This window comes from Dyadobacter sp. CY327 (assembly GCF_021390415.1).
GTDB classification, from domain to species: domain Bacteria; phylum Bacteroidota; class Bacteroidia; order Cytophagales; family Spirosomataceae; genus Dyadobacter; species Dyadobacter chenhuakuii.
In genome coordinates this window covers 57672-115342 of the sequence record NZ_JAJUXJ010000001.1, presented here as the reverse complement: position 1 = coordinate 115342, position 57671 = coordinate 57672, and the positions used below count along the sequence as shown (strand labels likewise).

Below are 57671 nucleotides of genomic sequence, written 5' to 3'. Positions count from 1 at the left end.
TCAATCGCATTTTTCATGACGATATGAGCGCCCAGGCCATCCGGATGGGGAGCTGTAATGTGGTAAGCGTCCGAAGACATGCCCGCACCGATCATTTCAGCGTAAATTTTAGCGCCGCGTGCTTTTGCGTGTTCCAGTTCTTCCAGGATCAGCGCCGCGCCGCCTTCTCCCAATACAAAACCGTCACGATCCTTATCATAAGGACGGGAAGCCGTTTCGGGAGAATCGTTTCTTTCGGATAATGCTTTTAATGCATTAAAACCACCCACACCGGCAATGGTAACCGCCGCTTCCGAACCGCCGGAAATACAGACGTTCATCATCCCAAGCTTGATGTAATTAAATGCATCAATCAAGGCATTGGTGGCCGAAGCACAGGCTGAAACGGTGATGAAATTGGGACCGCGGAAACCATAGCGGATCGAGAGAACTCCCGAAGCACTGTCCACGATCATTTTGGGGATAAAAAATGGGTTGAACCTGGGGGTTTTGCCGTTTTCTGCGAAATTCATCACCTCTTCTTCAAAGGTTTTCAATCCGCCGATTCCGGTTCCCCAAATTACACCGGCTTTGTCGAGATCAAGCGTATCTGCGTCAAAGCCGGCGTCCTTCATTGCTTCATCTGCTGCAATGACGGCGTATTGGGTAAATGGGTCCATTTTACGGGCTTCCTGACGAGGAATGTAACTAGTAACGTCCAGACGTTTAACTTCACAGGCAAACCTGGTGCGAAACTTTTCAGCATCGAAACGGGTAATCGGAGCTGCTCCGCTTACACCTGCAACCAAATTTTTCCAAAAGGTAGAAACATCATTTCCAACGGGCGTTAATGCGCCCATTCCGGTAATTACAACTCTCTTCAAACTCATAAAATGGGGACAGAAATAAAATGATACTGGCTAAAAAACCGAATTACTTCACGTTTTCTTCCAGGTATGCAACAGCCTGACCAACTGTACCAATGTTCTCTGCCTGATCGTCAGGGATAGATAGATTGAATTCTTTTTCAAATTCCATAATCAATTCAACGGTATCTAGAGAGTCCGCTCCCAAGTCGTTCTGGAAGTTTGCTTCCGAAGTTACTTCCGACTCTTCTACGCCAAGTTTTTCGACGATAATTTGCTTAACTCTTTCTGCAATTGCTGACATTTTATATTCACTTTTTGGTTAAAATCGCAACAAAGAAAGAAATTTCGATTCACTTTGACAAAATTTTTTTAGTCCTTTCAAATTATTGCTTTTAATGTTGTTGAAATAAAAAAACCAGAAAATCAAATGCTTACCACGGATGCGTCCCAGTAAATCTTTCAATTGTATAAGGAACAAAGCGGATAGCCGTACATTCGCAAATTGAATATTGACCACCAGAAAAAGTATAGTATGATTCCCATATCCAATATAAAAAACGCCGATTCTCCCCTGTTTTTCCTCATGGCCGGCCCGTGCGCCATTGAAGGCAGGGACATGGCATTACGTATTGCCGAGCACATTACCAGCCTCACCGACCGCCTCAAAATCCCTTATATATTCAAAGGTTCTTACCGCAAAGCCAACCGTACGAAGATCGATTCCTTCACCGGGATCGGGGATGAAAAGGCATTAAAGATTTTGGAAGAGGTTCGAAATACTTTTGGTGTGCCTGTGGTAACCGACATTCACGAATCGCACGAAGCAGCATTTGCAGCCGAATATGTGGACGTGCTGCAAATTCCAGCCTTCCTATGCCGCCAAACCGAGTTGCTGGCAGCCGCAGCGAAAACGGGAAAGGCGGTTAATGTTAAAAAAGGACAGTTCCTTTCGGGAGCTTCCATGAAATTTGCCGTGGAGAAAATCAATGAGGTCAACCCTGAATGTCCGGTGATCCTGACCGATCGCGGCAACAGTTTTGGTTATGGGGACCTGATTGTTGATTATCGTAACCTCCCGGAAATGAGCTCGTTCGGCGTTCCGGTTGTGATGGACTGCACGCATTCACTTCAACAGCCCAATCAGGCTTCGGGCGTAACGGGCGGCAAGCCGAAGCTTATCGAGACCATTGCGAAAGCTGCGATTGCCGTGGGTGCGGACGGACTTTTTATTGAAACGCATTTCAACCCGTCGGAAGCCAAGTCGGATGGCGCTAATATGCTGCCGCTGGATCAGCTGGAAGGACTTTTAGAAAGATTGGTGCGGGTTCGTGAAGCGATAATGTAATGGTGGCACGCATTCTGAGAACGCAGCTGTTTTGCGTCATTTTCTGTTTTCAAATTGTTTCTCCGGAAGTCATTGCGCAGGGCAGTTTTGAGGAGAAAAATAAAACTGCAAAGGATTCGACTCTTTGGGTTATTAAGGCTGGCGATGTGATTCCACCGGTTACGCTTGCTTTGGCAGGATTAGTGGCGCAGGGAAGGATCAGCAGGCATTTTCAGCAGGAGGTGCATTCAAAATATCCGAACTTTCATTCAAAAGCCGACGAATTTCTTCCTTATGCGCCGGGCGTAATCAGTTTGGGACTTGCCTCGGCGGGTATTAAAGGAAAGCATAAGCTAGGTGATCAGGTTATTCTTGCATTGCTTTCAAACATTATAGCACAAGGCGTAACACAAAGTTTGAAACGGGTCATTAAATATCCCCGACCAGACCAGTCCGATTATTATTCTTTCCCGTCCGGCCACACGACAACCGCATTTGCCAATGCCACCATTCTGCACGAAGAATACGGCCAGCGCAGCGTTTTGTACAGCATAGGCGGTTATGGAACGGCCACAGCAGTTGGCGGACTGCGGATTCTGAACAACAAACATTGGCTCGCTGATGTGCTCATGGGCGCTGGCGTGGGCATAGGCGCTACCAAAGCCCTTTACATTAGTTATCCCTGGCTGCAACAGACCGTTCGCCGGATGAAACATTAAATTTGAAATTCTAAAGACCAACTGACATAGGGTTGTCATTAGCGGTGATTTCATTTGCATAAAACATTCAAACATTGTCATCATGCAAACGAAAACAATCCCGCCTATCCACGTGCTTTATTTCGAAACCGAAACTTCTCTGAATGAACTCATGGCTTACGTGCGCCTGGTTGCGCATCGCCTGTATAGGGAGGCAATTCGAAAGGAAATGGAAGTTACCGGCCCTATTTACTGGATTTACAACGGCGCGGACGGCAATCCCGAAACCCGGTTTAATCTGACCATTGCATTGCCTGTCAGTGTTTACGACGCGCCATTGACGGACTCTGAATTCTCTTTAAAATATCTTGAACCCTTCAATTGTTTGGCAGGGCATCTTTATGGAAGCTGGGAAGGGCTGGGAAAAATATATAACGAGTTGATTTCCGATGTTTTGGCAAAAAATCTGATCATGTCGGGCGAAAACCGGGAAATGTATCTGAATATGGATTTTCAAAATCCTGAAAACAACATTACCGAAGTGCAGATCGGCATTACAAAATAAGTTTCTTTTAAATCCTGTCCCATGTCATATTGCAGCTTCATCAACAACAATATTACCGAAACAGCAGATTATCTGCTTCACAAGCATTATCACGACCATCAATACGGCTTTGAAATCAATGATGACGATGAGCTTTTTGGGCGTTTGATTTTGGAAATTAATCAGGCTGGTCTGAGTTGGACATTAATGTTGCGAAAGCAGGCTGGTTTCAGAAAAGCTTATGACAATTTCTCCATTGAGAAAATTGCTCAGTATAATGAAACAGACCGGGAAAGGCTTTTGCTGGATCCGGGGATTGTGCGTAACAAGCTGAAAGTGAATGCAGCGATTGTGAATGCGCAGAAGATCCTGGAATTGAAGAAGGATTTCGGATCGTTCAAAGGCTGGATCGAAGCGCATCATCCGCTGACGAAGGAAGAATGGATCAAGCTTTTTAAGAAGACATTCAAATTTACCGGTGGGGAGATCGTAAATGAGTTCCTTATGAGCACAGGTTACCTGCCCGGCGCGCACGACCCGGATTGCCCTATTTATCAGAAGGTGAAATTGATTGAAGCAACGGCAAAAGCCTAATCAGCGCACACCATTATCTTCCAGATATTTAATTAATCCAGCAGGCTGATCGGTTTGCAGGCCCTGAACGCCCTTTTCCAAAGCCACTTTCCAGGAAGCCGGTCCCTCAGTCGCACTTTGAACATCCAGCCAAACCTGCACCCCTGCGTCATGCAATGCATCCAAAAGTTGCGGATGTGGAAGGTTATCGACGATTTTTAAAGGTAATTTTTCCAAAAAAGCCGTCAATTTTTCTTTGCTATCAACGTCCTTCGGCAAGCTCGACATCAGCGGCACTTCGGGCGCCACTTTCTGCCATTCTTTATGATCGCTATCTTTGTTTAAATACACGATCACCTGCTTTTCCATTCCCGCTTCCTTAATTTGCTTCCACGTTTCGGCTGCATCTGCGGCTTTGAAATCCAGATAAATGTTGATTTTACCCTTGCAGACTGCCAGCATTTCGCGGAATTCGGGGATTTTATTTGTTTTTTTATTTCTGTTAAAAACCTGCAAATGCTTGACCTCTTCCAGCGTCATTGCATGCACTTTCCCAGCCCCGTTCGTCGTCCTGTCCACTGTTGCGTCGTGCAGCACGATTAAATGTCCGTCTTTCGTAGTCCTCAAATCCACTTCCACGTAATCCGCTCCGCTTGCGATGGCTTCCCGGGCTGCGGCGAGCGTATTTTCGGGAACATTGATGTGGTTTCCTCGGTGTGCAATTACGACGAGCTTATGCTTTGCCTCGGGCAAAACCTGCTGCGCAATGGCGCCCAGAGACATGAATATAGAAAGGAAAAAGAGGTTTGTGGCTTTGCTGGGCATGGTGGCTTATCAAAAAACAAGTCTACAAGTAAGAATAAAAAGTTCTTAACTCATAGACTTGTACATGATCAAAATGGTAATTATTGAATTTCGAAGCTCGACAGGTTCACAAAATCCTGCACGCGGTTATTGATTTCTTCCTGCGTCAGGTTCACAAGCCGCTCTGTCCCAAATTTTTCCACGCAGAATGATGCCATTGCAGATCCGTAAATGACCGCGCGTTTCATGTTTTCAAATGAAATGTCATCTGTGCTTGCCAGATAACCGATAAATCCACCTGCAAACACATCTCCTGCGCCAGTTGGGTCAAAAACTTCTTCCAATGGCAATGCCGGAGCGAAGAAAATGCGGTCGCCCTGGAACAACAATGCGCCGTGCTCGCCTTTTTTGATGATCAATGTTTTCGGGCCCATTTCCATGATCTTCTTCGCAGCTTTCCGCAACGAATATTCGCCCGAAAGCTGGCGCGCTTCCTCATCATTGATCGTGATCAGATCCACCATTTTAAGAACCGCTTTCAGATCGTCCATCGCAATGTTCATCCAAAGGTTCATTGTGTCAAGCATAATCAGCTTTGGGCGGCTTTTCATGCGCTCGATAATCACTTTCTGCGTCGCAGGAACTGTGTTTCCCAACATCAAGAATGTCGTTCCCTGGTAAGATTCCGGAATGATCGGATCGAAATGTTCCATCACATTCAGTTCCGTAACAAGTGTGTCGCGGGTATTCATATCCTCATGATATTTCCCCGACCAGAAGAAGGTTTTTCCTTCTTTTACAATTTCAAGTCCTTCTGTATTAACGCCGTGGTCTTGCAAAAGGGAGATCAGTTCATCCGGGAAGTCGCCGCCGACAACGGCTACGAGATTATTTTCTTTGGTGAAATATGATGCTGCTAGTGTGATGTAAGTGGCCGCACCGCCAATAATTTTATCTGTTTTTCCAAAAGGTGTTTCAAGCGCATCGAATGCAACAGATCCTACGGTTAATAAACTCATAAATAAGTATTGTATTGATTTTAAGATAGTTTCAAACTGGGCCTTCTATGTAAAAGCGCTGCGAAGATAATCAAAACGCCCGAATAACGCCCCGGCCCCACGCTATTCTGCCAAACTGTTTAACTCAATCATAGGTTATTTGCTATTTTTGTAAAATTTACCACTTTCACCACTAACACATTACTATGGAAGCGATCAGCGAAGCCAGAAGGCACATTGACAACGCAAAAGATTTTTTGAGTAATAATGCGAAGAAGCATGAGGGACTTTATCAAGACAAGAAATATGTCAAGATAGCGGGACACACTGCCTATACTGGCATTTTGTTGGCATTGAACGAGTTTTTAGGCGAAAAAAATAAAAAAACTCCGAAAAGTGTCGAATGGTATCAAATGGAGTTAAGCAAAATTGATAAAAGCCTGTTGTCTAAGTTTACAACAGCGTATCAGGTTCTGCATATTGATATGGGTTACCAGGGAAGCAGAAGTGCAGAGTTAGCATCTGTGGGTTTACAAAACGCAGAAAAAATTATCAGCTGGGTCGAAACCCGGCTTGAAAAGACACAACATTAATACAATCAGTTTTTAAGTAAGTAAAAACATAGATGACCGCGCAAACTTTTCAGCCGCTTAGAATATTCAATACATTGACCCGTAAAAAGGATGTATTTGTTCCTATTGCCCCTCCCTATGTCGGCATGTATGTCTGTGGTCCAACGGTTTATAATAATATACACTTAGGAAATATCCGCACGTTTTTGTCTTTCGACATCCTGTATCGCTACCTCACGCATATTGGCTACAAAGTGCGCTATGTGCGCAACATTACGGACGTCGGCCACCTGGTGGGCGATGGTGATGCAGGTGAAGATAAAATTGGCAAAATGGCCAAGCTCCAAAAGCTTGAACCGATGGAGATCGTGCAACGCTATACCAATGATTTTCACGATGTTTCGGCCATTTTCAACCTAATCCCACCCAGCATTGAGCCTACTGCAACGGGACATTTGATCGAGCAGATTGAGGCGGTAAAAACTTTGATCGAAAAAGGCGCGGCTTACGAGTCGAATGGCTCTGTTTATTTTGATATCAATAAATATCAGGCAGACGGCAATGAATATGGCAAGCTTTCGGGGCGCATTATTGAGGATCTGCTGAACGAAACGCGCGAGCTGGACGGGCAGTCTGAAAAACGCAATCCGCTTGATTTTGCACTTTGGAAAAGGGCCAGCCCTGAGCATATTATGCAATGGGATTCTCCGTGGGGAATGGGCTTTCCCGGATGGCATTTGGAATGTACTTGCATGAGTGCCAAATACTTAGGAAAACAATTCGACATTCACGGCGGCGGCATGGATTTGAAATTCCCGCACCACGAATGCGAGATCGCGCAAGGGAAATCGCTTACCAATGAAGAGCCGGTGCGTTACTGGATGCATACCAACATGCTGACGGTGAACGGACAAAAAATGTCCAAATCGCTCAATAACTCGTTTTTGCCTGCCGAGCTTTTTTCCGGAAACCACGATTTGCTAGAACAAGCTTACAGCCCCATGACCGTGCGGTTTTTCATGCTGCAAAGCCAATATCGCAGCACGCTCGATTTTTCCAATGAAGCATTAAAGGCAGCGCATAAGGGTTACAAAAAGCTCGCTAACGGACTCAGAAACGCAAAATTGCTTTCCTATGTGCCGGAAGAAGGCGTGAGCCCGGACGAGATCAAGAAAATTGAGATCGAGAAAGCCATTGACGGATTTTATGGTGCGATGAATGATGACCTGAACACGGCCGTTGCATTTGCGAACCTGTTTAATATGTTGAAATACATTAATATGCTCAATATGGGCCAGCTGAAATCAGCGGCGCTGGGCGAGGAAACATTCAATGCTTTGAAAAACAACTTCGTCACTTTTTTCGAAGATGTTTTGGGATTGAAAGAAGAGCTGAACGAAGGTTATGCCATTCTGGACGGCATGTTGAAGCTTTATAAGGAATATAAATTATCGATGAACTACGAAAAAGTAGACGAAATCCGTTCTTATTTCAAAAACCAGGGACTGGTGATCCGCGATTCCAAAACACGGATCGATTGGGCTTACGAAGAGTAAATATGAAAAAGTTAACATTGTTATTGTTTGTCTTCGTGCTGGCCTACGGCTGCAAAACCAAAGACAGTTCCGAACAAGCCGCCGAGCAAGCGCCCGCCCTTGTGAAAAGCCCAGCATTCAGTGAAGATTCAGCTTATAAGTTTGTGCAGAAGCAAGTTGACTTTGGCCCCAGGGTTCCTAATACGAAGCAACACGATGCTTGCGCAGCTTATTTGGCGGCAACACTTAGAGGTTACGGTGTGGATGTTATCGAACAAAAATTCAAAGCGAAGACTTACGATAATCAAACGCTTAACTCGACTAACATTATCGGCAGCTTTAACCCGAAAGCGCAGAAACGTATTCTGCTGGCCGCGCACTGGGATTCACGGCCTTTTTCTGACCAGGATTCTTTGGTTAAAAACAAACCCGTACTGGCCGCAAATGATGGCGCAAGCGGCGTTGGAATTTTGCTGGAAGTTGCCCGCGTGCTCTCTACGCAGAATCCATCTCCTGAAATCGGCGTTGACATTATATTTTTTGATGCAGAAGATTGGGGGAATTCGGAAGCTGCAACTGATGAATACAGCGGCTTTTGCTTAGGTTCCCAATATTGGGCAGCCAACAAACACATTCCTAATTACACCGCTTATTTCGGGATTTTGCTCGATATGGCTGGTGCGAAAGGTGCCACATTCTTCAAGGAAGGCTATTCTGTACAAATGGCTGAGCGCTTTGTGAATACGGTTTGGAATACCGCAAGCAGAATTGGATACAGCAATTTCTTTATCAACGAAAGAGGCGGTGCAATTACAGACGACCACGTGGCGGTTAACAAAATCGCAAAAATCCCGATGATCGACATCATTCATACCAAGCCAAATAACATGTCGAAAACATTCTTTGACCAATGGCACACGAATGATGACACGATGGAACACATTGATCCTAAGACATTAAAGGCGGTTGGGCAGACATTGATGCAGGTGATTTATCAGGAAGCAGCCGATCAGCCTCTGTAGAATCACATTTTTTTGACGGTCACCCAAATGTTGGAGTTCCGGCCTTTGTCGTCGGTGCACGAAATTTTAACCCGCCCCAGCGGAAGGCTCACAAAAATGCCTTCATGCGGGGCGGATTTTTGTTTGAGCTTATCATTAATATACCAAAAAACCTCCTGCACGTCATTGGACGTCTGACAAGCGAGCTGGATCTGCTGCGGCTCGTCGGGGCGTAAATAATATTCGCTTCCGTCATTCGGACTCACGATTAATGGCGGTCCTTCGTGGAAAACACGTTCACAATCAGGGTTATGGGGTGGAATTTTTTGGTAAGGGATCTTTTGAAGCTCATTATAGGCGATCAGTTCGGGAGCCAAATTGGCGTAAGTGCGTTTTTCAAAACCATTTTCAGGAAGGCAATATGTACAGTAAGAAATCTTGCCTGGCTTATCCGTAAAAACCCACCGCAGATGCTGACATCTTTTATAAGCCGACACACCCGTAATGTATTGATCTAAAATCTGATGCGTACAAAACTCGGATGGAATGTCACCGCTCTCTGCGCACACTTTCCGCAATGAGACATTAGCAGGCGTTTCATACCAGCCTTTGGGCGAGTTGTAATCCAATGCATTGAAAATGGAAAACAGCAAAGGCGTAGCCGTGTTTGCGCCGCTCAGCTCGGGAACGCCTTCCCCCGAGAAGTTACCGACCCAAACGCCAACCGTATATCGGCGATTATACCCAATGCTCCAAGCATCCCGTTTTCCATACGAAGTGCCTGTTTTCCAGGCGATTTTGGGTAAATGATAGGTGTTGTCAAAGTTTGTAGGCAAGTCGGGGCGGGTGATCTGGGTCAAAATGTTGGTTAGTAAGTAGGATGCTTCCGGGGAAATGATCGGCGTGCCTTTTTTGTCCAAAGGCGTTTCAGAAGTGTAGCGCAATTTTTTCAACTCCCCTTCATTGGAAAATGCTGCAAATAAGCGCGTTAGCTCTTCCAATGTAACGCCGCATCCGCCCAGGATCATAGAAAGACCCAGATCTTTGGCTTGTATGTCAATGGTTTTAAATCCTGCTTTCCGCAATTTGGAGATCAAAACGGGCGTGCTGACTTCCTTCAAAATCTTAACCGCCGGAATATTCAAAGAATTGGCCAAAGCAAATTCCGCCGTAACCGGACCATTGAAATGCTGATCAAAATTCTCCGGCTCATAACCGCTGAAATTGCTCGGAACATCATTTACAATTTTTTTCGGAGTGATCAATCCCCAATCAAATGCAGTCCCGTAGAGCAATGGTTTCAGCGTGCTTCCCGGCGAACGCACCGCCCTGACGCCGTCCACCTGCCCGCCATCGAACACATCATTGAAATCCGCCGAGCCCACATAAGCCTCCACTTCCATCGTCTCATTATTCACCACCAGCACCGACGCATTGTGAATGTTCATCATTTTTCGTCGGTTAATGTAATTTTTAACCTGCTCCTCGATCTGGCTCTGCAACTGAATTTTAAGCTGACTATGGATCACCGGCTCATCCGGATTCTCTTTTTTTAACCTTAATGCCAAATGCGGCGCCAGCTTCGGCGCTTGCAGGCGCTTCACCACCAAAGGCTCATTCAACGCATCCTGAATAATGTTTTTATCAAAAAGCCGCTCTTCCTCAAACCGGCGCAGCCACACATTGCGGGCAGCCACCAATGCATCATTACGTGTCCCCGGCCGCAGGCTCGATGGCCGGTTAGGAACAATGGTCAACGCCGTAATTTCCGACAAACTGAGTAACTGAGGCGGTTTTCCGAAATACAGCAGCGAAGCCGCCTTAATGCCTTCAATGTTGCCGCCATAAGGGACCAGATTAAGATACATTTGCAAGATCTCGGCTTTGGAATAATGCAATTCCAGCTGAAATGCGCGGTGGATTTCGAGGATTTTATTCAGATAAGTCCGCCTCCGCGGCTCCATCAGCCGCACAACCTGCATGGTAATGGTTGAAGCGCCGGAAGTTCTGCGGCCCGTAAAAATGTTACGGACGCCAGCGCGAACAATGGCGAAAGGATTAACGCCCGGATGATAGTAAAAATATTGGTCTTCCTTATATATCAATGTCTTACGCAGCAGCGGTGTAATTTCTGAAACACCGGAATACAAGCGCCACTTGTCTTCTTTACTCAAAAAAGCGTGAATCACATTGCCCTTGTGATCTGTAACCTGCGTGGCGTAATGGATTTTGGGTTGAAATGGAAATGCGAAATCAAAGATCATAAACAGGCTAACGGCAGACAGCAAAGCCAGTCCTGCTATTTTGAATTTACGCTTCATTTCCGGAATGTGTGTGAGGGTTCATTTGGCGCTGATTTGTCGCTATCAGGTAATTTTCTCTAATTACTGACTTTATTGCAAAAAAAGCCAATCAAAATACCACCATGTCGAAATACGTAGCCGCCATTGACCAGGGAACCACGAGTACGCGTTGCATCCTTTTCAATCATCAGGGAAATATCGTTTCAGTAGGACAAAAGGAACACGAGCAAATTTACCCGCATCCGGGCTGGGTGGAGCATAATCCGACCGAAATCTGGAAAAATACATTGGAAGTGATCGCAATAGCGCGAATCAATGTATCGGCAACGGCGGCGGACATTGCGGCTATTGGCATTACAAATCAAAGGGAAACGACGGTTGTCTGGAACAAGCGCACGGGCAAGCCTTATTATAATGCATTGGTGTGGCAAGACACGCGCACAACCGAGCTCGTCGCCAAATACGAACGCGAAGGCGGCCTCAACCAGTTCCGCGAAATCACCGGACTTCCGGTTTCCACCTATTTCAGCGGCTTAAAATTGAAATGGCTTTTGGATAATGTGGAAGGGATCCGCGAAGATGCTGAAAAAGGCGAAGCGATTTTTGGCAACATGGATACATTCCTGATCTGGCATTTGACAGGCGGAACACATGGCGACGGCGGCATTCACGTAACGGACGTAACCAATGCAAGCCGCACGCAACTCATGAACCTCAAAACATTGCAATGGGACAAGGAAATGCTCGCGGCTTACGACATTCCGGAAAATATGCTGCCAGAAATCAAAAGCAGCAGTGAAATTTACGGCTATGTCAACAACGAAATCCTGCCGGGCGTGCCCGTTGCAGGCGATTTGGGTGATCAGCACGCGGCACTGGTTGGCCAAACTTGCTTCAAACCCGGCATGGCCAAAAATACGTACGGCACCGGCTGCTTCCTGGTGATGAACACAGGTAACGAGCTTAAAACTTCGGAAAATGGCTTGCTAACAACCATTGCCTATAAATTTGGCGACAATCCGGTCCAATACGCATTGGAAGGCAGCGTCGCCGTCACCGGCGCATTGGTGCAATGGGTCAGGGACAATTTGGGTTTGATCAAAAAAAGCAGCGACATTGAAAAACTGGCAAAAACCGTCGAAGACAATGGCGGCGCTTATTTTGTCCCTGCATTTTCTGGCTTATATGCGCCTTACTGGCGCAATGATGCGCGCGGTGTGATTGCCGGATTGACAGGTTACGTGAACAAAGGTCACATTGCCAGAGCAGTATTAGAGGCAACGGCTTACCAAACTGTTGACGTCGTACGTGCCATGGAACAGGACTCAGGCATCAAACTGGCCTCACTACGCGTGGATGGCGGAATGGTTTTGAACGAACTGCTCATGCAATTCCAATCCGACATTCTCAACACGCAAGTTGTGTCACCCGCTGTGGCTGAAACCACAGCATTGGGCGCCGCCTACGCCGCAGGCCTGGCCGTAGGTTACTGGAAAAACACCGACGAACTCACCGCCAACTGGGCCATTGCTCACACGTGGAACCCGGACATGGCTAACGAAACCAGGGATAAATTTTACAAAGGCTGGCAAAAAGCGGTTACCAAGTCGTATGGCTGGATGGATTAGCATTGATTTATTAGTATGCCGGGATTAGCAATTTTAACTTTTTTATAATCTATATAAACTAACCTCTTTCTTGCGCTATCTTAGGTTTAGGCGTAACTTCACGGCTCGAAAATCAAATTTCAGTGCCTTATGCATACCCTCCGTCTGAAGAAGCCGCTTGCTTTTTTTGATCTTGAAACAACCGGAGTCAATATCTGCCGCGACCGAATTGTCGAGCTGTCCGTTGTGAAAGCGCTTCCGAATGGAGAAACCGAAATCCGCACCCGGAAAATCAACCCGGAAATGCCTATCCCGCTGGAAAGCAGCCTGATACACGGCATTTACGATGAAGATGTGAAGGATGCGCCTACATTCAAAGGCATTGCAAAAAACCTGGCGACATTCCTGGAAGGCTGCGATCTGGCTGGTTTTAATTCCAATCGTTTTGATATTCCCATGCTCGTAGAAGAATTCCTGCGGGTGGGAGTGGAATTTGATGTAAAAAATCGCAAAACAGTTGACGCCCAGCGCATTTACCACATGATGGAACCGCGCAATCTGGGTGCAGCTTATAAATTTTACTGCGGAAAAGAACTTGTGAACGCACACAGCGCGGAAGCAGACACGATTGCCACTTTTGAAGTTTTGCAGGGACAAATTGCTCGTTATGAAGGCGTTAAGGTAGTTGATTCACATGGCGTGGAAACCGAGCCGATCAAAAACGATGTGGCTGCGCTTCACGAGCTTACGGCTTCCAAACTGATCGATTTTGCAGGCCGGATGACCTATAACGACAAAGGAGAAGAGGTTTTCAATTTTGGAAAACACAATGGAAAACGCATTGCAGATGTTTTGAAAGCAGAACCTTCTTTTTACGATTGGATCATGAAGGGCGATTTTCCTTTGGATACCAAAAGAAAACTAACCGAAATTAAACTGCGCGCACTGACCCAGCGCTGACATAATCGTTGCGAACGCACTTGAGTAAGTAGTATTTATGTCTATTTTTGCCGGAAATCTATTTTTGACTATTTTAACCGAATATCCAACAAGGTAAACCTGCTATGATCCCAAACCCCAATATTCCAGAGGTCAATATACCGGCGGTTATTCAGAATATTCCCCTTCAACATTATCTAATTCTCAGCACTTTACTTTTTGTAATCGGCATTATCGGCGTACTTACACGTCGCAATGCGATCATCATTTTCATGTCAGTGGAATTGATGCTGAATGCTGCCAACTTGCTCCTTATCGCGTTTTCTTCTTATAGATCTGACCCTTCCGGGCAGGTTTTTGTGTTTTTCATCATGGCCGTCGCCGCTGCGGAAGTGGCTGTGGGACTGGCGATTATCGTAATGATTTACCGGAACACAAGAAATACGGACATTGGATTCCTTAACAAATTGAAGTGGTAAGCATTTGCCAGTAAAGATTAAATATTTAACATGTCTGCATCATTACTCATTCTGATTCCTTTGTTACCGCTGATTGGTTTCCTGATCAACGGAATCGGATTTAAGACCATACCCAAAGGCGCTGTCGGCATTATCGGAACATTGGCTGTTGTGGCGAGTTTCGTGCTGTCGGTGATGACTTTTCAAGCTTTTATAGCGGCTGGCAGTCAGCCGGTTATCGTGCCGCTCTTCGATTGGATCACAGTTGGCAACCTCAACATTCCATTCTCTTTCCAGGTCGATCAGCTCTCGCTTTTAATGCTGATGATCATTACCGGAGTCGGTTCGCTGATCCACATTTATTCCATCGGCTACATGCATCACGACGAAGGTTTTGGTAAGTTTTTCGCTTATCTGAACCTGTTTTTGTTCTTCATGCTGCTGCTTGTTCTGGGGTCCAATTATGTGATCATGTTCATTGGCTGGGAAGGCGTTGGATTGTGCTCTTACCTGCTGATCGGATTTTGGAATAAAAACACAAATTATAACAATGCTGCCCGCAAGGCATTCATTATGAACCGGGTAGGAGATTTAGGTTTCCTACTGGGGATTTTTACAATCATTTCCACATTCGGTTCGGTTGAATATCTTGAGGTTTTCAGCCAGGCAACGGATTTTGAAATCGGTGATCCCGTGATCATCATGATTACATTGTTCCTGTTTATCGGGGCTATGGGGAAATCGGCTCAAATTCCGTTGTACACGTGGTTACCGGATGCGATGGCGGGTCCTACGCCTGTTTCGGCGCTGATCCACGCGGCTACGATGGTTACGGCCGGGATTTACATGGTGATCCGTTCCAATGTCCTCTATTCACTGGCGCCTTCCACATTGGAAATCGTCGGCATTATCGGTGCGGCGACGGCGTTGTTTGCGGCTTCCATTGGTCTTTTACAAAATGACATTAAGAAAGTCCTGGCCTACTCCACTGTAAGTCAGCTGGGTTATATGTTTATGGGCTTGGGTGCGATGGCTTATTCGGCTTCCATGTTCCACGTTATTACGCACGCATTCTTTAAAGCATTGCTATTCCTTGGAGCAGGAAGCGTGATTCACGCCATGTCCGATGAGCAGGATATCCGTTCGATGGGTGGTTTGCGAAAAAAGCTTCCGATCACGTTCCTCACATTCCTGATTGCAACTATTGCCATCTCCGGGATTCCGCCGTTTGCAGGATTTTTCTCCAAAGATGAAATCCTTGCCCACGTTTTCGAACACAACAAATTACTTTGGGTAATCGGGGTTTTGGGCTCGCTGATGACTTCCTTTTATATGTTCCGCCTGCTTTTCTTAACATTCTTCGGAACATTCCGCGGCACGCACGAGCAGGAGCATCATTTGCACGAATCGCCTGCTTCTATGACGATTCCGCTCGTTATTTTGGCGGTTCTGTCTGCGTTAGGCGGATTTATTGGCGTACCGGAAGCATTGCATGGCACACATCATCTGGCTGAATTTATGAGTCCGTTGTATGACGCGTCTCGTCAGGTGAATCCTGAGGCTTTCTTGCCAACGGAGCTTTCGCACTCAGAGGAATATCTGTTAATGGGCGTTTCGGTGGCTGTGGCGTTGGTTTCGGCGGTTGTGGCTTATGTTATGTATGTGCAAAAGTCTTCGGTTCCAGCACCGGATTCTCAGCCAAAATCAGCGTTGCAAGGTTTGGTGTACAACAAATATTATGTGGATGAGCTCTACGATAATGTATTTGTGAAGCCTATCAAAGCCTTATCCAATATCCTTTACAGTTTTGGAGAGTTCTTTATTGATCTGGTGGTCAATGCTTTCGTAAGACTTACACAATTCTTTGCAGGGCTTTTGAAGAAAACACAGACTGGTTCCACGGGCGATTATGTGTTTGCCATGGTTCTGGGCATTGTGGTTATCCTGTTTTGGAAGCTTTTACTTTGATCTATAAAATCCGTTCACCATTTGTTGCTGACCGTTGACTTGAAAATATGCTTACTCTTCTGTTAATACTTTTACCCATTGCCGCAGGTGTTCTTACGCTTCTCTCAGGCGAACGCCTCGCGAAGCAAGTTGCGTTGGTGAGCGGTCTGGCTGTGCTTGGCGTTGCCATTGCGACGTGGCTGCAATTTGATCCGGCAGCGGGAACCCAATTCAGCTTTAAATACGCCTGGCTCGCTTCCAGAGGCATTTCCTTCGCTGCAGGCATCGACGGCATCAGCCTTGTTCTGGTTCTGCTGACGACATTTCTGACACCGCTTATCATCCTTTCGGCTTTCAACCACGATTACAGGAAGCCTGCTTCGTTTTATTCGCTGATCTTGTTCATGGAAGCCGCCTTAATCGGCGTTTTCACGGCCACGGATGCATTTTTGTTCTATCTGTTTTTCGAAGCGGCGCTGATTCCGGTTTACTTCCTGGCAGCGATATGGGGCGGAGAAAATCGTCTGAAAGTAACATTCAAGTTCTTCATTTACACCATTTTCGGAAGCTTGTTAATGCTGGTCGGACTCGTTTATCTGTATTACCAAACACCCGGCACGCATACTTCTGAGATCACCGCATTTTACGCATTACAACTTGCCAAACCGGTTCAGGGCTTCATCTTCTGGGCGTTCTTTATTGCCTTTGCAATTAAAATGCCTTTGTTCCCTTTCCACACCTGGCAGCCAGACACTTATACAGAATCGCCCACGCCGGCAACCATGCTCCTTTCCGGTATTATGCTGAAAATGGGGGTTTATGGTCTGATCCGTTTCCTGCTTCCGATCGTTCCGGGCGGAATGGAAACCTGGGGCACGATGGCGATGGTTTTGTCTGTAATTGGCATTATTTACGGTTCTATCATTGCTATTCAGCAGAGCGATATGAAGCGTTTGATCGCCTATTCGTCTTTTGCGCACGTTGGTTTGATGGCCGCAGGTGTTTTCTCTTATTCGATCAATGGCTTGCAAGGCGCATTGATTCAAATGCTTGCGCACGGAATCAATGTGATCGGGTTGTTTTTCATCATTGATATTATTTACAGCCGCACCAAAACGCGTTATCTGGATCAGCTGGGCGGCATTACCCAGAGCACACCGCATTTGAGCGTTTACTTTATGATCCTGCTCCTGGGAAGCGTTGCGCTTCCGTTAACAAATGGTTTTGTAGGCGAATTCCTGTTACTATCCAGCGTTTTCCAATACGATGGCTGGCTGGGCGCAATTGCAGGACTTACCATCATTCTTGGGTCCGTTTATATGCTGCGGATGTTTCAAAAATCAATGTTCGGCCCGCGTTCCAAGTGGGTTGAAGGTTTCCAGGATCTTACCATGAGTGAGCGCGCTGTGCTTTTGCCTTTGGTGATCATGGTTTTCTGGATCGGCATTTACCCCAACACATTTCTGAAATTAACAGAGCCAGCTGTAAGTCAACTTTTACAAATGGTTAATAACTAGTCAAAATATGTATCCCATTATATTGTTGTCTGTTCTTGGCGTCGTAACCCTGTTTCTGGGCTTTTCGAAATCAAAGAATGTTTTGCTTCCTGCCGTATTATTTTTCCTTGTCCTGGCTATTGCGAGTAATTTCGTGGAGTGGAACAAAGGACCGCTGCTTTATTTTTATGATATGCTGCGGGTTGATAATCTGACACTTGCATTCAACGGCATCGTGCTGCTTTCGGCTTTTATGATCGTGGCGATTTCAGGAGGCTTTCAGGAAAACCCTGATTCCGAGCCAGCAGAATATTTTGGGCTAATGCTTTTCTCGCTGGTTGGTGCGTTGATGATGATCGGTTTTGAGCACATGATCATGCTTTTTATCGGTGTGGAAATCTTGTCTGTTGCGATGTACATTTTGACAGGAAGCAACAAACGCAACCTGCGTTCCAATGAAGCTGCATTGAAATACTTCTTAATGGGCGCTTTCGCGACTGGCTTTATGCTTTTCGGCATAACCTTGATTTACGGAGCAACAGGCTCATTCAAACTCAGCCACATTCACGGTTTTGCTTCGAACATTCAGGCAGATGCACAGCCTTATATCTTATATGCGGGATTGCTTTTGCTGTTGATCGGCATGTTGTTCAAAGTTTCGGCTGCGCCATTCCACTTCTGGACGCCGGATGTTTATGAAGGAGCACCGACGATCTTTACCACATTCATGTCTACAATTGTGAAAACAGCTGGTTTTGCTGCTCTTTTCCGTTTGTTAAACACGTCATTCAGTGAAATATATGGCTTTTGGTGGATCATTATCGCAACCATTGCCGTGCTTACTTTACTCGTGGGGAACATTGGTGCAACGAGTCAGAACAGCTTCAAAAGAATGCTGGCCTATTCCGGGATTTCACATGCGGGTTACATGCTTATCGCTTTGACCGCATTGACCAAGCCTTCCCAAAATGCAATCGTATTTTACTCCCTGGCTTATTCATTGTCAACGATTTGTGCGTTTGGCGTACTAATGTTGGTTTCCAGAGAAAAAACACTCGAAGGACAGCCTAACGAGCGCTACGAAGCATTCAATGGTCTGGCTAAACAAAATCCTATGCTGGCATTCGTGCTCGCGGTTTCCATGCTATCATTGGCAGGGATTCCCCTGACAGCCGGTTTCTGGGGTAAGTTCTTCATTTTCACCAGCGCGGCAGACCGAGGAATTATCTGGATCACCGTTATTGCCGTGTTGATGTCCGCGGTGGGTATTTATTACTATTTCCGCGTGATCATTTCGTCTTATTTAAAAGAAGGAGATTTGATCAAAATCCGCGTTGCCCCATTTTATCAGGTGATTTTATTGCTTGCCACATTCCTGACTATCCTCTTCGGACTTGCTCCCGGCGTGTTTGAAGGCCTGCTATAAGGTTATTTCGAAGGCAAAAATTCGTTGACTTTCATCCAATGCAGGCAACGACCAAACCACTCGCTGAAAGCAGGCGTTTTAAGATACCCGTGCTCGCCTTTGGAATAAATGTGCATATCGGCTGGAATGCTCACCGCATTAAGCGCCTCATAAAACTGAATGCTGTTGGAAACCGGCACAACCGTGTCATCACCCGCATGCGTCAAAAACGTGGGTGGCGTGCTTTTGGTGACTTGCAGTTCATTGGAAAAATATTTAAGCTTCTCCTTCGTCGGCGTCTTTCCGAGCAGATTGCTGCTCGAACCTTTATGCCCGATAATGTCCATCAAACTGATCACCGGATATACCAGGATCATAAAATCCGGCCTGAGGCTGGTTTTCATTGGGTTGGCAATAAATGTGCTGTCATAATGTGTCCCTGCGGTCGCGGCTAAATGTCCGCCGGCTGAGAAGCCCATAATGCCAATCTTTGCGGGGTTAATCTTCCATTTTTCCGCCTTTTCCCGGACCGTCTTGATCGCCTGCTGCGCATCCTGTAACGGCCCCAGCGACTTATCGGACATAATTTTGTCGTCCGGCAACCTGTATTTCAGCACCATCGCTGCAATGCCCGCTTTGTTAAGCGCTTTGGCCACCTGGTGTCCCTCTCGCTCCATCACTAGCACGCCGTAACCACCGCCCGGACAAACGATCACTGCTGCTCCGGTTGCGACTGACGCAGGCGGCAGATAAACCGTTAATGTGGGCCGGGACACTTTCCTAGCGATCTGATCAACATTCGTCTCCTCATCCGGCACTTGAATGGAGTTCGGAATTTTGTCGGGATAAAGCGGCATGACTGTCTGGGCAAACGCCTGAAAAGTGCTGGATGAAATGAGTAAGATACAGAATCCGAGAGTTGTGGAAAATGCTTTTCGGGGCGTCATGTTAATTAATCGTGTTTTAATTTTTTTCTAATCAGGATAAGTCTAAAATGTAACTAAATTTCGGTTACACATTATCTTTCCTGAAACGAAGTATGAAATGGCATTTTTTTACCTGGACCTGAAAGTGGGCAGAATCGCAGGCACATCTGCATTCAACGTAAACCAAATTGCACCATTCTACGTTATGCTTCAAATTTTGACATTATTAATATAATATTTACAAGAAAATAGAATTTGCTTTGTTACTTTATGTCTGTTACCAATAAAAAAATTTAACTAGTTTTGTAGCTTATGGAAATCATGCACTAGTTTCTTTGAAGTGTTATAAAATGAGCCATATCATAATCAATCCACAATAACAGAATGAAATATCCAGTACATGCAGAAGGTAGGTTTCAGTTTATCGACGAGGGAAAAGGCGAAACATTACTGCTTTTGCATGGTCTTTTCGGTGCGTTGAGCAACTGGGACGGCATCATAGATCATTTTTCCAGTCGCTTCCGCGTTATAATTCCTTTGCTTCCTATTTATGAACTGCCTCCGCGAGAAGCCGGATTGGAAGCGCTTTTAGCCTTTTTGGAAGATTTTGTGTCCTTTAAAAACCTGACGAATGTGACCGTGATCGGAAACTCTCTGGGCGGCCACATTGGACTATTGTATACTTTAAAGAACCAGGAAAACGTTCACAAACTGGTTTTGACGGGAAGTTCGGGCTTATTTGAAAACTCAATGGGCGGCTCTTTCCCGAAGCGTGGCAGTTATGACTACATTAAAGAACGTGTTGCATATACATTCTACGATCCGGAAGTGGCAACCAAGGACCTGGTTGACGAAGTTTTCGAAACCACGTCGAGCATTCCTAAATGCATGAGCATTGTGGGCATAGCAAAATCTGCGCAGCGACATAATCTTGCGAAAGATCTGCATGAAATCAATGTTCCTACGTTATTGGTCTGGGGATTGAATGATACGATCACGCCGCCGCATGTGGGCTATGAATTTAACAGGCTTATTGCGGGTTCGGAGCTGCATTTTATTGATCACTGCTGCCATGCGCCCATGATGGAACGCCCTCATGAATTTAACGTGATACTGGAAAGCTTTCTGGAAAAACATATTTCAGTGCCTGTTGCCTGACGTTTTCTGAGGGAATTTCTTTTGATACGAAAGTTGTTACATATATAGTTTTTTTATAGATTCGAAAAATGACGATCTGAATATGCTTGCTGCTACCCTGATTAATCCCATGATCCCAGTCCTGAAACTGACCGATTCGGTTAGCACGGCATTGGACTGGATGGATGAATTTGGTGTAAAGCAGCTTGTCGTGGCAGACGCAGGCATTTATCAGGGAATCGTGTCCGAGGACATTCTTTACGATGTCACTGATAATTCGGACCCGCTTGCGAAGATCATTATCCAGCACAAGGATATTTTTGCTTCCGAAGACCAGCATCCTTACGAACTTTTACGGCTTGTAAATCAATTTGGCTTACTGATTATACCGGTTTTGCATGAAGACCGGAGTTTCGCAGGAAGTATTTTAGTAAATGATCTGATCGAACATTTCGTCAATGAGCTGGGTGTTCAGGAAAAAGGAGCTGTTATAGTGCTTAAAATTGCCGAACGCAGCTATTCGCTTTCCGAGATCAGCCGTTTGATCGAATCCAACGGCACAAAGGTCCTGAGCAGCTATTATTCGTCCGGAGAAAGCTACAATCCGCTAAACGAAGCGAAGCTTACATTAAAACTCAACCGGACGCATATCACGCCTATTATCGCTACACTCGAGCGTTTTGGTTACGAAATTGAAGAAGCACATGCCAATGACCCGATCGAAAGCGTAGATCAGGAGCGATTGGATATGCTTTTGAGATACCTTGCCACCTGATTTCTTCACATTAGTTCAACGGCCGGTATTTTGAATCGGCATATTTGCGCGTATCTTTCGGAAGAAACAAGATGATCTACTTTTTCTTCCATGAAAATAGCAATTCACGGACGCAACTTTAATGAGTCCGCCCGCCCGTTCATTGAAAACATGTTCAATGAGCTGTCTCGCCGGAAAGTTGAAGTCCAGCTCTCCAAACCCTTTCGGAATTTTCTGGATCAGAACGGGATCACGCACTACTCAGAGCTTGTTTACGAAAAACCCGACGAACTTTTTGACGCACGCCTGATCGTGAGTATGGGCGGGGACGGAACATTGCTCGAAACCATTTCACATGTTGGAAAAAGGCAGATCCCGGCCATCGGGATCAATGTGGGCAGGCTTGGTTTCCTGGCCACTGTTCCTCCTGAGCGGATCACAGATATGATCCAGGCGCTGGAAAACAGCCAATACAGGATCGACGAAAGGACATTAGTAGAAATAGAATCCAATATCGATTTATTTGATGGCCAGAATTTCGGTTTAAATGATTTCACGATCACAAAAACCGATACTTCGTCCATGATTACGGTTCACACGTATCTCAATGATGAGTTTCTGAACTCCTACTGGGCCGACGGCCTGATCATTTCTACTCCCACCGGCTCAACAGGTTATTCGCTCAGCTGCGGCGGACCGGTTCTTGTTCCGCATTCCCAAAATTTCATTATTACGCCCATCAGCCCGCATAATTTGAATGTCCGGCCTTTGGTTTTAGAAGATACTGCGGTCATCAGACTGGAAGTAAAAAGCCGCAGCAACAATTTCTTGGTCTCTCTGGATGCAAGGTCAAGGGTTGTTGATGAAAACACCTTACTAACCGTTAGAAAAGCCGGATTCATCGCGCGATTAATAAAAATGCATGACGACAGTTTCCTTAATACATTGCGAAGCAAGCTTTCCTGGGGATTGGATATGCGGAATTAACACATTCACCGATGCAACTGATCTATCACACATTTGACCTGCAACTCAGGCATACATTCACCATTGCGCACGATTCACGCGATGTACAGCCAACATTGATTGTAGAACTCCGTGACGGCGATTTGAGCGGCCTGGGAGAAGCAACCAGCAACCCCTACTACGGCATTACGATCCCGAATATGATCGAGTCGCTAGAAACTGCGAAAACGATTATTGAAGGTGGCGCCTATCGAAGTGCCGAAGAGCTTTGGGACTTGGTGCATCCACTTTTGCAAAACAATTCCTTTGCACAATGCGCCCTGGATGAAGCCGCTCATGATCTATTCGCCAAAAAGAAAAATCAAAAGCTTTATGAAAGTTGGGGGTTAAATATTGATAACATCCCGCTCACCAATTTCACGATCGGCATTGATACGGTTGAGAAAATGGTATCTAAAATGAAAGAGCTCCCCTGGCCTGTTTACAAGATAAAATTAGGCACCAACGAAGACCTTCGTATTGTATCTGAATTGCGTAAACACACGAATGCGCTGTTCCGAGTAGACGCCAATTGTGCCTGGACTGCAGAGCAGACCATTGCCTTTGCACCGGAATTGAAGAAGCTTGGCGTTGAATTTATCGAACAACCGCTGGCTGCGAATGACATCGAAGGCATGAAAAAAGTCTTTGCCGAATGTGTGCTTCCTGTCATCGCCGATGAAAGCTGCATTGTTGAAAGTGATGTAAAATCCTGCCACGGCTTGTTTCACGGCATAAATGTAAAGCTTACCAAATGCGGCGGACCTACTGCCGCAAAACGCATGATAGCGGAAGCTAAAAGTCTAGGAATGAAAACGATGATCGGCTGTATGACCGAGACAAGCGTTGGGATCTCTTCCATTGCACATTTCCTGCCATTGCTGGATTATGTGGATATGGACGGGTCACTGTTAATCAACAATGATCCGGCATCCGGTGTAACCTTTGACTACGGACGCATTATTTTTCCTAACCGCACAGGCTCCGGCGCAATGCTTAATGCCTGAATTTTGATCCGTAGTTTTCAGTGAAAACTTTTCAAACCAACCATCTTCCCGGCCGTTCTGTTCTAACCAGCGATGGCGAGGCATATCTCTGGTTCAGCGGAACAGATTATCTGGGAATGGGACACGACGAAGGTTCTCGTAGTTTCATATATGAAGGTCTGGAACGATATGGAATGCATTTCGGAAGCTCACGGAATAACACACTTCGCTTGTCTGTCTATACTGAGACGGAAGAAAAACTGGCAGATTGGATAGGATCAGAATCTGCTTTATTAATTTCATCGGGAATGTGGGCAGGGCAATGTGTGATGAAAATCATTGAGCAGGTGATTTCTAAATCGGGCAACTCTCAATCTATTCAATATCATTACGCACCCAAAGTGCATCCCGCATTATGGGGAAATGAGCACAAAGTATATGCTGGTCCCTGGGCGGACTGGGCACAAAATGTTATCCGGGAAGTCAGTGAAAGCCCTGAGGATACTGCTCACATCATTTGTACAGATGCCGTTGGCTCGCCTCTTGTTGAAGCATTTGATTTTTCCGTTTTTTCAAGCTTGCCATTGCGGGACAATGTCTGGATCGTAGTGGACGAGTCGCATACATTAGGCGTATGTGGAGAATCAGCAAATGGCCTTTATAAAACAATTTTGACGCTTGGCAAGGCCAATGTCGTGATGGTTTCCTCACTCAACAAAGCATTAGGCATTCCTGCTGGCGTGATCGCCTGTGATGCACGGACAGCCGAAACGATTCGCAGTTCCGCCTGGTTCTCCGGAGCATCCCCAACCGCGCCCGCTTATGCCTACGCTTTGAAAAGGCTTTTGGAAATAGAACATTACAAGACCCAAAGTGATCTGCTGATCACAAATGTTGAACATTTCTCGAATCGCTTACAGTTTCCTGACCTGTTTCAAAGCATCCCAGGCTATCCTGTATTCTGCTGCGAAGGCTCCGCTTTGTTTGAGACGTTGTTGGTAAAAGGCATTATGGCATCATGCTTTTCCTATCCGAGCGTCAACGATGCGCCCGTCACCAGGATCGCCGTCACCACACTCCACCAAAAAGAAGACCTCGACCGATTGGCCGAGGTCTGTAATAACTTTATTTTTTAAATCCCTTTTAGATTTCTCCGTTACCTGATGAATTAGCCAGTGCTTTTTCCTCAGCAAGCTTTTCTCTTTCTACTTTTCCTGCAACCAAAATACTTAATTCATAAAGCAGGAACAATGGAATAGCCACGATAACCTGGCTGTAAATGTCGGGAGACGGCGTGATAACGGCTGCTACGATCAGGATTACGATCATGGCATGCTTGCGATATTCGCGCATAAATGAAGGCGTAAGCACTCCTACTTTTGCAAGCACATAAACAACGATCGGAAGCTGGAAAGCAATTCCGCAAGCCAATGTTAATGTCGCAACGAGTGAAATATATGAGGATAAGCTGAATTCGTTAATGATCGAAGGATCCAGCGTGAAATTAGCTAAGAAGTTGATAGCCAATGGTGTTACAATGTAATAACCAAAGAATACACCGGAAAAGAAAAGGAATGTTACATAAAATACGGCTCCTCTCGCCGACTTCCTTTCTGATGGCCGCAACCCTGGTTTGATGAACCGCCAAACTTCCCAGAAAGCATAAGGAAAAGCAAACACCAAACCTGCGATGACAGCGGAAGTCATACTCATCGTGAATTGATCACCTACGCCAATGGCCTGCAATTTGAAGTTTAATGCCTTGATACACAGATCATCGTATTGCACTTTTTCTGCCAGCTTACACATCATCCGGTAAGTCCAGAAATCAGGCTGCGAAGGCGCGATGATCACATAATGGTAAATTTCTTTAATATATATAAAGGCCAGAATAGCAAAAACAAGAATAGATCCACCTGCCCGAATCACATGCCATCTTAATTCTTCAAGATGCCCGATAAACGACATCTCTTTGCCTACTTCTTCTTCTTCGCTTTCTAATTCCTGGTCTAAGGGCATATTCTTATATTATTACTAAAATTCTATTTACGTTGAAAAGCAAAAACAAGATTGTTCTGTATTTATAAAAGCCGAATTTACTTAAAAAACCCGTCGAAATAATCCGGCGGGTTTTTTTTAAATTGCTTTATGACTGATTAATCCATTACAAAAGGATAGTCATTCTCTACATAAACATCTGTGTAAGCTTCTTTCGCGTCAGGGAATTCTGAATCTTCCGCAAACTGAACAGATTCTGCAACGATATCTTTTACTTTCTTATCAATGTTTTCCAGATCTTCTTCCGTTGCCAGCTGGTTTTCCAGGATCACAGCGCGGATTTGCTCGATGGGATCGCGGTGTTTGTATTCTTCCACTTCCTCTTTCGAACGATATTTCTGAGGATCGGACATGGAGTGACCTCTGTAACGGTAAGTCCTGAATTCCAGGAAAGTAGGTCCTTCTCCGCTTCTCGCGCGCTCAGCTGCACGGCCAACCGCTTCGTGGATAGCCTCAACGCTCATTCCGTCAACGGGTTCAGAGGGAATGTCGTAAGCCTCACCCAATGTATAAAGCTCTGTAACATTGGAAGACCTTGCCACCGAAGTTCCCATGGCATATCCATTGTTTTCCACAACGAAAATCACCGGCAATTTCCAGCTCATGGCCATATTCAATGCTTCGTGAAAAGCTCCCTGGCGAATTGCACCATCACCGAAATAGCAAATGCAAAGGTTTCCGGTTTTGTTATATTTCTCAGCAAAGGCGATTCCAGCTCCCAGCGGGATCTGCGCCCCTACGATTCCGTGACCTCCTACAAAGCCTTTTTCTTTATCGAAAATGTGCATGGAACCACCTTTTCCTTTGGTTGTCCCTGTCTTTTTTCCATAAAGTTCAGCCATGATCGCATTGGGAGATGTTCCCAGTGCCAGCGGAATGCCGTGATCGCGGTAAGCAGTAATGTATTTGTCGCCTTCTTTCAGCGCAGTAACGGCTCCGGAAGAGCAGGCTTCCTGGCCAATGTACAAGTGACAAAATCCTCTGATTTTCTGCTGACCGTATAACTGGCCGGCTTTTTCTTCAAAACGACGCTGTAAAAGCATATTCTCGAACCAGAACATATATTGTTCCTTCGGATGCTGTAAACTCTTTGGGTCTGATTTTTTCTTTTTTTCAGTAACGGTGGCCATGTATTTGGTTCTCGTTTATAAAGACAGAACTTTGTCTTAAAGTTTGAGGTTTGAACAGAGTCTGTTTTTGCCGTACTCACGCATATGATTTGCGAAAATAAGCATAAACTAAATAACAAAGAAGTTCATGTGGCTAGAAAAGCTCCATCTTACATACTTTAAAAGCTATGAAGAGAAAGCCTTCACCTTTGGGGAACATGTAAATTGTCTGGTTGGGGAGAATGGGAGTGGAAAAACGAACCTTTTGGACGCCATTTATTTCCTGAGTCTTACCAAAAGCGCCTTTCATAACCAGGATGCGCTGGGCATCCGTCATACGGCTGATTTCTTTGTGCTGGATGGTGTTTTCAAAGATTCTGGCAGAAATACCCAGATCACTTGCAGCATGCAGCGCGGCCAGCGCAAGATTTTCATGGCCGATAAAAAGAATTATGACCGGCTAAGCGACCATATTGGCTTATTTCCGCTGGTTTTGATCGCGCCCAACGACACCGACCTGATCCGCGACGGCAGCGAGGAGCGCAGACGCTTTTTTGACGGCGTCCTGGCACAGGCCACTCCGGGTTATCTCACTGATTTTCTTCAATATAACAAGATTTTAAGCCAGCGAAATGGTCTTTTGAAGCTTTTTGCAGAGCGCAACTATGTGGATGAAGATCTGCTGGAAACCTATAATGAGCCGCTAATCATCCTTTCCCAGCGGATTTACAATCACCGCAGCAAATTCATGGAGCGGTTTGTACCATTGTTCCTGAAAAGCTATGAGTTTTTGAGCAGCGGGCATGAACAGGTGGAAGTAATCTATGAAAGCGAAGTCTCCAGTGAAAATTTTGCCGCTGAATTCCGAAAGAACCGCGCCCGCGACTTACATGCACAACGAACCGGAAAAGGCATTCACAAGGACGAATACACATTTGAAATTGACGGTGTTACGCTCAAAAAATTCGGGTCCCAGGGCCAGCAGAAGTCTTTTTTAATCGCATTGAAGCTGGCGCAATTTGAATTACTGAAAGAAGAAAAAGAAAAAACACCCATCCTGCTGCTCGACGACATCTTCGACAAACTCGACGACCGCCGCATCCAAAAACTAATCGAACTAATAGACACCGGCTTCCTCGGCCAGGTCTTCATCACCGACGCAAGACCAGAGCGCTCGCAAAAGATTTTAGAGAATGTAAAAGCGGATGTTAGGTTTTTTGAGATTGAAAAGGTGCTGCCGGGCAGAAATTAAATCTTCCTTCTCGAATCGATCAGGTTTAGGATCAAAATTGTATTCTCAAATACAGTATAAAACAAGCTTTGGTGCTTGCCTAATACCAACTCGCGAACTGATGGCAATAAAGGGTAAGGTTTGCCTATAAAATGAAAACGTTCCAGGTTCTTCAAACTGGCTTCAAGATCGTCTGTAAATTTTTCGGCACTTGTTTCTCCCCAGGTATCATAAATGTAGGATACCGTTTCAAAGTAATTATCCTTTGCGAGCGGAGTCCATTTTATCTCGTAAGCCACGCTTTACTTCTGTTAAGACATCATTGTTGGAAATCAGTTGTCCTAATTCTGCTTGAAGTAAAGATTGGTTGAGTTCTTTGAGTAATTCCGGAGAATTTGCGTCAATGCCGTTGTCCAGGTTTTGATGTTCCATAAAAGAACGTATCGAAAGCAGTAAGTCTTCCATACGGTTTTCATCTAACTGATTGACAAGTCGGATGACCTCAGATTTCAACTCCCGGTTAGACATAGAAAGCATTGTTTAAATTGCAATACTAAAACAAATCTACACATTAAAAACCAGAAAGCCAGACCGTTCGGTCTGGCTTTAACAAGTTGCTTCTAAACGTATTTCAAATCAATCTCCTTCGCTTCCGCCACAAACTCTTTCACTTTCTGCTCGTCTTCTTTACGGCAGATGAGCAAAACGCCGTCGTACTCGGCGACGATGAAGCCGTCCAGGCCGTTGACAACTACTAATTTGTCTTTTGGTGTTTTGATGATAGAATTCGTCGTGTTATGCAGGATCAGCTTGCCGTCTGTAACATTCAGATTAGCGTCTTTTTCAGAAACTTCGTAAAGCGACTTCCAGGTTCCCAGATCCGACCATCCAAAATTACTTAGCACAACATGCACGTTATCAGCCTTTTCCATGATTCCGTTGTCGATAGAAATGCTGCCGCAATGCTGGTAAGCCCGCTGAACGAATGCGTCTTCGGTTTCAAGATAATAATGAGCGTCCCCACCTTCAAAGATCTCGGCAATGTTAGGCTGAAACTTTTTTAACGCTTTTTTGAAAGCATTAATGTTCCACACAAAAATCCCCGCATTCCATACAAAATCACCACTATCCAGGAATTGAAGCGCCAATTCCAAATGTGGCTTCTCTGTGAACGACTTTACTTTCTTAACCGTCAGTTTGTCCGGAATGTATTGAATGTAGCCATATCCGGTGTCGGGACGGCTCGGCTGAATTCCCAGCGTCACCAGAATGTCCTCGTTACGCGTAGCACCCAGGGCGATATTAATAGTGTCCCTGAAATTTTCCTCCTTCAAAATAATATGGTCAGCCGGAGCCACAACCACATTTGCATTCGGATTTTTAGCTGCGATCTTGTAACAAGCGTAAGCAATGCAAGGTGCAGTATTACGCCTGTTGGGCTCGCAAAGGATCTGATCATCCGTTAAAGACGGAATCTGCTCCTTAACAATGCCCTTGTATTCATGACTTGTTACGATATAAATATTCTCGATCGGGCAAACGCCGTCGAAACGATCAACTGTCTGCTGCAAAAGTGTCTTACCGGTTCCCAACACATCGTGAAACTGTTTAGGGAAGTCTGTTCTGCTGAAAGGCCAGAACCTCGTACCAACTCCACCGGCCATTATAATTACATAAGAATCCTGCATTGTGAAAGGTAATTTTATTTATCCACACTATGAAAAACTACTCAAAGCTACGGATAAACGCCCACTTATGACCAATGCAAACGAACCAATGAGCCCAGAAAATGGGATTAATGCGCTCTTTTCGCCGTATAGCACATTTTTCACTTAGTTGCCGAATCACACATGGCCAAATTCTTCTAAAAATTCAAACATGCCAAGATTGTATAATTTAAAATGATTTGAAGAAAAAATAGTATAATTATGCTATGTGATACTGTAATATTCTTTTAACTTGCTGGAAGAACATCAACCCACTTAAAACCATGAAACACTTGTCTACAATGCTAAGATTATGCCCATTTATTTGGGTCATAATGTTTGTTTCCAATGCGTACGGACAGATTACAGTCAATGGCATAATCACCGAATCCACGACCGCGGAGCCACTTGCCGGTGTGAGTATCCAGGTTAAAGGAAAAGTAACCGGGACCATTACAGACAATAAAGGCGCATTCAATCTTACTACGACTTCCAGTCCGCCTTTTACACTAATTGTTTCATCCGTTGGATTTCAAACGCAGGAGATAGAAGTGACCGGTGGCATGTCCAAACTGGACATTAAGCTGGTGGAGCAGGTGATTTTGGGTCAGGAAATTATTGTTGCGGCTTCGAGGGTAGAAGAAAGCGTTATGAAATCGCCCGTTGCCATTGAAAAAATGGACATCCGAAATATCAGGGAAACGCCGTCGGCTAATTTTTACGACGCATTGGCCAATCTCAAAGGCATTGATATGACTACGCAGGGTGTTTTGTTCAAATCAGTAAACATGCGGGGGTTTGGCAGCACGGGTAATCCGCGGACGGTCCAGATGATCGACGGGATGGATAATCAGGCGCCGGGTTTAAATTTTCCCCTGGATAATATCATCGGCATGTCTGAGCTGGATGTTGAGAATGTCGAAGTCTTACCAGGTGCCGCTTCCGCACTTTACGGACCTAATGCGATTAACGGGCTGATCCTTATGAACAGCAAAAGCCCGTTTTTATATCAGGGATTAAGTGCCAATGTGAAGTCGGGCGTGATGCACGAGTCCAACCGCTCCCAAGCTACGACGCCATTTATAGACGGCACCATTCGCTATGCCAAGGCATTTAATAATAAAGTAGCATTCAAAGTCAACCTGTCCTACATTACCGCAAAAGACTGGGAAGCAACGAATTACAATAATTTAAATGTAGGCGGCGCATCCGATCCGAGGCGCGGTGCAGGAACCGATAACGATTACGATGGCGTGAATATTTACGGGGATGAGGTCCAGACCAACATCAATGCTGTTGCCGGCACATTGGCTGCCAACGGCCTGATCCCGCAAGCCGCAGTAGCACTGGTTCCGAATACATTTGTAAGCCGCACGGGTTACCAGGAAAAAGACATTGTGGATTACAATACCAAAAGTTTCAAAGCCAATGCGGCTGTTCATTACAGGATCAATGAGAAAATAGAAGCCATTGCACAGGTCAATTATGGCTATGGAACAACAGTTTACACCGGAACAGGCCGCTATTCGCTCCGCGACTTCAACCTGACGCAAGCCAAGCTCGAACTGAAAGCCGATAATTTCACAGTTCGGGCCTACACCACGCAGGAGCGTTCGGGAAAATCGTATCTGGCCGGGTTAGCCGCAGTTTCCATGCTTAATGATTTCAAGCCGCATGCCACCTGGTTTGGCGAATATGTAGGCGCTTTTGCGACCGCACGAGGTGCCGGAATGCCGGAGGAGCAAGCACATCTGGCAGCACGCGGCGTGGCAGACAAAGGTATGCCGATGCCGGGAACCGCAGCGTATGATCAGTTATTGGATAAATACAGAAATCTGCCGATCGTGAATGGCGGAGGCGGTTTTGCTGATAAAACCAATCTTTATCACATTGAAGGATTTTATAATTTTAAAAACCAGGTCAAATTCGTCGAGCTGCTGGCGGGCGCCAATTACCGCCTTTACGAGCTGAGATCTGCGGGGACATTATTTGCAGACACCAAAGAAGGCCGCAATGGAAAAATCCCGATTTCGGAATTCGGTGCTTTTTTACAGGCTGGCAAAAATTTGCTAAGCGATCATTTGAAACTGACAGCTTCGATCCGGTATGATAAAAACGAAAATTTTGATGGACAGTTTACCCCCAGAGTTTCGGCCGTAACCACATTCGGTGAGCACAACATTCGCCTATCTTACCAGACCGGTTTCCGCATCCCTACCACCCAAAACCAATACATTGACCTCAGAACACCATCCGGGACATTGATCGGCGGTTTACCTGAATTTGATGCCCGGTATAATCTTTCCAATGGTATTTTAAGGCAGAATTTATCAGAAGATGCTATAAAACAAGTCATTGCCAGTGACCCGAGCATTGTGCAAAATGCAACGAACTATGCCAAAGCAGCCGTTACGCAACAAGCTACTACGGCCATCATGGCAGCCGTAACAGCACAGGTGACAACAGCAGTAAACCAGGGTGTTGCTGCGGGGGCCATTCCTAATAATCCTGATGCCATTCAGGCAGCGATTACAGCGGGTGTGAACCAGACTTTGCCGGGCGTTCTTTCTGCTCAGCTTCCGGGCATTCTGGCCGCGCAAGTTCCTGGCTTGGTGCCGACGCTGGCCAAAGCATATGCATTGGAAAAACTGCCTAAATACAAACCAGCCAAGTTGAAACCTGAACGCATAGCCTCCTATGAGATTGGCTATAAGGCTGTTATTGGTAAAAAGCTTTTCGTTGATGCGTATTATTACATTAGTAAATACAAAAATTTCATCGGCGGAACGGTGATTGTCGTGCCCACAGCTGCTGCATCTCCCGGCCTTCCAATCGAATCGGGGATAGGTGTTGGGAATTTCAATGGCTATTCCAGAACGGTGAACACAACGGAAACCATTACGACGCGCGGATTTGCATTAGGCCTGACTTATTCACTGCCAAAAGGATTCAATGTAGGCGGTAATGTTGCCAACAACGAGCTGAGTGACTTCAAACCATCACCAGAAGTGCAGTATTCGCAATTTAATACGCCAAAATACCGCTATAACCTCTCTTTCGGGAGAAGAATTACAAGTAATAATTCAGTTGGATTCAACATTGCCTATAAATATCAGCAGGCGTTTTTGTGGGAGTCAAGCTTCGTTTTGCCCAGCACTACGAATGTGCCGATATTCTCAAACACGCGTGTGCCTGCGGTAAGCGTGCTGGATGCGCAGGTGAGTTATAAGGTCAATGCATTAAAATCGATCATTAAGCTGGGCGGCACCAATTTACTGGGCAAATCTTACATTCAGGCTTACGGAAGCCCTAATGTAGGCTCAACTTATTACGTCTCTATTACATTTGATGAATTGCTGAACTAGAAACCGGCTTACTTTTCGCCGTAAGACAGATCGCCCGCATCGCCGAGTCCGGGAACAATGTACCAGTGCTCGTTGAGCTTCTGATCGATTGCGCCTAGCCATAACCGGCAGTGCGGAATGCGTTTTTGTAGATATTCAACGCCCTCGGGACTGGCAATTACGGATGCAATGTGCGTTTGTGCGGGTATGCCGAAGCGGAGCAAAGCGTGATATACTTTTTCCATCGACCGTCCCGTGGCAAGCATCGGATCTATTAATATTAATATTTTACCCGTCAGGTCCGGACTGGTAATGTAGTCCATTTCAACCTCAAACTCCTCTTCCGCATTGATGTGATGACCCCGGTAAGCGCCGATAAATGCATTGTCGGCCTTATCAAACATATTCAAAAAACCCTCGTGCAAAGGCAGTCCGGCACGCAAAATCGTGGCCAGGACCACGGGTTGGAGCAATGACCGGGACGGTGCTTGTCCGAGAGGCGTCTCTACTTTTTCCGTTTTGAATGTGAGCGTTTTAGAAAGTTCGTAGGCCAGCAACTCTCCTATCCGCTCCAAATTCCTGCGAAATCGCATCCTGTCTTTCTGCAAATTTACGTCACGCAATTCGGCCAGATAATGATCGGCGATGGAAGGTTTTTGGGAAAGTAAAAACATAGGAAGGACAGTTTTTTAAACTACTCCATGCAAGATAATACAAATTCATTGACGTAATTTGGAAGAGTTATTTGAAAAATCATCCGCAAACGGTGAATGGTGTGAACAGTAGATTTTTTTTGCCTATGGATCAAGGAATTATCCGGCTTTTCAAAATATTGATTTTATCACTGATATCCCTGTCATACGTACATGCACAAAGTTCTTTTGTTCCTTTCAATGACGATTATTACCATTTAATTGATCGTTTAGAGATCAAAAGGGGCAAATTCACAGAAGGTTTTCATTCCAATGTCAAGCCCTTTGAGCGTAAAGCAATTGTTGCGTTAACAGACTCCATATTAAAGGAAGGAACAATAAATCTGACGGACCGCGACTGGGAAACCATTGATTATTTGCGGGAGGATAGCTGGGAGTGGACAAATGGAATGATCGCTACGGATTCCCTGAAATACGATAAATTGGCCAGATTAGGCCTTTTTAAGGATCCGCCGCCCGGAAAAAAACGCAGATTTTTCAATCACCCCGCCGACCTTTACAGCATTCACAACCAAGATTTCGACCTGCATTTTAACTTTACTACAACCAACTTCATAGGCAGCGATAACAGCTACGGTAAAAAGTTCGGCAGAAATGAGGATTCGACACCAAACCGATTATGGGGAACCAGCAGAGGTGTGGAAATTCGGGGGATGATCAATGAGAAGCTGGGATTTTATACATATGTAACAGATACGCAGGGCCGTTTCCCGCGCTATGTTGATGATTTCAAAAATATTTACAGTTTCCCGGGTGAAGGACTGGCCAAAGCAACCCGGAACCGTGGCATCGACTATCTTACGGCAAGAGGCTACATTACATTCAGACCGTTAAAGAGCATTAATGTGAAGTTCGGGCACGATCATAATGTGTTCGGAAGCGGTTTCAGGTCATTGATCCTGTCAGATAACAGCAGCCCTTATTTATTCTTACGACTTGATACACAGCTTGGTAAATTCCGCTATACCAACTTGTACACCAGCATGATCAATGCCAATACCCGTTCATATCAAACCGACGGGCTCCTGAGACGTAAAAAGTTTGCGGCAATTCACCATTTGAGCGTCAACTTAACGGACAAAATCAATATTGGTGTATTTGAGGCAGAGGTTTTTAACAGGGATTCCGTAGGCGGCGGTTATGATCTGAATTATCTGAACCCGATCATTTTTTATCGTTATGTGGAATCTTATCTGGGAAGTAAGGACAATGCCATTTTAGGTTTCGATTTCCGTTGGCTGGTTGCTAACAAGGCTTCCATTTACAGCCAGTTTGTACTTGATGAGTTTTTAACCAAATTCCTTTTTAACGGCAGCGGTTCCTGGACGAATAAATATAGTTTTCAGCTTGGAGGGAAGTATGTGGATGCATTTGGCGTGCCTAACCTGGATTTGCAGGCAGAATACAACGTGGTTCGACCCTACACCTATTCGCATAAGGACGGTGGTGCCAATTACGTACATTACGGACAATCATTAACACATCCGTTGGGCGCGAATTTCCGTGAATATCTCGGCATAATCCGTTATAAAGCCACTTCCCGGCTGTCTTTTTACGGGACCATTATGATGGCCAACCAGGGAAAAGACCCCGATGAAAATACCAACTTTGGCAGCGATATTACAAAGAGTTACGATAACCGGAACGGCGATCTGAATCAGACGATCGGCCAGGGCATTAAAGCCTCCACTGCTTACACGGACCTGCGGGCAAGCTATTCGCTGGCACATAATTTATTTATTGACGGCCGTTTTCTCCAAAGAAGAATTAATTCTCCCGACGAATCAATAGCCGCCAAGTCGACGGTTTGGTCCCTGGCACTGCGCTATAACATGGCATTTCGCCAGCACACTTACTAGTAGTCAACGACTTCCTTTATTTCACACCGATAACCTTTATCAAAAACCATAAGTAATATGGAAACCAATCCCCATGAACTTCGCGATCTGATTCGGCTTGCTTTGCTGGAAGATATTGGCGACGGCGATCATTCTTCCCTCTCCTGCGTGCCCGAAAATGCGACCAAGCGCGCACAATTACTTGTGAAACAGGATGGAATTCTGGCGGGCGTTGAGGTGGCCCAGATCATTTTTGACGAGACGGCCGCAGCCTATAATTACCCCCCCCTAAAAATAAATGTGTTACTTCTTGACGGAACTTACGTCAAAAGCAAGGATGTGGTATTTACCGTTGAAGGGAATGCACGATTGATCCTGAAAGCTGAACGGCTGGTTCTCAACACAATGCAGCGCATGAGCGGCATTGCAACCTACGCCCGCCAGATGTCGGATCTGATCAAAGACTTGCCCGTAAAGCTGCTCGACACCAGAAAAACGACACCTAATTTTCGTTTTTTTGAAAAATTAGCTGTAAAAATCGGCGGTGCGGTAAATCACAGGATGGGCTTGTACGACATGATCATGTTGAAAGACAACCATGTGGATTATGCAGGAGGCATCGAACCGGCCATTTTGCGCGCGAGTGCTTACAGGCAAAAATTGGGTAAAAACCTGAAAATTGAAATAGAGACCAGAAATCTCAAAGAAGTCGACGAAGTGCTGCGTGTGGGGATGGTCGACATTATTATGCTGGATAATTTTTCACTCGATGACCTGCGCGAGGCCGTAAAACGCATTGGCGGACGGTACGAAACGGAAGCATCGGGAAATATTACGGAAAAAACATTGCGCGCGGTGGCGGAAACCGGCATTGATGGCATTTCCAGCGGCGCATTAACACACCAGGCAAGGAGTCTGGATTTGAGTTTAAAAGCCTTTTAACCTTTCACTAAAACCAAAAGCGTATGATTAAACTAAATACATTAACATACGCTTTTAGGTCAAAAATCCGGGATCGGGCGGTTCTGCCATGCATTGTCCTTACGCTCATTTTTTTATTGAGTCCCAAAAACCTTTTTGCCCAGGAGCCGCCGCGCAGGGAGATTGACATTGATGCCTTCATCCAAAACCTGATCGCCGATCCTTCCGAAGAGGCTGATTACAGCGAACTCTACGAATCGCTTTTCGCATTATATGCTGATCCGATAGACATTAATAAGGCAACCCGTGACGAATTGGCGGCTTTAATGCTCCTTTCAGAAAAACAGTTAAATTCCTTTTTCAAATACCGCGAGCAACTCGGCCCGCTCATTTCCCTCTACGAACTACAAGCCATTCCTGATTTTGATCTGGCCGCCATTTATCGGTTACTGCCTTTTGTGACGGCCCATTCGCGCACATTGTCCCTGGCTGAGTCGCTGAAAAACCCTTCGCAACATTTCCTGATCGTCCGCTCCGGAAAATTGTTGGAAAAACAAAAAGGCTTCCTGCCTGCTGATTCCGGATCTACGGCTTCAAGATATAACGGAAAACCAGTTTACGGATATTTGAAATACAGGAATTCCCGCGCGGGAGTTTACAGTTACGGCTTCGCTATGGAGAAAGATGCGGGCGAAGTGTGGTGGCACTGGAATGCAAAACGGCAAATTCTCGGCTCGGATTTTTCCTCATTCCATGTACAGATTATGAATCAGGGAAAGATCAAAAACCTGATCATTGGGGATTATCAAATGCAGGCTGGGCAAGGACTTGTAATGGCCGCGGGATTTTCGCTTGGCAAAGGTGCAGAGGTCATCAGCTCCACATACAGAAGCACATTAGGCTTAAAACCTTACACTTCTGCATTGGAATCCAACTTTTTCCGGGGAGCCGCAGCGACATTTTCATTGTCAAAGCATTTTGAGCTGACAACATTTTATTCTTATACCAAAAGAGACGCAACTGTTAATGACGCGAAAGACGATCGTGAGCACATAGCCAGCTCCTTACCCGTCACCGGTTACCATCGGACAGCCGGCGAGCGGGACAAGCATAATAATCTTTTGGAACAAAATATCGGGATGCATTTGCTCTTTAAGCTGCCTTCCAAAGCTGGCCAGCTTGGCTTCACATGGCTGAATACGGGTTATGACATTAAATTACAGAAGCGGAATGCGGCTTACAACCGCTATGAATTTTCCGGGAAACACAATCTTGTTGTTGGCCTGCATGGAGATTACCGATGGCAAAACATTCATTTTTTCGGAGAAGCGGCGCGCTCGAAAAGCGGAGGTTACGGCGCCATAGCAGGCTTAATAGCAGCATTAGGTAAAAAGTTCGATCTCAGCTTTTTAGGCCGGCATTACGACCGCAATTTTCATACATTTTACGGAAACGCCATTGCCGAAGCCACGCGACCGATCAATGAAACGGGCGGTTATGCGGGCTTTCGTTACGCGCCGGACCGGCGTTGGAAGCTGAGTGCCTATTATGATTATTTCAAATTTCCCTGGCTGAAATATCTGGTAGACGCGCCTTCGAAAGGTTATGATTATTATTTCCACATTCTCTGGAAGCCTAACAAGCGATTTAATGCTTACGCTTTATATCACCAGAAGAAAAAACAGCGCAATGCGCCGTCAGATAGCGCGAACGAAGATGGGCTCGTTTCCACAATCCGCAAAACGGCAACAATCAATGTTGAATATGAAAAGCCGCTCCGATTTTCTCTTAAAACACGCTTACAAAGCGGCAATCTGGCCTATGTAAAGATTTCAAAATCAAATGGTTTCACCCTTTTGCAAGACGTAAGCTGGCAATTTCCCAGGCTGGAACTGAGTGCCCGCCTCGCCTATTTCAAAACGGATGATTACGACAGCAGACAATATGTGTACGAAAAAGATATGCTTTACGCCTTCTCCATTCCCGCCTATTACGACGCCGGCACCCGGCATTATCTCATGGCGCGTTATGCTGTTTCCAAAAATATGAAGCTGTGGCTCAGGTGGTCACAAACACGCTATGCAAATCTGGACAAAATCAGCTCCGGCCTGAATGAAATTCAAGGTGACAAACGCAGCGAGTTGAAGGCCCAGGTAATGTATCAGTTTTGATTAAATGTTTTTGATTGCCCGTAATTAATCCCAAAATTTGACCTCTTTTTCAAGATCCAATGCAAGACAACAAACTAGAAGCACTTAAAAAATATTTTGGTTACGACTCCTTCCGACCGCAGCAAGCCGAAATCATCGACACCGTCATGGCAGGCAAAGATTGCCTCGTCCTCATGCCGACCGGCGGCGGAAAGTCAGTCTGTTTCCAGATTCCCGCCATACTCAAAGACGGCCTGACCGTTGTTATCTCACCCTTGATCGCGTTGATGAAAGATCAGGTGGAAGCATTGCGGGGGAACGGGGTGAATGCGGCGTTTCTGAATTCATCCCTGTCTGGCGCTGAGCAGGATAGCGTGATGTGGCAAGCAAAAACAGGCGAATTGAAGTTGCTATACATTGCACCCGAACGCCTTTTTTCGGGAAATACATTTGATTTTTTACGCGAGTGGAATGTAAAGTTGTTTGCTGTGGACGAATCGCACTGTATTTCGTCCTGGGGCCACGATTTCCGCCCGGAATATCGCCAGCTGAACACTTTAAAAATGCGCTTTCCTGACATTCCGGTCATTGCATTAACAGCAACCGCCGACCGCGTGACACGCAGGGACATTCTGAAACAGCTGAACATTGAATCTGCCGAAACATTCATCGCTAGTTTCGACCGGCCCAACCTTAACCTGAGCGTGCTTCCGGGTAGAAAACGCATGCAGCAAATCCAGGAGTTTCTGAAAAAACACGAGGGACAGGCCGGCATCATTTACTGTCTGAGCCGTAAAGGAACCGAAACTGTTGCGGCGAGCCTGAAAAACGCCGGTTTCAAAGCCGAATATTATCACGCAGGTCTGGCGCCGGATAAACGCTCTCGCGTACAAGAGCAATTTCTGAAAGATGACATTCAGGTGATTGTAGCCACCATTGCATTCGGAATGGGGATTGACAAATCCAATGTGCGCTGGGTTATTCACTACAACTTGCCTTCAAATGTCGAAAGCTTTTACCAGGAGATCGGGCGGGCAGGGCGTGATGGTTCTCCTTCGGACACCGTGCTTTTTTACAGCTTCCTGGATATCATTACCAGGCAAGATATGATCAACAATTCGGATCAATCTGCCGAGCAGAAAGAGCTTTTGCACGCCAAACTGAACCGGATGAAGCAATATGCGGAAGCGGACATTTGCCGGAGGCGCATCTTACTCAGCTATTTCAATGAAGCCGTGGATTACGACTGCGGAAACTGCGATGTGTGCAGAAACCCAAGAACGCGGTTCGATGCCACCGTTATCGCCCAGAAAGCCCTTTCCGGCATTGCGCGCACCGACCAAAAAATAGCGATGGGGATGCTGATCGATATTTTGCGGGGAAGCCGTAACCGCAACATTCTGCAACACGGCTACGACCGGCTTCCCACCTTTGGCGTCGGTAACGAGCTTCGCAGGGAAGAATGGGCGGAATACATTGGCCAGCTGCTGAACTCCGGCGTGATGGACATTGCGTACGACGAAGCACATTCATTCAAACTAAATCCGGTGAGCAAGCAGGTTTTGAAAGGCGAACGCAAAGTAGAGCTCGTGAAATTCATTCCGATTTCCGAACGCAAAGCCAAGGAAGAAGCGCTGGTTCCGAAAGAAAAACCGAAGCAGGAAATCATTCGCGATGCATTGTTCGAACGCCTGCGCATATTAAGAAAGCAAATGGCCGACGCGCTGGGCGTTCCGCCTTATGTCGTTTTCAGCGATGCAACGCTTTCAGAGATGGCGCAGAAAAAGCCAATTTCGGAGGCGCAGATGAAAGCCGTTTCAGGGATTGGTGCAGAGAAATTCCGTCGTTATGGCGAAACATTCATTAACGAAATTCTGGCCTTTGCAAGGGAAAATACGAAGCCCGGAACACGTGTGGTAAAGGGAATGACCTATGTAGAAACACTGGATTTGTATCAGGAAGGTTACTCTTTAAAAATAATTGCAGAAAAACGTGATCTCAGTACAGTCACCATTATTTCACATTTAATTAAGCTGAAAGAAGATGGTCACAACATTGATTTACGAAGACTTATTGATAATCAGGCATATAATACGATAATTCAAGCTGCACAGGAAATCCAGGTTGGAAAAAACGATCCGCTCAAACCCCTTTTCGAGCTGCTTAACGAGCAATTCGACTACGGACAGATCCGGCTCGCACTTGCACTTTTCGAGGAATCACGGAATTAAGTTTTATATTTACATCATTATACTATCAACGCCATGTCAAGACAAAATATACTATCTGGTTCTCCTTGGGAAGACAAAATGGGATACTGCCGCGCGGTGCGCATCGGTAACATTATAGAAGTTGCAGGCACTGTTGCCATCGTTGACGGAGAAAAAGTAAAGGCAGACGATGCTTTTGCTCAGACGAATAACATTATTGAAAGAATCGAAAAGGTTTTGCAGGAAGCCGGAGCCAGTTTAAATGATGTTGTGAGAACACGCATTTTTACCACGGACATCAGCCTGTTTGACGATATAGCAAGAGCGCACGGCGCTTCTTTCAGGGATATCAAGCCTGCTACGGGGATTTACGAGATCAGCAAACTCGTTGCGCCGGAATATTTAATTGAGATCGAGTTCACGGCCATTGTGTCGTAATATATTGAAATAGTTAAAAAAGGCCTTTACATAATGATAAGTCACTTTTTTGTACTAAAATAATTTTTTAACGGTTACAACCATCTGGAGCGAAAATTGCTCTTTGTGTTGTAGTTGTCTGAAAAGGACCCTTAAAAAATAGACATCTTAAATATGAAAAATAAACATACGTTGCTCATAGCCACCTTTTTACTAGGACTTTGTGTAATACAAAAAGAGGCACGTTACAAAGCAATGACGGGTGGGAATGTGGAAAAAATGTACAATATTCCCTCAATAGATAGAAGTGGTGAATTGGCAAACCAGGAATTATCCAACTCACGCCAAGCGCAGGAAGTGACTATTCTGTCAAAATCCGATTTATTTGATTTTACTTCCTTAGATAGTTCCTCGCAGTCGGTGAGTTCGGTGAAATTGATGAACAACAGCCTGCTTAACATTTCGTCGGGAACGAAATTGCTTAATAATTAAAGACACTATGGGCGCTTAACTAAAAAGGCCCATAATGTCTTCTTGACTTAATTTTTTGATAAAACCTGATTCTCCGCCAACCAGGTCTTCCGCCAGATCTTGCTTCCGCTGCTGAAGCAAAAGAATTTTCTCTTCAATCGTATCCTTGCAAATCATTTTATAGGCAAACACTTTGCGCGTCTGCCCTATCCGGTGCGTCCTGTCAATGGCTTGCCTTTCTACCGCTGGGTTCCACCATGGATCAACGAGATAAACATAATCCGCTTCCGTGAGGTTAAGGCCCACACCTCCCGCTTTCAAGCTCATCAGGAACACCCGGCAAGTCTGGTCATTCTGGAAACGGTTTACACGGCCTGCGCGATCAACGGTTTGTCCATCCAGATACTCGTAAGGAATGTTCACTTTTTCCAAATGCTGCCGGATCAGATCCAGCATTCCCAGGAACTGACTGAAAATCAAAATCTTATGATTCGAAGCATTCTCCTCGATCTCTCTTACAATTTCTTCAAGCTTAGCCGATTCATTGCCGAAATCCTCATCACCCGACAAGATCGAAGGCGAATCGCAGATTTGCCTCAGTTTTAACAATGCTTCCAGAATCAGGAAACTGCTTTTGTTTAACCCTTCTGTTGCCAGTTTCTCGGCAATTTCCAGCCGGTATTTCTCGCGGAATGTGTCGTACACTTTTCGCTGCTTCTGACCCATTTCACAAAACAGAATGGTTTCCGTCTTGTCCGGTAAATCCGTCGCAACTTCCTCCTTCGTGCGTTTCAGCATGAATGGATACACGAGCTTGCGCAGTTCGGCAGCTTTCTCTTTATCCTGATATTTGTCGATAGGCGTCGCATATTCGCTTCGGAAAAAGTCCGCGTGGCCCAGCATGCCCGGATTCAGGAATTCAAATTGGGAATAAAGATCAAATGTATTGTTCTCCACCGGCGTTCCCGTCATTGTCAGGCGATTCTTGGCGTGCAGCAGTCGGGAAGCTTTTGAGGTGAGCGAATCAGGGTTTTTGATAGCCTGCGCTTCATCCAGCACAATGTAATTGAAATCGAATTTCCGAAGCAGCTCCACATCGCTACGCATGGTGCCATATGTGGTCAGGATAATGTCGTATTCACGGAAAAAATCAATGTCTTTCCGGCGCGCCATTCCGCGGTGCACATACAAGCTTAGGTCGGGGGTAAATTTTGCAGCCTCGGCCTGCCAATTGAAAATCAGTGTTGTAGGAACTACGACAAGGTTCGTATTTTGCGGATTCAGGTTCTTTTGCTGTTGGAGGAACGTAAGCATCTGCAAGGTTTTTCCTAAACCCATATCATCCGCAAGGCAGCCACCCCAGCCAAATTCATCCAGGAAATGGATCCACTTGTAACCCTCTTCCTGATATTGCCGCAATGTCGCATTCACATTTTCCGGCAATGCTACATTAGGGATTTGCTTGAAATTGAGGAGTTTTTGTTTCTTCTCATGAAGCTCCCGGAACACCTCTTCATTATCCGTTTCCGAAACGAGTTCGTCGATAAGTGAGAAGTGGATTTTCGACAAATGGATTTTATCTCCATTCACCCTACCGAATTGCAGCAATGGTTCCAGCTTGCTGATCCATTCGTCGGGCAAGACACCCAGCGAACCGTCCTGTAACTGAACGTAATTCTGCTTTTTCAACAATGCTTTTTTCGCATCCGCCAGGGAAACCCGCTGGTCGCCGAATGTGATTTCCACCGTCATATCAAACCAGTCGATCCCGGAGGAAGCATTCACTTTCACGGTTCCGCGGTTCGGGTTGAAGCGCATTTTTTTCAGGTCTTTGAAACCCAAAAGCTCGTATTTCTTTTTGCCGACTGCTTCTACAAAGCTGAAAAGCCATCCGCCTTTCATTACCTGATCCAGGGGAACATAGAAAAACGGCTGCCCGGTTTGGTTCGAAAAAGCCGGATTCAAGGATTTCAACCATTCCCAGACTGCATTTTCGGCAGGCAGGTCACGTTCCAGCATGGTAATCTTATTGTCTTCGAAGCCGGTTTTGCTCCGACGCTGGTCGTGCATGAAGACAACCTCGGAGCCTTCCTCGTTTTCGTCCTGATAAACAAAATTGGGAACGATCAACAGGTTAGCATCATCTTCTTTCAGATAAATTCTTGGCTTACTGAAAGTTAAAGGACGGGAAAGCACTTCGTGCCGCGTCTGGAAAATAACATCGAACTGCTCGGCAACCGGAATGATCCAATCCCGCAGAAATTCTTCCGAAAACTCTTTCCTAACCCTGATTTTATATCCCGTCTGACCCAGGTAAGCGACCATTTCGGCCTCGCTGATGCCAGCCCACCGGAAAAGTGTCTTTTCATTATGAATGCCCAGCCAGAAACTATCCAGGGAAACCACTTTTTGTAGTTCCAGGGGGCTTCCAGCTTTCAATTCAACGTATGGATTTAATGTGATAAACTCCTTATCCTCAGCAAGAACAAAGAAAAGCTTCACGGGCTCGCGATGTAGTTCCAGCTGCGTAAGCTGGTTATTGCTTGTTACATAATCGCCGTCCGCCAGATAAATGCGCTCTGCATCGAGGTCGTTAAAAATTCTGTTCAGGTTCTTCCCAACGTAGTTCCTGGCTTCATAACGTTGCTCTGAACTCACGTCATCAAAATGCAGATATGCATTGTAAGACCAGCCCTGCTTGCGGATGAATTTTTGCAAACCTTCTTCCCAATGCTTGGCAATGCGCACGAGGCGCGCATCCGCATCCGTCAGAACAGGGATTTCGTCCGCAGAATAGTAGTGGCTCGATCCGCCCGCAATGTTCTTAATGTTGGTAATCTTCTCCGATTTGGAGCTGTATTTGACCGAAAAAACACCGAAACCAATGTCCAGTAAATGATTTTTTCCCTTTGGCCAAAAAACAAAAATAGAGATCCGGTCCTCGTCCTCCTGCTGACTATCCGACGACACACTGAAAGAAACGTTCTGCGCGGGCAAAATGCGGTCCCTTAATGTTTGCCAATCCTGGTAAGGACCCACTTTCTGCAAGGCCGGATCGGCTTTGATCAGATATAAGCCGCCGTCTTCATCAAGTTTGAATTCAAACTTCCCCTTAATGTCGTCTTCCAGCGAATAGCCGTATTCCGCCAGGAGATTGTTTTTTTCAACTGTAAGATCACGCATGACTTCGAATGCGCGATCGCCGAGCTCCTCCCGCAGTTTGAGCAACGCAGCCAGCTTGTGCTGACACAAGGGGACCCACAGTTGCTGATTGCAAGTGCAGGAAGTATGGATCTGCTTGGTGCTCTTGATCCGCTGAAAATCAACTGTAAAGTCCTGTTCATTTTCGCGCACAATGCATTGAGCTTCACCTTCTTTGGCCGAAACAATGATGACATTCTGGATCGATTCCCTGTTTTTCCAGGTATCTTCCAGGACCAGATTTCTTAGTTGAAGTTCCTTGATCTCTGCCAGCTCGATCACCGTGCTGCTCATTTCATGAACAACCTGCTTGATGGTCGGCATCTTATCGAGAATGTAAAGAATGCTGGCCACGCGGTGCTTGCAAAGGCCATTTTTATCCGGGCAAGAACACTCGGTGGTGATCTGCGGCGTAAGAAAATCCCGGATATATATTTGGTAAAATTGAATAGAATAGTCGCTCTTGACCTTAAATTCGGCATTACCCGGACCATTGTAGTCGAGCTTGGAAACTTTTAATCCCCCGCTGCTATAAATGGAACGCCCTCTTGACAATACATCCTTCTCCGTCCGTCTTAATAAGAAGTTGGATAATTTCTCCTTCTTTTCGTTTTCCATTTACCCTGCTGCCATTTAAAATGCAAAAGTACGGTATGTTTCTCTTTTATAGAAATGAAGAGAAAATATATGGAAAATCTGAATTTCCGCTATTTAATATAAGGCTGATCGATAACGCCGATATGACCCGATTTGGTTAACATCGTAACAAAGTCCTGAATCTGCTTTCCGACATTGGGATACATTAATTTCTTATCCAGCTCATGGATAGGAAGCCAAACGATTTCCTCGGCAGTTGTATGGACCGGGTTCAACTTTGGATCTCCTGTGATTTTGGTATGAAAAATCATGTGCAGGGTTTCTTTTTCGATCTCTTTCCAGATCACTTCCCCGCAGATCACCATCTCATTGATATCCGACATCACGCCCAATTCCTCATTCAATTCGCGATCCAGTGCGCTTTGGAGACTTTCGCCGGGATCAGGATTGCCGCCGGGCAATGCATAAACCGCCTGATCGCCATAGCAATAGCGTAAAGTGAGCACGCGCTCATCTTGTAAAATAATGGCAGAAGGACGGACATTCATGGGTCTGGGAGTTGGTGTGCAGGATAATATAGCCCTATTATTCCTGCAAAACCATTTTTTCAATCAAAAGCATAAAAATATGGATCACCTTGATGTGGATTTCCTGGATGCGGTCCGCATAGCCAAAGTGTGGGACGCGGATTTCAATGTCGGCGGCTCCGGCCAGTTTCCCGCCGTCTTTTCCTGACATAATGATCACCTTCATGCCCTTCGCACGTGCTGCTTCGGTGGCTTTGATAATGTTCGCAGAGTTCCCGCTGGTGCTGAGTCCGAATAGCACATCGCCAGGTTGTCCGAGGCCTTCAATAAACCTTGAAAACACGTATTCGTAACCATAATCATTGCTTACGCAGCTCAAATGGCTTACATCGGAAATGGCTATGGCCGGCAATGAACGGCGGTTATCACGGTAACGGCCTGTTAGTTCTTCCGCAAAATGCATGGCGTCACAATGTGAGCCGCCGTTTCCGCAGGAGATAATCTTTCCGTTTGCCAGAATCGCGTCGGCCATTAACCGCGCTGCTTTTTCTATTTTTTCAATTTGGACGGGGTCATTCAAAAATTGGTCTAAAACCGCTTGTGCTTCTTTTAATTCCTGGCTAATAATGCTGGCGTAATCCATTTATATGTTAGATTTTTAAATTTTTATCGCTTTCAAGACGTGGGTTTTCCGTCCCGGTCCTCTATGTCGCTGCACTTCAAAACCCGCTGCCCTCAATGCCCGTTTTACAATTCCTTTGGAAGAATATGTTACCAATACGCCGCCTTGCTTGGTTTGGGCTGCTACTTGTGAAAATATTTCTGCTGTCCACAATTCAGGCTGCGCTCGGGGATCGAATGCATCGTAGTAAATAACATCAAATTTCTCGGTTGACTTAAAATTTTCGAGCCGCGAATGTTCTTTCCTCAGTATAAAGTTTTCAGAAACCGCACATTCCGCTGACCACGCGCAGTCGTGCAGGTCCATAAAGCCGGAATAACCGGTTAATGCGGCATAGTTCAAAGAAAAAGCCTCGTCCCGCGTAACGGGAAAGGCTTCTACTGCGACGTAATAAATATTCTTTTTGAGCAAGTCGGCCAGTTTCCAGGTCAGGAAAGCATTTAACCCTGTTCCAAAACCCATTTCAAAAACATAAACCGTAGATTCCGCTTGTTCAAGGATCGGACGCAAACCGAGATTAACATAAATGTGCTCTGCTTCGACCAGCGCACCTTGTAATGAATGATATTGCTGATTGTACTGTGGACTATACAGCGAATGTGAACCGTCTTCGGTTACGATGAGGCGTTCCAAGTTAAGCCGCGTATTTAATTGAATTTGGCTTAAAAGTAAACTAAATCATTCTTTTGAGGGTAATTTGGGTAAAGAAAATATCTCCCTTCCGTTTTACCAGCAAATCAATGTTCCGCCCGTCGCCGCGCTGTAAAAGCTTATAAATCTCACTGACATTCAAATCCGTAGCTGCATGATCATCTATAAACAAAAGCTGATCTCCTTCCAGAAGCCCCGCTTTACGAGCCGGTGAATCGTCGGCAATGTGGTTGACAATGTAAGAACGCAGGTCGATGCCTTCCGCACGGATCTCCATTCCACTCATATCATGCTCAAATTTTTCCCGCAAACGGCTTCTGACCGGTTTGAGCACCATATAGCTTTGCGAATAATTCATTGTTACCTTGAAACGGCGCAGCAGCTCACAGCCAATATTACCCTGCCGCGACTGCCCGGCGCGCAGTTTGGAACCAAATGCAATGCTGTCCGGAAACGACGCCACAATGTTGTCCATCGTAAAACGGCCCAGCCGCAGCCGGTCTATCCTGCCGAGATTGCCGTTAATCACCCCATTCAAACCACGTCCCAACTGCGCCCGGATGACCTTTTCAGGAAGCCTGAATGATTCTTTCGGCGTGTTATTGAGCAACAATGCATGTCCGGCTCCGGTATCGATCAAAACCCGGATCGGGTGCTCTCGGCCGTCTGCAAAAAGGGTTACGGCATCTGTAAACGGCTTGGTATCTTCAATGATCAGCGGGTGCTTGTCGCCTTTTCTTGTCTTATAACGATATTTATCGGGGCGCATCAATATCAGTTCTTTCTTCGAGAAGTCGATGGTAACCACAAAGTTGTTGAAAATTTCGTAGCCAAAAATACCGTGAACTGGCACGCCGACATATTCTGAAAGTCTTAAAAAATCATCTTCCAAAACGACAATGTTCTGGTGATTGGCTTTGAGGCGGCCCATAGAAAACCGGTTATCGATTGCCACATGCGCAGAAATGCTGCTGCCTTCACCGGCGCCGGTCAGGTTTACTTTCCTGGTCAGGCGCAGCTTGTCCGGTTTGAGAATGTGGGGGTCTGTAATAATGATGGAACTTACTCCCGTGTCCAGAATAAAGCGGAGGGAGTCGGTGTCGTTAATCTTTGCATACAAAAGGATCAGGTTTGAATGCAGCTCAAAAGGGATGCGGGTGGATTTGTGATTTTTATCCAAAAAGTAGCCATACTTCTCCTCGGAAACGGGGGGCACATCTTCTGATTTAGCAAATGCTATGCTGCTCGTAAAAAGTATGATTGCTACAAATAACCACTTAGACGTTTTCATCGTGGCCTCCTTTCTTTAAAATGCTAAGTTCTGAACTCCGGTAGAAACATTATAGAACACGTTGATTATAAATGGCTTAACTCTGTCTTTATTATCCTCGGTGAACAGTAAGTGCCGAAAACGGCACGATCGGTTATCTAAGTAAAATTAATGCATTTTATCTCAATTAAACACAAAAAAATCTTTATATGTGCAAAGTTTCTGACATTTTTCAGAACATTTATGGATAATAATGTAAATGAGGAAATTATGGTAATTTTGTTGCGTTAAAAGGCGTTTTTCACAATAAAAATTTTCTCATGCGAAAAAAAATTGTTGCAGGTAACTGGAAGATGAACAAAGTTCTGGATGAAGCAGTTGCGCTGACTTCCGAACTCGTTAATATGGCGAACGATGAGGTTCAAGGTGATGTAAAAGTGATCCTTTGCCCTCCTTCCATTTATCTTACTACTATCAAAAAATATCTGGAAAGCGCCCCAAACTTTGCCCTGGCTGCACAAAACTGTTCAGACAAGGTCTCGGGTGCATATACGGGAGAGATTTCGGCACAAATGCTGCAATCGATCGGTGTGGAATATGTGCTGATCGGACACAGCGAGCGCCGTCAGTATTTTAATGAAGACAATGCGCTTCTGGCCAGCAAAGTGAATACTGCTTTGGAAAATGGCGTTTCACCGATTTTCTGCTGCGGCGAATCGCTGGATCAGCGTCAGAATGAAGATTATATCGGATTTGTAAAAAACCAGATCACAGAAAGTCTTTTCCATCTTTCGGAAGAACAATTGCTTTCAGTTGTGATCGCTTACGAGCCGATCTGGGCGATCGGAACGGGCTTAACGGCTTCGGCGGAGCAGGCGCAGGAAATGCACGCGGCTTTGCGTCAGCACATTGCGTCTAAATATGGTGAAGCTGTTGCGGAAGAAATTTCTATCCTGTACGGTGGAAGTGTTACAGCAGCAAGCGCTCCCGAATTATTCAGCTCCCCGGACATCGACGGTGGCCTGGTAGGTGGCGCATCCTTGAAATCCAGGGAGTTTACAAACATCATCAAGGCGAGATAAGCACATTACATTTGGGTAACCACAAATTCTACCCGTCTGTTTTTGCTGCGTTCGACTTCGGAGGTGCCTTTTGCCAATGGGCGGGTGCCTCCGTAGCCTTTCGCCTCGATCCGGTCGGCAGCGATGCCTTTTTCAACTAAATAGCTCCGCACCGATTCTGCTCTTTTTCGGGACAAATCCAGGTTTTTGTCAAAGTCACCCACATTATCCGTGTGGCCCTCAACGCGGATTTTCATACTCTCGCTTTCTTTCAGCAAATCCACGAGCGTGTTCAGCTCTTCGTAGGATTCGGGCAGCAGGTCCACTTTTGATGTTTCAAAATACACATTCGGCAAGCTGATCGTCTCGCCTACTGCCATTTTCCCGGCTTTCATTTTTTCCAAACCACTTTTTGGCTGTTCCACCGCAACCGGCTCTTCGGCTGGCTCCTGTTTCTCTACCACTTTTGGCTTTGGTGCGGGCTGAACGGGCTTTTTAACTGGCTTTTCTACTTTTGCAGCTGCCTGCGGGGCTTTGGCTTCCTTTTTCAGCGGGTTTTTAATGTGGATGCCATAAAAATTCCACGACTGGCTTCCTCCAGTGCTACGCCCTTCATAAAAGTCAAAAACCTCAATTCCAGGATCCAGACGCTCAAAATAAGCCACGAAATTAACGGTGTCGCCGGGCATAATCTCTTTTGATCCCGAAGTAGGGATGTTGTCCGCTTTGATAAACTTGAACTTTATATCTATTTCTCCGGGCTTGTAAAGCCGGGTTTCCGGATCGAGCCAGATAGCACCGGCATTAGGCTGCTGAAATTGCTGCTGCTGTTTCCTGGGAATAGGGAACGGAAGATTACGCGGCTGGACCTGCATTGCCTTTTTTTCAACAAACTGAAAATGGATAATGGTCTGCTGGTCGGTAAGTTCTACACGCCTGATCTTCACATATGGCACAGACTGCTCCTCAACCTTGGGGTTATTCGTGATTTGTCCAAAACCCGGACTGAATGAAAATACAATGGCAACTGCTCCTGCCAAAAGCACTTTGAAATTCATGACATTACATTTTTAACTTTTTAAAACTAACTGCAAGAACGTCCTAACATTCCTGATAGTTTGTTAAAATTTGTTAAACAATGTAACTCATTGATTGTCAGAAATAAAGGCAGACCAAAATTGCGGATCGTAACGCTCCCAGGCGTGGCATCCGAAAGGCAGGTTGTGCTGCGTGATCTCATATGTCGCAGCTGGGCTTTTTTCAAAAGCAAAACCCAGCGCCTCGTGCCAGGAAGGGAGTTTAAGAAACAATTTCATAGGAATTAATCGCGTTGCTTCCTGCGAAAAAAGCATATCCTCGTTCCCGACCCAGGCCGGATAAACTGCATTATAAATTTTCAGATAGCGAATAATAGCCGGAATGCGCCTTAATGATAATCCACCATTGAACACAACTCGGTGCGTGGAAAGCGCATCGGCAAATTGCTGGTAAGCCCCTGCTCCCAGTGCGTCAAGCGCAGGCATATGCAGCGAGGGCGCTCCTACATAATCAAAACCTTTGGCACACCACGCCAAAAGTGAATCCTGGAAAACGTAAGCGTCTAGCTGATAGATCAGTATGTATTCGTAGGCGAGAAATGTTTTGTAAAAATCAATAGAGATCATGAGCCGGTTGTAGGCTGCAATGTCTTTGAAGAATGCGTCGTCGAAGCTAACGAGCTCAATGTTCGGGTATGCCTCTGTAACAGCATTCAAATCCAGGCTCGCCGGTTTGACTATTTTGACAGGATAATTTCCCAAAACCTTCATGCATTGCTTCAATGACAGTTTTTCATTCTCATTCATCACCGATTTATAAACCGGGATAACAACTGCAACGGAAGATTTTGATTTGCTTGATTTCACTATAACCGGATCATTTATTCGAGTAAGTCGCCCATGGCAGGCAACCACCAATCTTTGCTGCTGAAACGATAATGGCCCTGAATGATGTGGCTGGCAACCGTGGGAAGGCGCAAAAGCCGGTTATCGGGCAATGCGGCGCGTTTAAAAAAGTGCTTCTGCGCAAGGTCCAGCTTGGCCAGTTTTTCCTGCGGCACAAAAGGGAGTGCCTGCAAAAGCCTGTACATTCCGAGCAGTTTTTCTCCTTTTTCCTTCAATGGGATCAATTTCTTGGTGCGGTCGCGTTTCAGCCGGTCTTTGAGCTGAACTTTGTCCACTCTATTTCCAAACCCAACCTGCTGGCTGGCGTGAATGCGATAGTAAATGAGTGTTTCGGGAATAAAATCAATTTTACATTCGAGGCTGAGCACCATGGCCATCCAGGCGTCGTGAATGAGGTCAGGAACATTGGTTGGAAATGGCATCAACCGCGCCAGACACGATTGTCTGATCGCTAATGTTGCCCCCGTCACGATAAAACCTGTGAAAAGGATCTCATGCGCTTTGCCATTTTTCCACCTATTCTGCTTTTTTGAATCAAATTCAATTTCCTCCCAGATTGTGCTGCCGACTGGCTTTGAATCGTCGTCCATTTTCATGGCGTCGCAGAAAACGGCATCTTTATCGGGATTTGCATTCAGATAATCCGCCTGTTTCTGAACGCGGTCGGGGCGCCATTTGTCGTCCTGATCGCAAAGGAAAATAATGTCACCCGTGCATAGGGATAGGCATTTCTCGAAATTTTTGGTCGAGCCGAGGTTCGTTTCGTTGGTATGAATGTAAACCGGAAAAGCGCTTCCTTCGGCAAATGACTTGATAATTTCAATGGTATTATCTTTCGACCTGTCATCACAAACAACCAACTCATCAACCGGCAGTGTCTGATCAGCAATGCTCTTCAACTGCTCGGACAAATATTTTGCCCCGTTGTAAGTACACAAAGCCACTGAAATCATAAAAAATCTGCAAAAGAATTTAAAAAACGCTGCAAGTTAGCAGTCAATTTACACTATCCACAACTGCGACCTCAGTTTTGAACGGTTTCTGTGTCCTGGAATTCATTTAAATCAGGAATCTTCACCACATTATTGTCGATCGCCCATTGCAGCGCCTCGGAGGAAGGCTTCGCTTCGTTGAAATGAATGAGGCGCGTTTCGGGATCGCTCTGCCAGGCAATCACTCTTTGGGCCAGGTCCTTGTTCATTTCTTTCAACGCTTTTCTATTATTGACATAAACGACTCCCCAAAGCAGCACGCCCGCCCACGCCAGAATCCGTAAATGCCGAATGCGCAGTATTTTAAGGTCAAGAAAAATAAGCATCAGGATCACCGGAATGGTCGCCGTGAAAAACATATAGCGCGGCGCCACACCACCAAAAGCCTGGTACTCAAACCTTGAAACGGATATCACAAAGCCCGTGAGTATGGGCATGGAAAGCATGCAGTATAGCAACGGATTACGGCGCGGATAACCTTTAAAAAACAACCATATCCAAACCAAAAGCACCGTCGTACCCAGGATCATGCAAAAATTAATGTTGATATCGGAGTTGGTAGCCGGGTTAACATAGGCAAAACTGCCAAGGAAAGTCAGGAGCAGGCTTTTCATCCAGTTGAAGTTGAAAGGAACGTCGCGCTCAACAACCACTTGTGCGCCCAGAACGAATGTAACCCACAGTAAAACAGCAGAAATGACCGTCCAGGCAACCAGTTGCGGCCATTTCTTTTGAACCGACAGCATAAATCCCCCCAGCAGCAAGCCAAGAAACCCGTTTCCAAAAGAAAAAACCGCGATAATGACGAACAGGGCCGCCAGGAAAAAATGCTTGCTTTTAATGGTTTGTGATTTATTCAGGAAAAAAAGGCTCAGGAAGCAGAAAAGAAAAACCGCGTAATGCTGGCTTCCGGCCCAGTAATAAAATGAAACCTGCCAAAACCCCAGACTGAACAAAAATACCGAGGCAAAAAGAATGCTTTCAGCATATAGCAGCCTGTTGTTGTCCATAATCACCAACATTAATATGAAAAAGCAAAGCAGCATCAGATTTTGAAAAAAAACGAGATTGGCAAAATCAACCTGGTGAAAAACGCTGAAATATGCTGCGGCGGCGAGCCTTGTTATGATGATCCGGTGCTCATTGTGTCTTCCAAACAGGATTTCAACCTTTCCTTTGGCAGTATAGTCGTCGAAAAAGATGCGTTTGATAAATCCGATGGTCGTGTCGTAGTCGTCGAAAGACGGCATGTTGAGCGTGTTGGAGAAAAGCGTCACACAGAAGACCAAAAAGATAGCAATGCTTAAACTGATAGAAAGATATTTAGGCATATCTGATATTTTTGTCAAAAGCGAAGGAATATTGAGTTGTATAAAGTTAACCGCGTATTCCTGGATTGTAAATTTAAGTATGTTAAACCTACTTTATGGCATTACCCGATCAACTTAAAAAAGCGATTATCCAAATGCCGGCCAAAGAAAAGGATAAGCTGCTGCTAAGGCTGATCACGAAGGATAAAACGCTTTCGGACCGGCTGCACTTTGAGCTGATCGAAGACAGCGCCACCATTCCCGAGCGGCGGGAGGAAATTATCGGCCGCATTACCAGGACTTCGAAATCCAACCAAAATACGCCCGGCTGGGTTTTAATGGATATGCGGAACCTGAGCGGCGATATTTCTTATCATGTGAAGGTTACTAAGGATAAAATCGGGAGCATTGAGCTTAACTTGTTCTTGATGAACACTTTCATGGAACAATATGCGGATATATTGAAAACCTATTCTTCCCGTGCAGACACTTGCGCGCTGTATCTGGCCAAAAAAGCGCAGGTGATTTTGAATGCATATAATAAGCTCGACGAAGATTATCGCGTGGACTACATTAAGGACACCAATCGCATGCTAGCCTCGCTTTATACGCTTTGTTCCAAAATGTATGCGCGCCAGATGGAAATCCCGAAACAACTGGAACATTAAACGGCCTCAATCCCATATCGTCCCAAATGAAAAAGACAGCACTATTGCTCATCGACGCACAGTTTGATTTTTGTAATCCAAAAGGTGCATTATTCGTGCCCGGTGCCGAGAAGGACGTGGAGAGGATTGCAAAACTGATCGCATTGGAAGGAGAAAAGATCGACGCTATTTTCGCTACGTTGGACACGCATAAAGTCCTGGACATTGCGCATCCGCTGTTTTGGGAAGATGCGAATGGAAATACAGTGGCGCCTTTCACCCGGATTACGGCTGCCAATGTGAAAGCTGGAAAGTGGACGCCGCGCTACGAACGCGATTATGTGATTCAATATCTGGAAACGCTGGAAGCCGAAGGGGAATTCATGCATTTCATCTGGCCGGAACATTGCCTGATCGGCTCCAAAGGCGCTGCACTGGACGATATCATCATGGACGCATTGCTCGCCTGGACACACCGGACGGGGCGAGATTATAAGGCGGTTATCAAAGGAACAAACCCCTTAACTGAGCATTTCGGCGTCTTTCGCGCCCAGGTTCCGGTTGCCAATGCGCCCGAAACAGAACTGGATCAGGCATTTTTGGACGAGCTTGCCGCATTTGATCAAATTCTCATAGCGGGCGAAGCGCGTTCACATTGTGTGGCGACGAGCATCAATCAAATTTTAAAGTATTCCCCGGAATTGGCCCCTAAGGTGACCATTCTGACGGATTGCATGTCCAACGTGACCAATTTCGAAGATGTCGCCGACCCTATTTATGAGGAAGCGGCGCAAAAGGGAATGACTTTTTTGAAGGCAAACGCAGTCCAGCTGTAACAGGACCGCATTGGAAGATTCCGCCCTGAAATGCCAAACTAAATAAATGTACTTTTGGTTAATATAAAGATCGGTGTGTGACCAAACATGCGCCGGCTATCCCATTGATTTCTCCTATGATGCAATTACCTGTGCCGCGGATTGAAGCTGCCCAATTCGATGATCTGGATCCGAGACAATACATTCTGATCAAAGGTGCCCGAGTTAATAATCTTAAAAATCTTGATGTTGCCATTCCACGGAACAAGCTCGTGGTGATCACGGGCCTTTCCGGTTCGGGCAAGTCTTCGCTGGCTTTTGATACATTGTTTGCCGAAGGGCAGCGCATGTATGTTGAAAGTTTGAGCAGTTATGCGCGGCAGTTTCTGGGCCGGATGGAGAAGCCGGAAGTAGAATATATCAAAGGCATTTCACCCGCCATTGCCATTGAGCAAAAGGTGAACACGCGTAATCCACGTTCCACGGTAGGAACTTCGACGGAAATTTATGATTATCTCAAATTGCTTTTTGCGCGCATAGGGCACACTTATTCGCCGATTTCGGGCGAACTGGTGAGGAAAGACACGGTTACGGATGTGGTCAATTTCATGCTTGGGCATGAGGAGGGAACGCGCGTCATGATCCTGGCGCCATTGCACATTCGCGAGGGACGCACGCAGGAAGAGGAGCTAACAATTTTATTGTCAAAGGGTTATAATAGAATTTATCTCAATGATGAGGTCGTTTCTATTGAAGACATTCTCGAAAACCCGGACAATTATCCGCAAGCTGGAAATCAGGTTTTTATATTAATCGACCGTGCTGGCGTGAAGCACGACGATGAGGACACGCAATATCGGCTTTCGGATTCTGTTCAAACGGCTTTTTTCGAAGGAGAAGGAATTTGCATTGTGCAGGTGCTGAATGGCGAGCGCCGGGTTTTTTCGGATAAGTTTGAGCTGGACGGCATGTCGTTTGAAGAGCCTACGGTCAATCTTTTTAGTTTCAATAACCCTTACGGGGCCTGCAAAAGGTGTGAGGGTTTTGGTAAAATATTAGGCATTGATCCTGATCTGGTCATTCCCGATAAGGGCTTATCTATATATGAAGGGGCGATTGCTCCCTGGCGGACCGAAAAAATGGGCGAATGGCTTACGCCGCTTGTCCGCAATGCCGCTAAGTTTGATTTTCCCATTCACAGGCCATACAAAGACCTTTCAAACGAGCAAAAAGACCTGCTTTGGACTGGTAACCAATATTTTCAGGGACTCAATGACTTCGTCGCTGAACTGGAAACACAAACCTATAAAATTCAATATCGGGTCATGCTTTCGCGGTTCCGCGGGCGCACAACCTGCCCGGATTGCCGCGGATCGCGTTTGCGTAAAGATGCATCATTTGTAAAACTGGGTGGCGCTTCGATCACGGATTTGGTTTTAATGCCGATCAAGGATGTTTCTACCTTCTTCAAAAACCTGGAAATCAGCGACCATGACCGGCAGATTGCAAGGCGGGTTTTGACCGAAATTGAAACGCGTCTGGACTATATGATCCGCGTAGGCTTGGGTTATCTGACATTAAACCGGCTTACGAGCACATTATCCGGCGGTGAATTCCAGCGGATTAAACTGGCGACTTCGCTTGGAAGCGCATTGGTGGGCTCGATGTACATTCTGGATGAGCCGAGCATTGGCTTGCATCCACGTGACACGCAACGTTTGGTTGGCGTGCTCGAATCTTTGCGCGATCTTGGTAATACCGTGATTGTTGTGGAGCATGAGGAAGAGGTTATGCACGCCGCCGATCAGATCATTGACATTGGCCCGGAAGCCGGAACGGGCGGCGGACACGTTGTTTTTCAGGGCAGTTGGGAAGATATTTCTGAGTTGAAAAACAATGGTTATATCGAAAACAGCGAAAACGGCATTCAATCCCACACATTGGATT

General features: G+C 45.7%; 51 protein-coding genes (2 of these 51 cut by a window edge). 30 read left to right on the top strand and 21 right to left on the bottom strand.

Features of this window, described 5'->3' with window-relative positions; translation table 11 throughout:
- On the bottom strand, window positions 1-869 hold the 5' portion of the coding sequence (gene fabF, locus LZG74_RS00550) for a beta-ketoacyl-ACP synthase II (protein ID WP_233794724.1). 385 nt of this gene lie to the left of the window's left edge; the window shows 869 of its 1254 coding nt (coding positions 1-869); its start codon is at window positions 867-869; its stop codon lies off the left edge, out of view.
- Between the two features lie 43 nt (window positions 870-912).
- Window positions 913-1149, bottom strand: coding sequence for an acyl carrier protein (locus tag LZG74_RS00545; RefSeq protein ID WP_026629555.1), 237 nt, complete (start codon window positions 1147-1149; stop codon window positions 913-915).
- Window positions 1150-1380: 231 nt separating this feature from the next.
- Between LZG74_RS00545 and kdsA the strand changes: the two genes are divergently transcribed.
- The 4 genes from kdsA to LZG74_RS00525 all read left to right on the top strand — a co-directional run bounded on the left by kdsA (window position 1381) and on the right by LZG74_RS00525 (window position 4008).
- Entirely contained in the window at window positions 1381-2193 is an 813-nt protein-coding gene (kdsA, locus tag LZG74_RS00540; RefSeq protein WP_233794723.1) for a 3-deoxy-8-phosphooctulonate synthase, read from the top strand.
- A complete protein-coding gene (locus tag LZG74_RS00535) occupies window positions 2193-2891 on the top strand; it encodes a phosphatase PAP2 family protein (protein ID WP_233794722.1) in 699 nt (232 codons plus the stop codon). Before kdsA ends, LZG74_RS00535 begins: the two co-directional genes overlap by 1 nt.
- 82 nt (window positions 2892-2973) lie before the next feature.
- Complete coding sequence (locus LZG74_RS00530) at window positions 2974-3435, top strand: GyrI-like domain-containing protein (protein WP_233794721.1); 462 nt, start codon at window positions 2974-2976, stop codon at window positions 3433-3435.
- Between the two features lie 21 nt (window positions 3436-3456).
- A complete protein-coding gene (locus LZG74_RS00525) occupies window positions 3457-4008 on the top strand; it encodes a DNA-3-methyladenine glycosylase I (RefSeq protein WP_233794720.1) in 552 nt (183 codons plus the stop codon).
- Here LZG74_RS00525 and LZG74_RS00520 read toward each other — a convergent pair whose 3' ends face one another.
- Both LZG74_RS00520 and LZG74_RS00515 read right to left on the bottom strand, forming a co-directional pair.
- Window positions 4009-4812 (bottom strand): glycerophosphodiester phosphodiesterase family protein, encoded by an 804-nt coding sequence (locus LZG74_RS00520; RefSeq protein ID WP_233794719.1) that lies wholly within the window; start codon window positions 4810-4812, stop codon window positions 4009-4011.
- Between the two features lie 80 nt (window positions 4813-4892).
- On the bottom strand, window positions 4893-5810 hold the full coding sequence (locus tag LZG74_RS00515) for a PfkB family carbohydrate kinase (RefSeq protein WP_233794718.1): 918 nt from the start codon (window positions 5808-5810) through the stop codon (window positions 4893-4895).
- A gap of 185 nt (window positions 5811-5995) precedes the next feature.
- Between LZG74_RS00515 and LZG74_RS00510 the strand changes: the two genes are divergently transcribed.
- Genes LZG74_RS00510 through LZG74_RS00500 form a run of 3 tightly spaced genes read left to right on the top strand, consistent with a single transcriptional unit; the run spans window position 5996 to window position 8918 of the window.
- Window positions 5996-6382: a DUF5618 family protein gene (locus LZG74_RS00510; protein ID WP_233794717.1), complete on the top strand. Its 387-nt coding sequence runs from the start codon at window positions 5996-5998 to the stop codon at window positions 6380-6382.
- A 32-nt stretch (window positions 6383-6414) separates the two neighbouring features.
- Window positions 6415-7917: a cysteine--tRNA ligase gene (cysS, locus tag LZG74_RS00505; RefSeq protein WP_233794716.1), complete on the top strand. Its 1503-nt coding sequence runs from the start codon at window positions 6415-6417 to the stop codon at window positions 7915-7917.
- Between the two features lie 2 nt (window positions 7918-7919).
- Complete coding sequence (locus tag LZG74_RS00500; protein ID WP_233794715.1) at window positions 7920-8918, top strand: M28 family peptidase; 999 nt, start codon at window positions 7920-7922, stop codon at window positions 8916-8918.
- A gap of 2 nt (window positions 8919-8920) precedes the next feature.
- On the opposite strand, the gene pbpC is transcribed toward LZG74_RS00500, so the two are convergent.
- Window positions 8921-11218 (bottom strand): penicillin-binding protein 1C, encoded by a 2298-nt coding sequence (pbpC, locus tag LZG74_RS00495; RefSeq protein ID WP_233794714.1) that lies wholly within the window; start codon window positions 11216-11218, stop codon window positions 8921-8923.
- 104 nt (window positions 11219-11322) lie between these two features.
- On the opposite strand from pbpC, the gene glpK reads away from it, so the two are divergent.
- From glpK to LZG74_RS00465, 6 genes are all read left to right on the top strand, one after another.
- Window positions 11323-12828, top strand: a complete 1506-nt coding sequence (gene glpK / locus LZG74_RS00490) for a glycerol kinase GlpK (protein WP_233794713.1) — start codon at window positions 11323-11325, stop codon at window positions 12826-12828.
- Between the two features lie 129 nt (window positions 12829-12957).
- Entirely contained in the window at window positions 12958-13767 is an 810-nt protein-coding gene (locus LZG74_RS00485) for a 3'-5' exonuclease (protein ID WP_233794712.1), read from the top strand.
- A 104-nt stretch (window positions 13768-13871) separates the two neighbouring features.
- The gene (nuoK, locus tag LZG74_RS00480) at window positions 13872-14225 is read left to right on the top strand and encodes an NADH-quinone oxidoreductase subunit NuoK (RefSeq protein ID WP_026629568.1); all 354 of its coding nucleotides are present in this window, start codon (window positions 13872-13874) and stop codon (window positions 14223-14225) included.
- 30 nt (window positions 14226-14255) lie between these two features.
- A complete protein-coding gene (gene nuoL / locus LZG74_RS00475) occupies window positions 14256-16172 on the top strand; it encodes an NADH-quinone oxidoreductase subunit L (protein ID WP_233794711.1) in 1917 nt (638 codons plus the stop codon).
- A 47-nt stretch (window positions 16173-16219) separates the two neighbouring features.
- Window positions 16220-17668: a NuoM family protein gene (locus LZG74_RS00470; protein ID WP_233794710.1), complete on the top strand. Its 1449-nt coding sequence runs from the start codon at window positions 16220-16222 to the stop codon at window positions 17666-17668.
- A 7-nt stretch (window positions 17669-17675) separates the two neighbouring features.
- A complete protein-coding gene (locus LZG74_RS00465) occupies window positions 17676-19073 on the top strand; it encodes an NADH-quinone oxidoreductase subunit N (protein ID WP_233794709.1) in 1398 nt (465 codons plus the stop codon).
- 2 nt (window positions 19074-19075) lie between these two features.
- On the opposite strand, the gene LZG74_RS00460 is transcribed toward LZG74_RS00465, so the two are convergent.
- On the bottom strand, window positions 19076-19999 hold the full coding sequence (locus LZG74_RS00460) for an alpha/beta hydrolase (protein WP_233794708.1): 924 nt from the start codon (window positions 19997-19999) through the stop codon (window positions 19076-19078).
- A 363-nt stretch (window positions 20000-20362) separates the two neighbouring features.
- Between LZG74_RS00460 and LZG74_RS00455 the strand changes: the two genes are divergently transcribed.
- From LZG74_RS00455 to LZG74_RS00435, 5 genes are all read left to right on the top strand, one after another.
- Entirely contained in the window at window positions 20363-21136 is a 774-nt protein-coding gene (locus LZG74_RS00455) for an alpha/beta fold hydrolase (protein ID WP_233794707.1), read from the top strand.
- Window positions 21137-21218: 82 nt separating this feature from the next.
- Window positions 21219-21890 carry a CBS domain-containing protein gene (locus tag LZG74_RS00450; protein ID WP_233794706.1) on the top strand — a complete coding sequence of 224 codons (672 nt, stop codon included), beginning with the start codon at window positions 21219-21221 and terminating at the stop codon, window positions 21888-21890.
- Between the two features lie 90 nt (window positions 21891-21980).
- Entirely contained in the window at window positions 21981-22856 is an 876-nt protein-coding gene (locus LZG74_RS00445) for an NAD kinase (protein WP_233794705.1), read from the top strand.
- 11 nt (window positions 22857-22867) lie between these two features.
- Window positions 22868-23881, top strand: coding sequence for a dipeptide epimerase (locus tag LZG74_RS00440; protein ID WP_233794704.1), 1014 nt, complete (start codon window positions 22868-22870; stop codon window positions 23879-23881).
- 20 nt (window positions 23882-23901) lie between these two features.
- The gene (locus tag LZG74_RS00435; protein ID WP_233794703.1) at window positions 23902-24996 is read left to right on the top strand and encodes an aminotransferase class I/II-fold pyridoxal phosphate-dependent enzyme; all 1095 of its coding nucleotides are present in this window, start codon (window positions 23902-23904) and stop codon (window positions 24994-24996) included.
- Window positions 24997-25003: 7 nt separating this feature from the next.
- Here LZG74_RS00435 and tatC read toward each other — a convergent pair whose 3' ends face one another.
- Both tatC and pdhA read right to left on the bottom strand, forming a co-directional pair.
- Window positions 25004-25879, bottom strand: coding sequence for a twin-arginine translocase subunit TatC (gene tatC, locus LZG74_RS00430; RefSeq protein WP_026629578.1), 876 nt, complete (start codon window positions 25877-25879; stop codon window positions 25004-25006).
- Window positions 25880-26016: 137 nt separating this feature from the next.
- Window positions 26017-27048 (bottom strand): pyruvate dehydrogenase (acetyl-transferring) E1 component subunit alpha, encoded by a 1032-nt coding sequence (gene pdhA, locus LZG74_RS00425; protein ID WP_026629579.1) that lies wholly within the window; start codon window positions 27046-27048, stop codon window positions 26017-26019.
- A gap of 127 nt (window positions 27049-27175) precedes the next feature.
- On the opposite strand from pdhA, the gene recF reads away from it, so the two are divergent.
- Window positions 27176-28279, top strand: coding sequence for a DNA replication/repair protein RecF (gene recF, locus LZG74_RS00420; RefSeq protein ID WP_233794702.1), 1104 nt, complete (start codon window positions 27176-27178; stop codon window positions 28277-28279).
- On the opposite strand, the gene LZG74_RS00415 is transcribed toward recF, so the two are convergent.
- The 3 genes from LZG74_RS00415 to LZG74_RS00405 form a co-directional block, all read right to left on the bottom strand.
- A complete protein-coding gene (locus LZG74_RS00415) occupies window positions 28276-28557 on the bottom strand; it encodes a type II toxin-antitoxin system RelE/ParE family toxin (protein ID WP_233794701.1) in 282 nt (93 codons plus the stop codon). The genes recF and LZG74_RS00415 overlap by 4 nt on opposite strands.
- On the bottom strand, window positions 28517-28786 hold the full coding sequence (locus LZG74_RS00410) for a hypothetical protein (RefSeq protein ID WP_233794700.1): 270 nt from the start codon (window positions 28784-28786) through the stop codon (window positions 28517-28519). The genes LZG74_RS00415 and LZG74_RS00410 overlap by 41 nt, the downstream gene beginning before the upstream one ends.
- A 92-nt stretch (window positions 28787-28878) precedes the next feature.
- The gene (locus LZG74_RS00405) at window positions 28879-29946 is read right to left on the bottom strand and encodes a mannose-1-phosphate guanylyltransferase (RefSeq protein ID WP_233794699.1); all 1068 of its coding nucleotides are present in this window, start codon (window positions 29944-29946) and stop codon (window positions 28879-28881) included.
- Window positions 29947-30299: 353 nt separating this feature from the next.
- Here LZG74_RS00405 and LZG74_RS00400 point away from each other — a divergent pair, with 353 nt between their 5' ends.
- On the top strand, window positions 30300-33329 hold the full coding sequence (locus LZG74_RS00400) for a carboxypeptidase-like regulatory domain-containing protein (RefSeq protein WP_233794698.1): 3030 nt from the start codon (window positions 30300-30302) through the stop codon (window positions 33327-33329).
- 8 nt (window positions 33330-33337) lie between these two features.
- On the opposite strand, the gene upp is transcribed toward LZG74_RS00400, so the two are convergent.
- Window positions 33338-33982: a uracil phosphoribosyltransferase gene (gene upp / locus LZG74_RS00395; protein ID WP_233794697.1), complete on the bottom strand. Its 645-nt coding sequence runs from the start codon at window positions 33980-33982 to the stop codon at window positions 33338-33340.
- Window positions 33983-34107: 125 nt separating this feature from the next.
- Between upp and LZG74_RS00390 the strand changes: the two genes are divergently transcribed.
- From LZG74_RS00390 to LZG74_RS00365, 6 genes are all read left to right on the top strand, one after another.
- The gene (locus LZG74_RS00390) at window positions 34108-35880 is read left to right on the top strand and encodes a capsule assembly Wzi family protein (RefSeq protein ID WP_233794696.1); all 1773 of its coding nucleotides are present in this window, start codon (window positions 34108-34110) and stop codon (window positions 35878-35880) included.
- 57 nt (window positions 35881-35937) lie between these two features.
- Complete coding sequence (gene nadC / locus LZG74_RS00385; RefSeq protein WP_233794695.1) at window positions 35938-36801, top strand: carboxylating nicotinate-nucleotide diphosphorylase; 864 nt, start codon at window positions 35938-35940, stop codon at window positions 36799-36801.
- 23 nt (window positions 36802-36824) lie between these two features.
- Entirely contained in the window at window positions 36825-38951 is a 2127-nt protein-coding gene (locus LZG74_RS00380) for a helix-hairpin-helix domain-containing protein (RefSeq protein WP_233794694.1), read from the top strand.
- Window positions 38952-39010: 59 nt separating this feature from the next.
- On the top strand, window positions 39011-41161 hold the full coding sequence (recQ, locus tag LZG74_RS00375) for a DNA helicase RecQ (RefSeq protein ID WP_233794693.1): 2151 nt from the start codon (window positions 39011-39013) through the stop codon (window positions 41159-41161).
- 33 nt (window positions 41162-41194) lie between these two features.
- A complete protein-coding gene (locus LZG74_RS00370) occupies window positions 41195-41578 on the top strand; it encodes a RidA family protein (RefSeq protein ID WP_233794692.1) in 384 nt (127 codons plus the stop codon).
- Between the two features lie 153 nt (window positions 41579-41731).
- Entirely contained in the window at window positions 41732-42049 is a 318-nt protein-coding gene (locus LZG74_RS00365) for a hypothetical protein (RefSeq protein ID WP_233794691.1), read from the top strand.
- Window positions 42050-42064: 15 nt separating this feature from the next.
- On the opposite strand, the gene LZG74_RS00360 is transcribed toward LZG74_RS00365, so the two are convergent.
- From LZG74_RS00360 to LZG74_RS00340, 5 genes are all read right to left on the bottom strand, one after another.
- A complete protein-coding gene (locus LZG74_RS00360) occupies window positions 42065-45847 on the bottom strand; it encodes an SNF2-related protein (protein WP_233794690.1) in 3783 nt (1260 codons plus the stop codon).
- Window positions 45848-45936: 89 nt separating this feature from the next.
- The gene (locus LZG74_RS00355) at window positions 45937-46374 is read right to left on the bottom strand and encodes an NUDIX domain-containing protein (protein WP_233794689.1); all 438 of its coding nucleotides are present in this window, start codon (window positions 46372-46374) and stop codon (window positions 45937-45939) included.
- Between the two features lie 37 nt (window positions 46375-46411).
- Complete coding sequence (gene lpcA / locus LZG74_RS00350) at window positions 46412-46996, bottom strand: D-sedoheptulose 7-phosphate isomerase (RefSeq protein ID WP_233794688.1); 585 nt, start codon at window positions 46994-46996, stop codon at window positions 46412-46414.
- Between the two features lie 15 nt (window positions 46997-47011).
- Entirely contained in the window at window positions 47012-47668 is a 657-nt protein-coding gene (gene mnmD, locus LZG74_RS00345) for a tRNA (5-methylaminomethyl-2-thiouridine)(34)-methyltransferase MnmD (RefSeq protein WP_233794687.1), read from the bottom strand.
- A 40-nt stretch (window positions 47669-47708) separates the two neighbouring features.
- Window positions 47709-48977, bottom strand: coding sequence for an aspartyl protease family protein (locus tag LZG74_RS00340; RefSeq protein WP_233794686.1), 1269 nt, complete (start codon window positions 48975-48977; stop codon window positions 47709-47711).
- 299 nt (window positions 48978-49276) lie between these two features.
- Between LZG74_RS00340 and tpiA the strand changes: the two genes are divergently transcribed.
- Window positions 49277-50038, top strand: a complete 762-nt coding sequence (gene tpiA / locus LZG74_RS00335; protein ID WP_233794685.1) for a triose-phosphate isomerase — start codon at window positions 49277-49279, stop codon at window positions 50036-50038.
- A gap of 5 nt (window positions 50039-50043) precedes the next feature.
- Here the strand turns inward: tpiA and LZG74_RS00330 are convergent, their stop codons facing one another.
- The 4 genes from LZG74_RS00330 to LZG74_RS00315 form a co-directional block, all read right to left on the bottom strand.
- Entirely contained in the window at window positions 50044-51075 is a 1032-nt protein-coding gene (locus LZG74_RS00330) for an OmpA family protein (protein WP_233794684.1), read from the bottom strand.
- An 87-nt stretch (window positions 51076-51162) separates the two neighbouring features.
- Window positions 51163-51921: a DUF5672 family protein gene (locus LZG74_RS00325; RefSeq protein ID WP_233794683.1), complete on the bottom strand. Its 759-nt coding sequence runs from the start codon at window positions 51919-51921 to the stop codon at window positions 51163-51165.
- Window positions 51922-51935: 14 nt separating this feature from the next.
- Window positions 51936-52913: a glycosyltransferase family 2 protein gene (locus tag LZG74_RS00320; RefSeq protein WP_233794682.1), complete on the bottom strand. Its 978-nt coding sequence runs from the start codon at window positions 52911-52913 to the stop codon at window positions 51936-51938.
- A gap of 71 nt (window positions 52914-52984) precedes the next feature.
- Window positions 52985-54283: a hypothetical protein gene (locus LZG74_RS00315; protein ID WP_233794681.1), complete on the bottom strand. Its 1299-nt coding sequence runs from the start codon at window positions 54281-54283 to the stop codon at window positions 52985-52987.
- A 95-nt stretch (window positions 54284-54378) separates the two neighbouring features.
- Here LZG74_RS00315 and LZG74_RS00310 point away from each other — a divergent pair, with 95 nt between their 5' ends.
- From LZG74_RS00310 to uvrA, 3 genes are all read left to right on the top strand, one after another.
- Window positions 54379-54930: a hypothetical protein gene (locus LZG74_RS00310; protein WP_233794680.1), complete on the top strand. Its 552-nt coding sequence runs from the start codon at window positions 54379-54381 to the stop codon at window positions 54928-54930.
- A gap of 26 nt (window positions 54931-54956) precedes the next feature.
- Window positions 54957-55745: a nicotinamidase gene (locus tag LZG74_RS00305; RefSeq protein ID WP_233794679.1), complete on the top strand. Its 789-nt coding sequence runs from the start codon at window positions 54957-54959 to the stop codon at window positions 55743-55745.
- 116 nt (window positions 55746-55861) lie between these two features.
- Window positions 55862-57671, top strand: partial view of an excinuclease ABC subunit UvrA gene (uvrA, locus tag LZG74_RS00300; protein WP_233794678.1) — the 5' portion only. 1055 nt of this gene lie beyond the right edge of the window; only the first 1810 of its 2865 coding nucleotides appear in the window; the start codon lies at window positions 55862-55864; its stop codon lies off the right edge, out of view.

Bases quoted from the DNA above. Each gene is read 5' to 3' on its own strand.
- LZG74_RS00380 (WP_233794694.1), top strand. From the start codon at position 36,825: ATGATTAAACTAAATACATTAACATACGCTTTTAGGTCAAAAATCCGG.
- cysS (WP_233794716.1), top strand. From the start codon at position 6,415: ATGACCGCGCAAACTTTTCAGCCGCTTAGAATATTCAATACATTGACC.
- LZG74_RS00510 (WP_233794717.1), top strand. From the start codon at position 5,996: ATGGAAGCGATCAGCGAAGCCAGAAGGCACATTGACAACGCAAAAGAT.
- nadC (WP_233794695.1), top strand. From the start codon at position 35,938: ATGGAAACCAATCCCCATGAACTTCGCGATCTGATTCGGCTTGCTTTG.
- LZG74_RS00530 (WP_233794721.1), top strand. From the start codon at position 2,974: ATGCAAACGAAAACAATCCCGCCTATCCACGTGCTTTATTTCGAAACC.
- LZG74_RS00445 (WP_233794705.1), top strand. From the start codon at position 21,981: ATGAAAATAGCAATTCACGGACGCAACTTTAATGAGTCCGCCCGCCCG.
- recF (WP_233794702.1), top strand. From the start codon at position 27,176: ATGTGGCTAGAAAAGCTCCATCTTACATACTTTAAAAGCTATGAAGAG.
- LZG74_RS00390 (WP_233794696.1), top strand. From the start codon at position 34,108: ATGGATCAAGGAATTATCCGGCTTTTCAAAATATTGATTTTATCACTG.
- LZG74_RS00500 (WP_233794715.1), top strand. From the start codon at position 7,920: ATGAAAAAGTTAACATTGTTATTGTTTGTCTTCGTGCTGGCCTACGGC.
- LZG74_RS00450 (WP_233794706.1), top strand. From the start codon at position 21,219: ATGCTTGCTGCTACCCTGATTAATCCCATGATCCCAGTCCTGAAACTG.
- LZG74_RS00360 (WP_233794690.1), bottom strand. From the start codon at position 45,847: ATGGAAAACGAAAAGAAGGAGAAATTATCCAACTTCTTATTAAGACGG.
- LZG74_RS00315 (WP_233794681.1), bottom strand. From the start codon at position 54,283: ATGCCTAAATATCTTTCTATCAGTTTAAGCATTGCTATCTTTTTGGTC.
- LZG74_RS00515 (WP_233794718.1), bottom strand. From the start codon at position 5,810: ATGAGTTTATTAACCGTAGGATCTGTTGCATTCGATGCGCTTGAAACA.
- LZG74_RS00485 (WP_233794712.1), top strand. From the start codon at position 12,958: ATGCATACCCTCCGTCTGAAGAAGCCGCTTGCTTTTTTTGATCTTGAA.
- LZG74_RS00520 (WP_233794719.1), bottom strand. From the start codon at position 4,812: ATGCCCAGCAAAGCCACAAACCTCTTTTTCCTTTCTATATTCATGTCT.
- LZG74_RS00400 (WP_233794698.1), top strand. From the start codon at position 30,300: ATGTTTGTTTCCAATGCGTACGGACAGATTACAGTCAATGGCATAATC.
- upp (WP_233794697.1), bottom strand. From the start codon at position 33,982: ATGTTTTTACTTTCCCAAAAACCTTCCATCGCCGATCATTATCTGGCC.
- pdhA (WP_026629579.1), bottom strand. From the start codon at position 27,048: ATGGCCACCGTTACTGAAAAAAAGAAAAAATCAGACCCAAAGAGTTTA.
- LZG74_RS00355 (WP_233794689.1), bottom strand. From the start codon at position 46,374: ATGAATGTCCGTCCTTCTGCCATTATTTTACAAGATGAGCGCGTGCTC.
- pbpC (WP_233794714.1), bottom strand. From the start codon at position 11,218: ATGAAGCGTAAATTCAAAATAGCAGGACTGGCTTTGCTGTCTGCCGTT.
- LZG74_RS00440 (WP_233794704.1), top strand. From the start codon at position 22,868: ATGCAACTGATCTATCACACATTTGACCTGCAACTCAGGCATACATTC.
- nuoL (WP_233794711.1), top strand. From the start codon at position 14,256: ATGTCTGCATCATTACTCATTCTGATTCCTTTGTTACCGCTGATTGGT.
- tatC (WP_026629578.1), bottom strand. From the start codon at position 25,879: ATGCCCTTAGACCAGGAATTAGAAAGCGAAGAAGAAGAAGTAGGCAAA.
- LZG74_RS00320 (WP_233794682.1), bottom strand. From the start codon at position 52,913: ATGATTTCAGTGGCTTTGTGTACTTACAACGGGGCAAAATATTTGTCC.
- LZG74_RS00330 (WP_233794684.1), bottom strand. From the start codon at position 51,075: ATGAATTTCAAAGTGCTTTTGGCAGGAGCAGTTGCCATTGTATTTTCA.
- LZG74_RS00370 (WP_233794692.1), top strand. From the start codon at position 41,195: ATGTCAAGACAAAATATACTATCTGGTTCTCCTTGGGAAGACAAAATG.
- LZG74_RS00405 (WP_233794699.1), bottom strand. From the start codon at position 29,946: ATGCAGGATTCTTATGTAATTATAATGGCCGGTGGAGTTGGTACGAGG.
- glpK (WP_233794713.1), top strand. From the start codon at position 11,323: ATGTCGAAATACGTAGCCGCCATTGACCAGGGAACCACGAGTACGCGT.
- LZG74_RS00460 (WP_233794708.1), bottom strand. From the start codon at position 19,999: ATGACGCCCCGAAAAGCATTTTCCACAACTCTCGGATTCTGTATCTTA.
- tpiA (WP_233794685.1), top strand. From the start codon at position 49,277: ATGCGAAAAAAAATTGTTGCAGGTAACTGGAAGATGAACAAAGTTCTG.
- LZG74_RS00365 (WP_233794691.1), top strand. From the start codon at position 41,732: ATGAAAAATAAACATACGTTGCTCATAGCCACCTTTTTACTAGGACTT.
- LZG74_RS00410 (WP_233794700.1), bottom strand. From the start codon at position 28,786: ATGTCTAACCGGGAGTTGAAATCTGAGGTCATCCGACTTGTCAATCAG.
- recQ (WP_233794693.1), top strand. From the start codon at position 39,011: ATGCAAGACAACAAACTAGAAGCACTTAAAAAATATTTTGGTTACGAC.
- nuoK (WP_026629568.1), top strand. From the start codon at position 13,872: ATGATCCCAAACCCCAATATTCCAGAGGTCAATATACCGGCGGTTATT.
- LZG74_RS00455 (WP_233794707.1), top strand. From the start codon at position 20,363: ATGAAATATCCAGTACATGCAGAAGGTAGGTTTCAGTTTATCGACGAG.
- lpcA (WP_233794688.1), bottom strand. From the start codon at position 46,996: ATGGATTACGCCAGCATTATTAGCCAGGAATTAAAAGAAGCACAAGCG.
- LZG74_RS00545 (WP_026629555.1), bottom strand. From the start codon at position 1,149: ATGTCAGCAATTGCAGAAAGAGTTAAGCAAATTATCGTCGAAAAACTT.
- LZG74_RS00305 (WP_233794679.1), top strand. From the start codon at position 54,957: ATGAAAAAGACAGCACTATTGCTCATCGACGCACAGTTTGATTTTTGT.
- kdsA (WP_233794723.1), top strand. From the start codon at position 1,381: ATGATTCCCATATCCAATATAAAAAACGCCGATTCTCCCCTGTTTTTC.
- LZG74_RS00310 (WP_233794680.1), top strand. From the start codon at position 54,379: ATGGCATTACCCGATCAACTTAAAAAAGCGATTATCCAAATGCCGGCC.
- LZG74_RS00465 (WP_233794709.1), top strand. From the start codon at position 17,676: ATGTATCCCATTATATTGTTGTCTGTTCTTGGCGTCGTAACCCTGTTT.
- LZG74_RS00340 (WP_233794686.1), bottom strand. From the start codon at position 48,977: ATGAAAACGTCTAAGTGGTTATTTGTAGCAATCATACTTTTTACGAGC.
- LZG74_RS00525 (WP_233794720.1), top strand. From the start codon at position 3,457: ATGTCATATTGCAGCTTCATCAACAACAATATTACCGAAACAGCAGAT.
- LZG74_RS00535 (WP_233794722.1), top strand. From the start codon at position 2,193: ATGGTGGCACGCATTCTGAGAACGCAGCTGTTTTGCGTCATTTTCTGT.
- LZG74_RS00470 (WP_233794710.1), top strand. From the start codon at position 16,220: ATGCTTACTCTTCTGTTAATACTTTTACCCATTGCCGCAGGTGTTCTT.